Source organism: Acidovorax sp. 100 (genome assembly GCF_003688355.1).
Lineage (GTDB): Bacteria > Pseudomonadota > Gammaproteobacteria > Burkholderiales > Burkholderiaceae_C > Acidovorax > Acidovorax delafieldii.
The window spans coordinates 1193452-1246940 of record NZ_REFD01000001.1 but is presented as its reverse complement, the minus strand read 5'-3'; the positions used below and the strand labels follow the sequence as shown (position 1 = coordinate 1246940).

Annotated in this window: 64 protein-coding genes (2 of these 64 only partly in view); 19 read left to right on the top strand and 45 right to left on the bottom strand. The window is 64.6% G+C overall.

Annotated elements, in window-relative coordinates; genetic code table 11:
- The 8 genes in view from atpD to C8C96_RS05850 are tightly spaced (at most 54 nt apart) and all read right to left on the bottom strand, a layout consistent with a single transcriptional unit that may run on beyond the window.
- Positions 1 to 468 carry the beginning of a F0F1 ATP synthase subunit beta gene (atpD, locus tag C8C96_RS05885; RefSeq protein ID WP_056058846.1) on the bottom strand. 939 nt of this gene lie to the left of the window's left edge, so the window shows 468 of its 1407 coding nt (coding positions 1-468); it begins with the start codon at positions 466 to 468; the stop codon falls past the left edge of the window.
- 33 nt (positions 469 to 501) lie between these two features.
- Positions 502 to 1368: a F0F1 ATP synthase subunit gamma gene (atpG, locus tag C8C96_RS05880; RefSeq protein WP_056058853.1), complete on the bottom strand. Its 867-nt coding sequence runs from the start codon at positions 1366 to 1368 to the stop codon at positions 502 to 504.
- A gap of 18 nt (positions 1369 to 1386) precedes the next feature.
- Positions 1387 to 2940 (bottom strand): F0F1 ATP synthase subunit alpha, encoded by a 1554-nt coding sequence (gene atpA, locus C8C96_RS05875; RefSeq protein ID WP_056058856.1) that lies wholly within the window; start codon positions 2938 to 2940, stop codon positions 1387 to 1389.
- Between the two features lie 42 nt (positions 2941 to 2982).
- Complete coding sequence (locus C8C96_RS05870) at positions 2983 to 3525, bottom strand: F0F1 ATP synthase subunit delta (protein ID WP_056058859.1); 543 nt, start codon at positions 3523 to 3525, stop codon at positions 2983 to 2985.
- A 10-nt stretch (positions 3526 to 3535) separates the two neighbouring features.
- Positions 3536 to 4006, bottom strand: coding sequence for a F0F1 ATP synthase subunit B (locus C8C96_RS05865; protein ID WP_056058864.1), 471 nt, complete (start codon positions 4004 to 4006; stop codon positions 3536 to 3538).
- Positions 4007 to 4040: 34 nt separating this feature from the next.
- On the bottom strand, positions 4041 to 4310 hold the full coding sequence (gene atpE / locus C8C96_RS05860; RefSeq protein WP_015012210.1) for a F0F1 ATP synthase subunit C: 270 nt from the start codon (positions 4308 to 4310) through the stop codon (positions 4041 to 4043).
- A 54-nt stretch (positions 4311 to 4364) separates the two neighbouring features.
- Positions 4365 to 5243, bottom strand: a complete 879-nt coding sequence (gene atpB, locus C8C96_RS05855; RefSeq protein ID WP_121941740.1) for a F0F1 ATP synthase subunit A — start codon at positions 5241 to 5243, stop codon at positions 4365 to 4367.
- Positions 5244 to 5262: 19 nt separating this feature from the next.
- Positions 5263 to 5736 (bottom strand): ATP synthase subunit I, encoded by a 474-nt coding sequence (locus C8C96_RS05850; RefSeq protein WP_121941739.1) that lies wholly within the window; start codon positions 5734 to 5736, stop codon positions 5263 to 5265.
- 287 nt (positions 5737 to 6023) lie between these two features.
- Here C8C96_RS05850 and C8C96_RS05845 point away from each other — a divergent pair, with 287 nt between their 5' ends.
- From C8C96_RS05845 to C8C96_RS05825, 5 genes are all read left to right on the top strand, one after another.
- A complete protein-coding gene (locus C8C96_RS05845; protein WP_121941738.1) occupies positions 6024 to 6341 on the top strand; it encodes a YbeD family protein in 318 nt (105 codons plus the stop codon).
- 23 nt (positions 6342 to 6364) lie between these two features.
- Positions 6365 to 7060: a lipoyl(octanoyl) transferase LipB gene (gene lipB, locus C8C96_RS05840; protein WP_056744138.1), complete on the top strand. Its 696-nt coding sequence runs from the start codon at positions 6365 to 6367 to the stop codon at positions 7058 to 7060.
- A gap of 15 nt (positions 7061 to 7075) precedes the next feature.
- A complete protein-coding gene (gene lipA, locus C8C96_RS05835; protein WP_056058875.1) occupies positions 7076 to 8056 on the top strand; it encodes a lipoyl synthase in 981 nt (326 codons plus the stop codon).
- Between the two features lie 33 nt (positions 8057 to 8089).
- On the top strand, positions 8090 to 8803 hold the full coding sequence (locus tag C8C96_RS05830) for an AraC family transcriptional regulator (RefSeq protein WP_121941737.1): 714 nt from the start codon (positions 8090 to 8092) through the stop codon (positions 8801 to 8803).
- Positions 8804 to 8904: 101 nt separating this feature from the next.
- The gene (locus tag C8C96_RS05825; protein ID WP_121941736.1) at positions 8905 to 9738 is read left to right on the top strand and encodes a DMT family transporter; all 834 of its coding nucleotides are present in this window, start codon (positions 8905 to 8907) and stop codon (positions 9736 to 9738) included.
- 105 nt (positions 9739 to 9843) lie between these two features.
- Here the strand turns inward: C8C96_RS05825 and ptsP are convergent, their stop codons facing one another.
- The 5 genes from ptsP to C8C96_RS05800 all read right to left on the bottom strand — a co-directional run bounded on the left by ptsP (position 9844) and on the right by C8C96_RS05800 (position 14226).
- On the bottom strand, positions 9844 to 11601 hold the full coding sequence (gene ptsP, locus C8C96_RS05820; protein ID WP_056058884.1) for a phosphoenolpyruvate--protein phosphotransferase: 1758 nt from the start codon (positions 11599 to 11601) through the stop codon (positions 9844 to 9846).
- Positions 11602 to 11654: 53 nt separating this feature from the next.
- Positions 11655 to 11924: an HPr family phosphocarrier protein gene (locus tag C8C96_RS05815; protein ID WP_056058887.1), complete on the bottom strand. Its 270-nt coding sequence runs from the start codon at positions 11922 to 11924 to the stop codon at positions 11655 to 11657.
- Positions 11893 to 12345 (bottom strand): PTS sugar transporter subunit IIA, encoded by a 453-nt coding sequence (locus C8C96_RS05810; RefSeq protein ID WP_056058890.1) that lies wholly within the window; start codon positions 12343 to 12345, stop codon positions 11893 to 11895. The genes C8C96_RS05815 and C8C96_RS05810 overlap by 32 nt, the downstream gene beginning before the upstream one ends.
- A gap of 85 nt (positions 12346 to 12430) precedes the next feature.
- Complete coding sequence (locus C8C96_RS05805; RefSeq protein WP_121941735.1) at positions 12431 to 13690, bottom strand: MFS transporter; 1260 nt, start codon at positions 13688 to 13690, stop codon at positions 12431 to 12433.
- 2 nt (positions 13691 to 13692) lie between these two features.
- Complete coding sequence (locus C8C96_RS05800) at positions 13693 to 14226, bottom strand: hypothetical protein (RefSeq protein WP_121941734.1); 534 nt, start codon at positions 14224 to 14226, stop codon at positions 13693 to 13695.
- 182 nt (positions 14227 to 14408) lie between these two features.
- Here C8C96_RS05800 and C8C96_RS05795 point away from each other — a divergent pair, with 182 nt between their 5' ends.
- Positions 14409 to 14912, top strand: a complete 504-nt coding sequence (locus C8C96_RS05795; RefSeq protein WP_056058916.1) for a TlpA disulfide reductase family protein — start codon at positions 14409 to 14411, stop codon at positions 14910 to 14912.
- A 151-nt stretch (positions 14913 to 15063) separates the two neighbouring features.
- Here C8C96_RS05795 and C8C96_RS05790 read toward each other — a convergent pair whose 3' ends face one another.
- A complete protein-coding gene (locus tag C8C96_RS05790; RefSeq protein WP_121941733.1) occupies positions 15064 to 15519 on the bottom strand; it encodes a cytochrome c in 456 nt (151 codons plus the stop codon).
- A 173-nt stretch (positions 15520 to 15692) separates the two neighbouring features.
- Here C8C96_RS05790 and C8C96_RS05785 point away from each other — a divergent pair, with 173 nt between their 5' ends.
- On the top strand, positions 15693 to 16370 hold the full coding sequence (locus C8C96_RS05785) for a cytochrome b/b6 domain-containing protein (RefSeq protein WP_121941732.1): 678 nt from the start codon (positions 15693 to 15695) through the stop codon (positions 16368 to 16370).
- A 46-nt stretch (positions 16371 to 16416) separates the two neighbouring features.
- A complete protein-coding gene (locus tag C8C96_RS05780) occupies positions 16417 to 16908 on the top strand; it encodes a GNAT family N-acetyltransferase (protein WP_056058903.1) in 492 nt (163 codons plus the stop codon).
- A 69-nt stretch (positions 16909 to 16977) separates the two neighbouring features.
- Here C8C96_RS05780 and C8C96_RS05775 read toward each other — a convergent pair whose 3' ends face one another.
- The 21 genes from C8C96_RS05775 to C8C96_RS05675 all read right to left on the bottom strand — a co-directional run bounded on the left by C8C96_RS05775 (position 16978) and on the right by C8C96_RS05675 (position 32011).
- Positions 16978 to 17487: a peroxiredoxin gene (locus C8C96_RS05775; protein ID WP_121941731.1), complete on the bottom strand. Its 510-nt coding sequence runs from the start codon at positions 17485 to 17487 to the stop codon at positions 16978 to 16980.
- Positions 17488 to 17682: 195 nt separating this feature from the next.
- Positions 17683 to 17952, bottom strand: coding sequence for a 30S ribosomal protein S17 (rpsQ, locus tag C8C96_RS05770; RefSeq protein ID WP_056058906.1), 270 nt, complete (start codon positions 17950 to 17952; stop codon positions 17683 to 17685).
- A gap of 9 nt (positions 17953 to 17961) precedes the next feature.
- Positions 17962 to 18159, bottom strand: a complete 198-nt coding sequence (gene rpmC, locus C8C96_RS05765; RefSeq protein WP_015012191.1) for a 50S ribosomal protein L29 — start codon at positions 18157 to 18159, stop codon at positions 17962 to 17964.
- 17 nt (positions 18160 to 18176) lie between these two features.
- Complete coding sequence (rplP, locus tag C8C96_RS05760; protein WP_015012190.1) at positions 18177 to 18593, bottom strand: 50S ribosomal protein L16; 417 nt, start codon at positions 18591 to 18593, stop codon at positions 18177 to 18179.
- 2 nt (positions 18594 to 18595) lie between these two features.
- On the bottom strand, positions 18596 to 19477 hold the full coding sequence (gene rpsC / locus C8C96_RS05755) for a 30S ribosomal protein S3 (RefSeq protein WP_056058910.1): 882 nt from the start codon (positions 19475 to 19477) through the stop codon (positions 18596 to 18598).
- A 15-nt stretch (positions 19478 to 19492) separates the two neighbouring features.
- Positions 19493 to 19825: a 50S ribosomal protein L22 gene (gene rplV / locus C8C96_RS05750; protein WP_007847806.1), complete on the bottom strand. Its 333-nt coding sequence runs from the start codon at positions 19823 to 19825 to the stop codon at positions 19493 to 19495.
- A 9-nt stretch (positions 19826 to 19834) separates the two neighbouring features.
- On the bottom strand, positions 19835 to 20110 hold the full coding sequence (gene rpsS, locus C8C96_RS05745) for a 30S ribosomal protein S19 (protein WP_010467177.1): 276 nt from the start codon (positions 20108 to 20110) through the stop codon (positions 19835 to 19837).
- Positions 20111 to 20120: 10 nt separating this feature from the next.
- Positions 20121 to 20945 (bottom strand): 50S ribosomal protein L2, encoded by an 825-nt coding sequence (gene rplB, locus C8C96_RS05740; RefSeq protein WP_008906426.1) that lies wholly within the window; start codon positions 20943 to 20945, stop codon positions 20121 to 20123.
- 2 nt (positions 20946 to 20947) lie between these two features.
- Positions 20948 to 21262: a 50S ribosomal protein L23 gene (rplW, locus tag C8C96_RS05735; RefSeq protein ID WP_007847815.1), complete on the bottom strand. Its 315-nt coding sequence runs from the start codon at positions 21260 to 21262 to the stop codon at positions 20948 to 20950.
- Entirely contained in the window at positions 21259 to 21879 is a 621-nt protein-coding gene (gene rplD, locus C8C96_RS05730; protein ID WP_008906425.1) for a 50S ribosomal protein L4, read from the bottom strand. The genes rplW and rplD overlap by 4 nt, the downstream gene beginning before the upstream one ends.
- Positions 21879 to 22553 (bottom strand): 50S ribosomal protein L3, encoded by a 675-nt coding sequence (gene rplC / locus C8C96_RS05725; protein WP_056058913.1) that lies wholly within the window; start codon positions 22551 to 22553, stop codon positions 21879 to 21881. The genes rplD and rplC overlap by 1 nt, the downstream gene beginning before the upstream one ends.
- Before the next feature lie 232 nt (positions 22554 to 22785).
- Positions 22786 to 23097, bottom strand: coding sequence for a 30S ribosomal protein S10 (gene rpsJ / locus C8C96_RS05720; protein ID WP_005796953.1), 312 nt, complete (start codon positions 23095 to 23097; stop codon positions 22786 to 22788).
- 25 nt (positions 23098 to 23122) lie between these two features.
- On the bottom strand, positions 23123 to 24313 hold the full coding sequence (tuf, locus tag C8C96_RS05715; RefSeq protein WP_099731469.1) for an elongation factor Tu: 1191 nt from the start codon (positions 24311 to 24313) through the stop codon (positions 23123 to 23125).
- A gap of 142 nt (positions 24314 to 24455) precedes the next feature.
- Complete coding sequence (gene fusA, locus C8C96_RS05710) at positions 24456 to 26558, bottom strand: elongation factor G (protein WP_056057548.1); 2103 nt, start codon at positions 26556 to 26558, stop codon at positions 24456 to 24458.
- A gap of 149 nt (positions 26559 to 26707) precedes the next feature.
- Positions 26708 to 27181, bottom strand: a complete 474-nt coding sequence (gene rpsG / locus C8C96_RS05705; RefSeq protein WP_005798541.1) for a 30S ribosomal protein S7 — start codon at positions 27179 to 27181, stop codon at positions 26708 to 26710.
- A gap of 175 nt (positions 27182 to 27356) precedes the next feature.
- A complete protein-coding gene (gene rpsL / locus C8C96_RS05700) occupies positions 27357 to 27734 on the bottom strand; it encodes a 30S ribosomal protein S12 (RefSeq protein ID WP_015012185.1) in 378 nt (125 codons plus the stop codon).
- A gap of 263 nt (positions 27735 to 27997) precedes the next feature.
- Positions 27998 to 29167, bottom strand: coding sequence for a D-alanyl-D-alanine carboxypeptidase family protein (locus C8C96_RS05695; RefSeq protein ID WP_121941730.1), 1170 nt, complete (start codon positions 29165 to 29167; stop codon positions 27998 to 28000).
- Positions 29168 to 29264: 97 nt separating this feature from the next.
- Positions 29265 to 29915, bottom strand: coding sequence for an alpha/beta hydrolase (locus tag C8C96_RS05690; protein ID WP_121941729.1), 651 nt, complete (start codon positions 29913 to 29915; stop codon positions 29265 to 29267).
- 87 nt (positions 29916 to 30002) lie between these two features.
- Positions 30003 to 30362, bottom strand: a complete 360-nt coding sequence (locus C8C96_RS05685) for a ferredoxin (protein WP_121941728.1) — start codon at positions 30360 to 30362, stop codon at positions 30003 to 30005.
- 98 nt (positions 30363 to 30460) lie between these two features.
- Positions 30461 to 31564, bottom strand: coding sequence for a VanZ family protein (locus C8C96_RS05680; RefSeq protein ID WP_056057538.1), 1104 nt, complete (start codon positions 31562 to 31564; stop codon positions 30461 to 30463).
- A gap of 18 nt (positions 31565 to 31582) precedes the next feature.
- Entirely contained in the window at positions 31583 to 32011 is a 429-nt protein-coding gene (locus tag C8C96_RS05675) for a CopD family protein (RefSeq protein WP_015012180.1), read from the bottom strand.
- Between the two features lie 288 nt (positions 32012 to 32299).
- Here C8C96_RS05675 and hemB point away from each other — a divergent pair, with 288 nt between their 5' ends.
- Positions 32300 to 33307: a porphobilinogen synthase gene (gene hemB, locus C8C96_RS05670; RefSeq protein ID WP_056057768.1), complete on the top strand. Its 1008-nt coding sequence runs from the start codon at positions 32300 to 32302 to the stop codon at positions 33305 to 33307.
- A gap of 60 nt (positions 33308 to 33367) precedes the next feature.
- The gene (locus C8C96_RS05665; protein WP_199737445.1) at positions 33368 to 34615 is read left to right on the top strand and encodes a magnesium transporter CorA family protein; all 1248 of its coding nucleotides are present in this window, start codon (positions 33368 to 33370) and stop codon (positions 34613 to 34615) included.
- 75 nt (positions 34616 to 34690) lie between these two features.
- On the opposite strand, the gene C8C96_RS05660 is transcribed toward C8C96_RS05665, so the two are convergent.
- Positions 34691 to 35551, bottom strand: a complete 861-nt coding sequence (locus C8C96_RS05660; RefSeq protein WP_121941726.1) for an amidohydrolase family protein — start codon at positions 35549 to 35551, stop codon at positions 34691 to 34693.
- A 106-nt stretch (positions 35552 to 35657) separates the two neighbouring features.
- Positions 35658 to 36347, bottom strand: coding sequence for a dienelactone hydrolase family protein (locus tag C8C96_RS05655; protein WP_121941725.1), 690 nt, complete (start codon positions 36345 to 36347; stop codon positions 35658 to 35660).
- Between the two features lie 123 nt (positions 36348 to 36470).
- On the opposite strand from C8C96_RS05655, the gene C8C96_RS05650 reads away from it, so the two are divergent.
- From C8C96_RS05650 to C8C96_RS05625, 6 genes are all read left to right on the top strand, one after another.
- Entirely contained in the window at positions 36471 to 37217 is a 747-nt protein-coding gene (locus C8C96_RS05650) for an SDR family oxidoreductase (protein WP_121941724.1), read from the top strand.
- 176 nt (positions 37218 to 37393) lie between these two features.
- Entirely contained in the window at positions 37394 to 38029 is a 636-nt protein-coding gene (locus tag C8C96_RS05645) for a MarC family protein (RefSeq protein WP_055402029.1), read from the top strand.
- Between the two features lie 6 nt (positions 38030 to 38035).
- On the top strand, positions 38036 to 38740 hold the full coding sequence (locus C8C96_RS05640) for a winged helix-turn-helix domain-containing protein (protein WP_121941723.1): 705 nt from the start codon (positions 38036 to 38038) through the stop codon (positions 38738 to 38740).
- Positions 38741 to 38806: 66 nt separating this feature from the next.
- Positions 38807 to 40273, top strand: a complete 1467-nt coding sequence (creC, locus tag C8C96_RS05635; RefSeq protein WP_121941722.1) for a two-component system sensor histidine kinase CreC — start codon at positions 38807 to 38809, stop codon at positions 40271 to 40273.
- Between the two features lie 113 nt (positions 40274 to 40386).
- Positions 40387 to 41823 (top strand): cell envelope integrity protein CreD, encoded by a 1437-nt coding sequence (creD, locus tag C8C96_RS05630; RefSeq protein WP_121941721.1) that lies wholly within the window; start codon positions 40387 to 40389, stop codon positions 41821 to 41823.
- Positions 41820 to 42179 (top strand): hypothetical protein, encoded by a 360-nt coding sequence (locus tag C8C96_RS05625; protein WP_233584166.1) that lies wholly within the window; start codon positions 41820 to 41822, stop codon positions 42177 to 42179. Before creD ends, C8C96_RS05625 begins: the two co-directional genes overlap by 4 nt.
- A 104-nt stretch (positions 42180 to 42283) precedes the next feature.
- Here the strand turns inward: C8C96_RS05625 and C8C96_RS05620 are convergent, their stop codons facing one another.
- The 4 genes from C8C96_RS05620 to C8C96_RS05605 all read right to left on the bottom strand — a co-directional run bounded on the left by C8C96_RS05620 (position 42284) and on the right by C8C96_RS05605 (position 45148).
- Complete coding sequence (locus tag C8C96_RS05620) at positions 42284 to 43330, bottom strand: sensor domain-containing diguanylate cyclase (RefSeq protein WP_015012168.1); 1047 nt, start codon at positions 43328 to 43330, stop codon at positions 42284 to 42286.
- Between the two features lie 203 nt (positions 43331 to 43533).
- Positions 43534 to 44070, bottom strand: coding sequence for a hemerythrin domain-containing protein (locus tag C8C96_RS05615; protein WP_121941720.1), 537 nt, complete (start codon positions 44068 to 44070; stop codon positions 43534 to 43536).
- A gap of 167 nt (positions 44071 to 44237) precedes the next feature.
- Positions 44238 to 44819 carry a hypothetical protein gene (locus C8C96_RS05610; RefSeq protein WP_056057507.1) on the bottom strand — a complete coding sequence of 194 codons (582 nt, stop codon included), beginning with the start codon at positions 44817 to 44819 and terminating at the stop codon, positions 44238 to 44240.
- Positions 44820 to 44929: 110 nt separating this feature from the next.
- Positions 44930 to 45148 (bottom strand): CsbD family protein, encoded by a 219-nt coding sequence (locus C8C96_RS05605; RefSeq protein WP_056057504.1) that lies wholly within the window; start codon positions 45146 to 45148, stop codon positions 44930 to 44932.
- A gap of 576 nt (positions 45149 to 45724) precedes the next feature.
- Between C8C96_RS05605 and C8C96_RS05600 the strand changes: the two genes are divergently transcribed.
- The 3 genes from C8C96_RS05600 (at position 45725) to C8C96_RS05590 (ending at position 50322) form a co-directional block, all read left to right on the top strand.
- A complete protein-coding gene (locus C8C96_RS05600) occupies positions 45725 to 47395 on the top strand; it encodes a DUF1800 family protein (RefSeq protein WP_370107349.1) in 1671 nt (556 codons plus the stop codon).
- A gap of 8 nt (positions 47396 to 47403) precedes the next feature.
- Positions 47404 to 48858 (top strand): DUF1501 domain-containing protein, encoded by a 1455-nt coding sequence (locus tag C8C96_RS05595; RefSeq protein ID WP_121941718.1) that lies wholly within the window; start codon positions 47404 to 47406, stop codon positions 48856 to 48858.
- 87 nt (positions 48859 to 48945) lie between these two features.
- On the top strand, positions 48946 to 50322 hold the full coding sequence (locus tag C8C96_RS05590) for an NAD(P)/FAD-dependent oxidoreductase (RefSeq protein ID WP_121941717.1): 1377 nt from the start codon (positions 48946 to 48948) through the stop codon (positions 50320 to 50322).
- 77 nt (positions 50323 to 50399) lie between these two features.
- Here C8C96_RS05590 and C8C96_RS05585 read toward each other — a convergent pair whose 3' ends face one another.
- The 4 genes in view from C8C96_RS05585 to C8C96_RS05570 are tightly spaced (at most 54 nt apart) and all read right to left on the bottom strand, a layout consistent with a single transcriptional unit that may run on beyond the window.
- A complete protein-coding gene (locus C8C96_RS05585) occupies positions 50400 to 51092 on the bottom strand; it encodes an ABC-type transport auxiliary lipoprotein family protein (RefSeq protein ID WP_121941716.1) in 693 nt (230 codons plus the stop codon).
- 54 nt (positions 51093 to 51146) lie between these two features.
- On the bottom strand, positions 51147 to 52115 hold the full coding sequence (locus tag C8C96_RS05580) for an MlaD family protein (RefSeq protein ID WP_121941715.1): 969 nt from the start codon (positions 52113 to 52115) through the stop codon (positions 51147 to 51149).
- Positions 52115 to 52990, bottom strand: a complete 876-nt coding sequence (locus tag C8C96_RS05575; protein WP_121941714.1) for an ABC transporter ATP-binding protein — start codon at positions 52988 to 52990, stop codon at positions 52115 to 52117. Before C8C96_RS05575 ends, C8C96_RS05580 begins: the two co-directional genes overlap by 1 nt.
- Positions 52987 to 53489, bottom strand: partial view of an ABC transporter permease gene (locus tag C8C96_RS05570; RefSeq protein WP_121943895.1) — the 3' portion only. Its footprint extends 622 nt past the window's final position; only the last 503 of its 1125 coding nucleotides appear in the window; the start codon falls outside the window, past its right edge; its stop codon occupies positions 52987 to 52989. Before C8C96_RS05570 ends, C8C96_RS05575 begins: the two co-directional genes overlap by 4 nt.

The following is a 53489-nucleotide window of genomic DNA, read 5'->3' as shown; positions in this document are numbered from 1 at the left end:
CTTGCCCACGCCGGCGCCGCCGAACAGGCCCACCTTGCCGCCCTTGGCGAACGGGCACACCAGGTCGATCACCTTGATGCCGGTTTCCAGCAGCTCTTGCGATGGCGACAGTTCGTCGTACGCAGGGGCCTTGCGGTGGATGGATGCCGTCAGGTCCTGGCTGACCGGACCGCGTTCGTCGATGGGCGTGCCCAGCACGTCCATGATGCGGCCCAGCGTCGCCTTGCCCACAGGCACAGTGATGGGGTTGCCGGTGTTGGACACCATGATGCCGCGACGCAGGCCGTCGGACGAACCCAGGGCAATGGTACGCACCACGCCGTCGCCCAGCTGCTGTTGCACTTCCAGCGTCAGCGACGAGCCTTCGAGCTTCAGGGCGTCATAAATCTTGGGCATCTGGTCGCGGGGGAACTCCACGTCCACCACAGCGCCGATACATTGAACAATCTTGCCTTGCACTTGAGCCATTTTTCGCTCCAATAAAGTAGTTTGTTGAGCTGCTTACACAGCAGCGGCGCCAGCCACGATTTCCGAAAGTTCTTTCGTGATCGCTGCCTGGCGCGTCTTGTTGTAGACCAGCTTCAACTCGCCAATGACGCTGCCGGCGTTGTCGGTGGCAGCCTTCATGGCCACCATGCGCGCCGACTGCTCGGACGCCATGTTTTCCGCAACCGCCTGGTAGATCAGGGACTCGACATAACGGACCAGCAGCTCGTCGATGACGCTTTGCGCATCGGGCTCATAGATGTAGTCCCAGCCGTGTTCCGTCTTCTCAGCCTGCATCTGCTCGGAGGACAGGGGGAGCAACTGCTCCACCACCGATTCCTGCTTCATGGTGTTGATGAACTTGGTGTAGCTCAGGTACACCGCGTTGATCTTGCCTTCTGCGTATGCATCGAGCAGCACCTTCACCGGGCCAATCAGCTTGTCCAGGTGGGGGGTGTCGCCCAGACCCGTCACGTGCGAAACCACCTTGGCGCCCACACGGTTCAGGAAACCCAGGCCCTTGTTGCCAATCGCCACGGCTTCGGTCGAGACGCCAGCACCTTGCAGTTCACGCAGCTTGGTCGTCACGGCACGCAACACGTTCGTGTTCATGCCGCCACACAGACCCTTGTCTGTGGTGATGACGATGACGCCAGCGGTCTTGGCATCGTTCACTTTCATGAACGGATGCACGTACTCTGGGTTGGCCTTGCCGAGGTTGGCTGCAATGTTGCGGATCTTCTCGCTGTATGGGCGGGCAGCCCGCATCCGGTCCTGCGCCTTGCGCATTTTGGATGCGGCCACCATTTCCATGGCTTTGGTGATCTTCTTGGTGTTTTCCACCGATTTGATCTTGCCGCGTATTTCCTTGCCTGCTGCCATGATGGCTCCTCGTCCGGTTTAAGCGAACGACTTCTTGAACGCGGCGATCGCTGCGGTCAATTCGGCTTCTGCGTCCTTGTCCATGGCCTTGGCCTGCTCCAGCTTGGCCAGCAAAGCGGCGTGGCTGGTCTTCAGGAACTGGTGCAGGCCGTGTTCGAAGTCGAGCACCTTCTTGACGTCGATGTCGTCCATGAAGCCCTTGTTCACAGCGAACAGCGTGGAAGCCATCAGCGAGATGGGCAGCGGGCTGTACTGTGCCTGCTTGAGCAGTTCGGTCACGCGGGCACCGCGGTCCAGCTGCTTGCGGGTGGCTTCGTCCAGATCGGAGGCAAACTGCGCGAACGCAGCCAGTTCACGGTACTGGGCCAAGTCGGTACGGATACCACCGGACAGGTTCTTCACCAACTTGGTCTGGGCTGCACCGCCAACGCGCGACACCGAGATACCGGCGTTGATAGCGGGGCGGATACCGGCGTTGAACAGGCTGGTTTCCAGGAAGATCTGACCGTCGGTGATCGAAATCACGTTGGTAGGCACGAAAGCGGACACGTCGCCAGCTTGCGTCTCGATGATGGGCAGTGCCGTCAACGATCCGGTCTTGCCCTTGACTTCACCCTTGGTGAAGGCTTCGACGTAGTCGGCGTTCACGCGGGCTGCGCGTTCGAGCAAACGGCTGTGGAGATAGAACACGTCGCCAGGATAGGCTTCGCGGCCTGGTGGGCGGCGCAGCAGCAGGGACACTTGGCGGTAGGCAACGGCTTGCTTGGACAGATCGTCATACACGATCAGCGCGTCTTCACCGCGGTCGCGGAAGTACTCGCCCATCGTGCAGCCCGAGTAGGCCGACACGTACTGCATGGCGGCCGATTCGGAAGCCGATGCGGCCACCACAATCGTGTACTCCATGGCGCCGGCTTGTTCCAGAGCGCGCACCACGTTCTTGATCGAAGAAGCCTTCTGACCAATAGCGACGTAGATACAGGTAACGCCCTGACCCTTCTGGGCAATGATGGCGTCGATGGCGACGGCCGTCTTGCCGGTCTGGCGGTCACCAATGATCAGCTCGCGCTGGCCACGGCCCACGGGCACCATCGAGTCGATGGACTTCAGGCCGGTCTGCAGAGGCTGGTCCACCGATTTACGGGCGATCACACCAGGAGCAACCTTTTCGATCACGTCGGTAAGCTTGGCGTTGATGGGACCCTTGCCGTCGATCGGCTGGCCCAGCGCATTCACCACGCGGCCGATCAGTTCGGGGCCGACCGGCACTTCCAGAATACGGCCCGTGCACTTCACGGTGTCGCCTTCGGAGATATGCTCGTACTCGCCCAGAATCACGGCGCCGACGGAGTCGCGCTCAAGGTTCAGCGCCAGACCGTAGGAGGGCTGGCCGTCCTTGGTCGCGGGGAACTCGAGCATTTCGCCCTGCATCACGTCCGACAGGCCATGAACGCGCACGATACCGTCGGACACGGACACCACGGTACCCTGGTTGCGGATATCGCTGCTGGCGGCCAGACCTTCGATGCGGCTCTTGATGAGTTCAGAAATTTCTGCGGGATTGAGTTGCATGACTCTTTCCTTCTTTCTTTGGTTCGCTGTCCTCGCCGCGCATTACGCGATGAGGGCCGCTTTCATTTGTTCAAGACGGGCCTTGACCGAAGTGTCCAGCACCTCGTCACCCACCACTACGCGAATACCACCGATCAGGGACTCATCCAGCTTCACAGCGAGGTTGAGCTTGCGGCCGAAGCGCTTTTCCAGCGCTGCGCTGACCTCAGACAGTGCAGCACTGTCCATCGGAAATGCGCTGTACACCACGGCATCCGAAGATCCGTTGCGACGATTCACGAGGGCACGAAACTGCGCAGCCACTTCCGGGAGCGCATCAATGCGTCCGTTGTCGATGACTGTGCGCAGGAAATTTTTGGCCATATCCGGCAGGGCCGAGCGGGCGACCCCGGTGAATACAGCGAACACCTGGTCTGCCGTCACCTTGGGGTTGTCCGCCAACTGACGCAGCTGGGGGTTGGCGGCAATCGCCGCCAGTTCGTCCATCCAGGCAGCGGTGCTGCCCAGATCGACGCCCGCGCCCGCAGTGGCAGCCTTGAACAAGGCATCGGCGTAAGGGCGGGCAATGGTGGCGAGTTCAGCCATGTGTGTCCCCTTACAGCTCGGTCTTCAGGCGGTTGAGCAGGTCGGCATGGACGCCAGCATTGACTTCCTTGCGGAGAATCTGCTCGGCACCCTTGACGGCCAACGCTGCCACCTGCTCACGCAGGGCTTCGCGGGCTTGGACCGTCTGCTGCTCGGCTTCAGCGCGGGCAGCAGCAACAATCTTGTTGCCTTCCTCTGTGGCGCGGGCCTTGGCTTCTTCGATGATGGCCTGGGCACGACGGTCGGCGTCCGCAAGACGCGAGGCCGTCTCGTTGCGCGCCTGTGACAGTTCCTTCTCGACGCGCTGGTTGGCAGCGGTCAGTTCGGATTTGGCACGGTCGGCAGCTGCGAGGCCATCGGCGATTTTCTGGGCTCGCTCATCCAGCGCCTTCGCGATCGGGGGCCACACGAATTTCATCGTGAACCACACGAGGATCAGGAAGACGATGGCCTGAACGAACAGGGTCGCATTGATACTCACGGCAACACCTTTCTAAAGTGGCGTTGAACGGGAATTACTTGGGCAGGTTGGCCAAGAGCGTGGAAACGAAGGGGTTGGCGAAAGCGAACAGCAGAGCGATAGCCACGCCGATCAGGAACGCAGCGTCGATCAGACCAGCCAAGATGAACATCTTGGTTTGCAGTTCGTTGATCAGTTCAGGCTGACGTGCCGACGATTCGAGGAACTTGCCACCCATCAGGGCGATGCCGATGGAAGCGCCGATAGCGCCCAGACCAACGATCAGACCACAAGCCAGAGCGACGAGACCGAGAATGTTTTCCATGATGACTCCTGAGTTAAAAAGAAAAGTTAAGGAAAGAAAAAACGAAAGGGAAACTTAGTGCGCGTTGTGCGCCTGACCGAGGTAGATCAGCGCCAGCATCATGAAAATGAACGCTTGCAGCGAGATCACCAAAATGTGGAACAGCGTCCAGATGGTGCCAGCGATGACGTGGCCCACAGGCAGCAGCACACCCGACAGCGACAGGGCCGCAGCACCACCCATGAGGGCGATGAGCATGAACACCAGCTCGCCAGCGTACATGTTGCCAAACAACCGCATGCCGTGGGACACGGTGTTGGCGACATATTCAATGATCTGCATGAGCAGATTCACCACGCCCAGGATCAGGGCGAAGATAGGATTCTTGCTGGTGCCGAAAGGAGCCGACACCAGTTCGTGTGCCCAGCCGCCAGCACCCTTGATCTTGACGCTGTACCAGAAGCGCAGGATCAGGATGGCAAAGGCGAGGCCCAGCGTGGTAGACAGGTCAGCCGTGGGCACGACACGCAGATAGGCGTGGTGAGGATCGTGGCCGGCGGCGCCATAGACTTGCGCCCAGATGGCGGGCAGCAGGTCCACAGGCAGCATGTCCATGAAGTTCATCAAGAAGATCCAGACGAACACTGTCAGACCCAGGGGCGCAATGAACTTGCGGCTTTCAGCGTTGTGAATGTTCGCCTTGGCCTGGTTGTCCACCATCTCGACCAGCATCTCGACCGCTGCCTGGAAGCGTCCAGGCACACCAGAGGTTGCCTTACGGGCAGCTGACCACAGAATCAAAAGGGTGAGAGCCCCCAGAACCAAACCGACGATGATCGAGTCATAGTTGATGACAGTGAAATCAACGATCTTGGTCTGGTTGACGTTTTGAAGATGCTGCAGGTGGTGAACGATGTATTCACTTGCAGTCGGAGCGTGCGCTTCTGCGGCCATCGGACAACTCTTCTCTCTATCAATCGGTTTTTCGGACACCAGGCCGCACCAACAGTGCCACCCAGTACGTTTTCATTGCGACCACCATGCCAATCAGCAAGGCAATCCAGCTCAAGCCCGGCACCAGCCGAGGTGCCGCCGCCAGCAGCGCCACCGTCAACATGATCTTGGCGATTTCCCACCCAAAGAACCCCACCATGGCAGCCCGCGGATTGGATGACGCCTTGTGGCGCAACACACCGCGGGCAAACAGTGCAGCCGGAGCCACCACTGCCAGGGCACCGTAGGCTGCAGACCAACCCACCACCGCCCTGCCCGTCAGAACCCAGGCCACCAGGGCCGCCAGCATTCCGACCAGCGCCTGACCTGCCACCACCTTCCACACCGAGAGGGGCGGATGGCGACTGCGCCACTGCTGCGCCTCTTGGGCCGTCAGGGGCTTGAAGTCAGATTCTTCAGCCTCAGTTTCAGTCTCTGGCGGGATTGTTTCCATTGATGAATGACGCCCGCGTTACAGACCGCAACTTTTACAAAGCCTCTAATTATAAGTAAAAACCCATGGCACCAGACAAAAACCCGCAAACGTGCCCGTGGGCTTCGTGTGCGCCTGCTCTGTTGTGGTGATGCGCCAACGGCTTTTGCGCTCCAAAAACCTCGCGCAATGCACCGATCTGGCGCACGCCAAACACACAATTCAGACACCCTCATCAGCCCGTGGCGCACAATGACAGTGCATGCCTAGCTATTGAAACTGCAGCATCCCTACCACCGCGATCCACCATGACATCCTCCAATCCGCCGCCCGCCAACGGCCTCGATACGCAGGCAACAGATCCACGCAAAGACTCGCTGATCGAATACCCCTCCAAGTTCCCGATCAAGGTCATGGGCGCCAAGGTGGATGGGTTCGTGCACGCGGTGACCGAACTGGCCCGCCAGTTTGACCCCACCTTCGACGCCGCCACCATTGCACTGCGTGACAGCCGCGCAGGCAATTACCTCGGAGTAACTATCACCATCACGGCGACCAGCCGCGAGCAGCTGGACGACCTGTACCGTGCGCTGTCATCGCATCCGCTGGTGAAAGTGGTGCTGTAGCCGCCCCCCCTGCAAGTTGCGCCATGACGATTGACATCCGCCTGCTGGGCCGTGTGGACTACGCCAGCACTGTGCAGGCCATGCAGGACTACACGACCACACGTACGCCCTCTGACCCGGATACGCTTTGGATTTGTGAGCACCCGCCGCTTTACACCCAAGGCATTGCAGGCAAAAGCGATCATGTGCTTGACCCAGGCGAGATCCCCGTCATCGCCACCAACCGGGGTGGGCAGGTCACCTTCCACGGACCGGGCCAGGTGGTCGCGTACCCGCTGATCGACCTGCAACGCGCAGGCTATTTCGTCAAGGAATACGTTTATCGCGTCGAAGAGTCCGTGATCCGTGCGCTGGCGCACTTCGGCGTCACGGGCCACCGGGTTGCCGGCGCACCCGGCATTTATGTGCGCCTGGATGATCCGCGCAGCCACGCCATGCTGCCCCAACGCCCCCAAAAACGAACGGGCTCGGAGGCGCCCACGCCCGACTTCGAAGGCCTGGGCAAGATCGCGGCGCTCGGCATCAAGGTCAGCCGCCACTGCACCTACCACGGCGTGGCGCTGAACGTGAACATGGACCTGGAGCCCTACGGCCGCATCAACCCTTGCGGTTACGCAGGATTGAAAACGGTGGACCTTTCTACAATCGGGGTCCACACCACCTGGGAAGAAGCCGCGCAGGTGCTGGGCCAGCAGCTCAGCATCCGGTTGGCGCCCTGAACTCTGCCTACAGCCATGAGCACCCCTGAAGTCGTCCGCGAAGCGCAATCCACCGAAGCCTACAACCCGCTGGCCAAGCAAAAGGCTGCGGCCAAGCTATCGCGCATTCCGATCAAGGTGGAGCAGGGCGAAGTGCTCAAGAAGCCCGAGTGGATCCGCGTGAAGGCGGGCAGCCCCACCACGCGTTTCTACGAAATCAAGGAAATCCTGCGCGAACACAAGCTGCACACGGTGTGCGAAGAAGCTTCGTGCCCCAACATCGGTGAATGCTTTGGCAAAGGCACGGCCACCTTCATGATCATGGGTGACAAGTGCACGCGCCGTTGCCCGTTCTGCGACGTGGGCCATGGCCGCCCCGACCCGCTCGACAAGGATGAGCCGCTGAACCTGGCCAAGACCATTGCCGCACTCAAGCTCAAATACGTGGTGATTACCAGCGTGGACCGCGACGACCTGCGCGACGGCGGCAGCGGCCACTTTGTGGAATGCATCCAGAACATCCGCGAGCTGTCGCCCCAGACCCAAATCGAGATCCTGGTGCCCGACTTCCGCGGCCGTGATGACCGCGCGCTCGAAATCCTGAAAGCCGCGCCGCCCGACGTGATGAACCACAACCTGGAAACCGCGCCCCGCCTGTACAAGGAAGCGCGCCCCGGTTCGGACTACCAGTTCAGCCTGAACCTGCTCAAGAAGTTCAAGGCCTTGCACCCCAACGTGCCCACCAAGAGCGGCATCATGGTCGGCCTGGGCGAGACGGACGAAGAGATCCTGCAGGTCATGCGCGACATGCGCGCGCACAACATCGACATGCTGACCATCGGCCAGTACCTGGCGCCCAGCAACAGCCATCTGCCCGTGCGCCGCTACGTGCACCCCGACACCTTCAAGATGTTCGAGGAAGAGGCGTACAAGATGGGCTTCAGCCATGCGGCAGTTGGCGCCATGGTGCGCTCCAGCTACCACGCGGACCAACAGGCGCACGCCGCTGGCGTGTAAGCCCTGTCCACCCGGTCCGGTCGCAGGTCACCCATGGGCCCGAATGGTCTGCTCTCGCTGCGCCGCTACGGCGCATCACCGGGCAGCCACAGCCATGACCATTTCCAGATTCTGCTGGGACTCTCCGGAGCGCTGGACCTGGAGGTGGCGGGCCGTGGCGTGCGCGTGGCACCCGGCGGCGGCTGCGTGATTGCCCCGGGAGATCGGCACGACTTTGAATCGTCCCGTGGCAGCCTGTGCCTGGTGCTCGACAGCGCACACCCCGACTGGGCGCGCTGTACCGGCCAACGCCGCTCGACCAAACCACCCGCCGATGCACTGCCACTGGCGCACTATCTGGCGAGCGCACTGCAACAAGACCGCCCGCTGGCACAAACCTACGGCCCTGCGCTCTTGCTGGAGGCGTGGCTCGACAGCACCCATTCCGACCTTTCCACGCCCGCCCCCACGCGCGGCCGCACCATCAACTGGCCCGCCCTGCAGCAATGGGCGGCGCAGCAATGGCACCATGAACTGACCGTGGCCGACCTGGCGGCGCAGGTGCATCTGAGCCCCAGCCAGTTTTCTGCCCGCTGCCGGGACGACCAGGGCATGGGCGCTATGGCCTGGCTGCGCGGCTTGCGTCTGGCGCAGGCCCGGGTGCTGCGCAGCACGGGCATGGCGGTGGCCGAGGTGGCGCTGCGCACGGGCTACCGCTCGCCCTCGGCTTTGACTGCCGCATTGCGCCGGGCTGAGCAGCACACATAACGGTCGACGACAGCTGGCAACCAGGCCAAAACCTTGGCGCGCGACGACTCACCGGTGTTGCGCGACGACTCACTACAGCGGGCGCGCGTAAGCTCGGCGCCATGCAAGCCAACCTCTATGCCCTGGGCGCCATTGCGCTGTGGGCCTCTCTCGCCTCGTTGGGGGTGTCCCTCACCCACATTCCGCCCTTCCTGCTCACAGGGGTTGCGCTCATCATCGGTAGCGTGCCGGCCTGGCCGTTTGTGCTTCGTGACCCTGCACAGTGGCGCATCCCGCTGCGCACGCTGGCGTTGGGCGTGTACGGCCTGTTTGCGTACCACTTTCTGCTGTTCATCGCGCTGCGCCATGCCCCGCCGGTGGAGGCCAACCTCGTCAACTACCTGTGGCCGCTGTTCATCGTGGTGCTCTCGCCGGTGGTGCTGCCCGGTGTGGCGCTGCGCCCGCCGCATGTGCTGGCGGCGCTGATGGGTTTTGGCGGCGCGGCCATTGCCATTGCCGGCGGGCGCGAGTTGAGCGGCACGCTGGCCTGGGGCTACCTGCCCGCGCTGGCAGCGGCTTTCATCTGGGCCACGTATTCGCTCATGACCAAGCGCGTGGCAGCGTTCCCGACCACGGCCATTGGCCTGTTCGGGCTGGTGTCCGGCGTGCTGTCGCTGCTGTGCCATGTGGCGCTGGAGCCGCCGGTGGCACTGCAGCCGCGCGACTGGGGGCTGCTCGCGGTGCTGGGCCTGGGGCCGCTGGGGGCGTCGTTTTTTATGTGGGACAAGGCGCTCAAGCTGGGGGACGCCCGGCACATCGGCATCCTGAGCTACATCACGCCACTGGCGTCCACCGCGCTGCTGATCCTGGTGAGCGGCCGCGCATTCACCTGGAGCATTGCGCTGGCCACGGCCATGATCATCAGCGCGGCCGTGATGGGGATGCGGGCACGCTGACGCAGAAATTTCAGCGAAATTGGCTGGAAGCGCTAGAAAAATATGCTCGGACAGCTATCAATTTTGAAGTAACCACCCCCCTCTGGCGGTCAGATGCTCCGCCTGTCAAGCAGTCAGTAGCACAGCAGGTTCATCGCCCGCCAGCACCTGTTGCGCCCAGGGGGCGAGCTTGCGAGTGTCAGCGCGCAGCACCTCCTGCTTCACAGCCAGGATCTGCGCGGGGTGCATGGAGAAGCTGCGCAGCCCCAGGCCCAACAGCAGCCGCGTCATGGTCACATCGCCCGCCGTTTCGCCGCACACACAAACGCTCTTGCCTTGGCGCTCCCCCTCGGCAATCACATCGCCCACCAGGCGCAGCACGGCAGGGTGCAGCGGGTCGTACAGGTGGGCCACGGCCTCGTCGGCGCGGTCGATGGCCAGGGTGTACTGGATCAGGTCGTTGGTGCCGATCGAGAGAAAGTCGAAGTACTTGAGGAAGGTGCGCACCATGAGTGCCGCGGCGGGCACCTCGATCATTGCGCCCAGCTGCACCGGACCATAGGGCTCGCCACGTGCATCCAGCTCACCCCGGGCGAGGTCCACCTGGGCGAGCGTCTGCTGGATTTCGTGCGTGTGCGCCAGCATGGGGAACAGCAGGTTGACCTTGCCATGGGCCGCCGCACGCAGCACAGCGCGCAGCTGGGTGCGGAACATGGCCGGGTCGGCCAGGCTCCAGCGGATGGCGCGCAGGCCCAGGGCCGGGTTCAGGTAGCTGTCCTTGTGGGCCTTGTTGTCCAGAGGCTTGTCCGCGCCCACGTCGATGGTGCGGATAGTGACGGGCAGCCCCTGCATGCCGTCAATGGCCTCGCAGTAGGCGCGGTACTGCTCGTCCTCGCCGGGCAGGTTGCCGCTTTTGCCCATGAACAGAAATTCGCTGCGGAACAGGCCCACGCCCACGGCGCCTGCGCGCACGGCGGCGGCGGCGTCGCCGGGCTGCTCGATGTTGGCCAGCAGCTCGATCTTGTGGCCGTCGATGGTGATGGCAGGCGTGTGGCGCAGGCGCGCCAGGCGTTCGCGCTCCAGCTCAACCTGGCGCTGGCGAAATCCGTATTCGGCCAGGATGATGGGCGAGGGATCGACAATGACCACGCCCGCATCGCCGTCGATGATGACCCAGTCGTCCTGGCGCACCAGCTGGCTGGCGGCACGCGCGCCCACCACGGCGGGGATGTCCATGCTGCGCGCGACGATGGCCGTGTGGCTGGTCTTGCCGCCCACGTCCGTCACAAAGCCCGCGAACACGCTTTGCTTGAACTGCAGCATGTCGGCGGGCGAGAGATCGTGCGCCACCAGCACCAGGGGCACATCCACCGTGTCGTCCAGCAGCAAATCTTGCTGTGTCTTGCGACGCGGGCTGCTGGCCGGTGGCGCCACCGGGCTGGCCACGCCTTTCATGTAGCGCAGGATGCGTTCAACCACCTGCTCCAGGTCCGCCTTGCGCTCGCGCAGGTACTCGTCTTCCATCTCGTCGAACTGGCGCGCAATCACCTCAAGCTGGGTGGTGAGCGCCCACTCGGCGTTGTACAGGCGCTCGGTGATCCAGTGTTTGACGCCGCCCGTGAGGGCTTCGTCCTGCAGCAGCATCAGGTGCACATCCAGCAACGCGGTCAGCTCGTGCGGCGCGTCGGCGGGCATGTCGGTCTGCAGGCGCTGCAGCTCCTCGACCACGGCGTTGCGGCCCTGGCGCACGCGTTCGATCTCGCCCTCGACCTGTGAGGGCTCGACAAAGTAGTGCGCCACATCCACCCGGCTGGACGCCACCAGCACGGCCCGGCCAATGGCAATGCCGCGTGCAACTGCGAGGCCGTGGACGGAGAAGGTCATGGTGGTGCGATCAAAGGTTCGACGGGGTCAGGACACGGGCGAGGTGGGCAGGCTTATTCACCCTCGCCAAATTTGTCGGCAATGAGTGCCAGCAGGGCGTCCATGGCCTCCTGTTCGCGGTCGCCGTTGGTTTCCAGCTCCACTTCAGAGCCCAGCCCAGCGGCCAGCATCATCACGCCCATGATGCTCTTGGCGTTGATGCGGCGCTCCCCCTTGCTCATGAAAACGTCACACGGAAAGCTGCCGGCCAGCTTGGTGAGCTTGGCCGATGCGCGGGCGTGTAGGCCCAGTTTATTGCTGATGGTCGTACGGGTCTTGATCATGTCGGTTACGGCGGTTCTGGTTCTGCGGCGCTGAAATGGCCACCTGCATCACCCCTTGGGTACCACCCACCACGGCGCGGGTCACCACGGAATCGAGCGGCTCGGCCCGGTAGCTCACGGCGCGCAGCAGCATGGGCAGATTGACACCCGTCACCAGGCGCGAGCGCACGCCATCGACCAGGCGCTGCGCCACGTTGCAGGGCGTGGCGCCGAACACATCGGTCAGCACCAGGGTGGTGTCGGTGCCCAGCTGGTCCAGCATGATGCGTGCCTGGGCCAGCGACTCTTCGGGGGGCTGGTTGGGCTGCACGTCGAGCGCAGCCACGCTGCTGCCGCAGTCGGCAAACACGTGCAGCGCACATTCGCGCAGCGCATGGGCCAGTGGGGCGTGGGCAATGATGAGGATGCTGGTGGGGCTCATGGTCACGACTTACGCCACGCGGGGATCAACGAAGGGCAGGTCATGAAGAGGCCGCCGGTGGTTGCATCGATGGTTGCGCAAGTGTTCATGGTGTGGGGGTTGTCAGCACATTATCGCGCCGCCCCCGAAGCAGGAACCATGCGTAGGCGCTGGCGTTGCATGCCAGGTACACCGCCATGGCCGCCTGGAACGCCGGCACGGTGGCCAGCCCCGCGGCTGCAAAGGCGTCCACCGCCAGCCCGATGCCCCACTGCACCACAAACACGCCCACAAAAATCACGAGGTTGTAGGCCGACAGCGCCCGCCCTGCCAGCGCCTGCGGAAACGCCATGGCCACGGCGGGCTGCGACAGCGACACGAAGGTGCACGACACGCAGAACAACGCCCAGGCGCCGCCCCCGGCCTGGGGCCCCGCCAGGATGATGCCCAGCAGCACCACCGAGCACAGCGGAAGGCCCATGGCCATCAGCCGGTCGGCACCAAACCCCTTGCGCAGCAGCCAGGGGTTGACCATGCCCCAGGTCCAGAAGGTGCACAACATGGACACGTTGATCCAGAACAGGCCCGTCGCCGACTCCAGGGCGGTGTAGCCCGCCACGCGCTGCATCCACGGCCCGGCCCACAACGTCTGCATGGCCACCATGCCGCCGTAGCAGAAGAACCCCAGCGGCGCGAGGCGCTGGAAATAAGGGTGCCGCCACACCACGCCATAGCCCTGGGGCACGGCCTCTGCGGCGCCGGAATCGGCCTTCGCCTGCCCCGCCAAACCCCAGCCTGGCACCCACAGGGCAATCACCGCCATCGACAACGCGATCAATACCGCCAGCCCCCAGAACAGCGGGCGCCAGCCCACCAGCGGCAAGGCCCATTGCACGGGCAGCGTGGATGCCACCATGCCCAGCGAGCCCGTCATCAACATCCACGAGTTCGCCCGCATCTGCGCCACCGGCTCCAGCCACCGGCGGTAGCCAGTGAGCGGCGCCATCAGGCAGGCGCTGACGCCCGCGCCGCACAGCACCCGACCGGCGAGCAGCCCCGAAAACCCCGTGGCCGCCGAAAACACCAGGCTGCCCACCACGGCCACGCCCAGGAAGCCCAGTGCGACCTTCTTGGGGCCATGCCGGTCCAGCCAGGTCCCCAACGGCAGCTGCGTGGCCGAGAAGCCCAGAAAGTACCCTCCCGCCAGCAGCCCCAGGTCCCGCGCCTGCAGCGAGAACTCCTGGGCCAGCGTGGGCGCCAGGGTGGCCGTGACAGCACGCACCAGCGCCGATAAAAAGTAGGCAAAAGCAAACGCCAGAAAGACGATGACGGCCGCCCGCCGTGGCAAAACGCCGCCGCTGCTCATCGTCATGGCAGCGCCAGGCCAGCGAAGAACTGGTCGGCCACCTCCGGCCGAGGCTTGGCGGTGTAGACGACGGCGTGGTACAGCCGCACCTGCGGCCCTGCCGCGCGTGCAAACCACACGGCCTGCGCGACCACCGCGCTGCCATCGGGACGCTGCCCCTGTGCCACGGTACGCACCGACTGCGGCAGGGGCAAGATGCCGCGCGGCGCGTAGGGTACGTCTTTGGCGCCCGCTTCGGCCCCTGCCCCCAGGCGCGCCAGCATGGCAGCCCGCCAATGGGTGAGCGCTGCGCCCACCTGGGCAGGGTCGGCCAACGCGGCATGGGACACGGCAAAGGTGGCGCCATCGGCATCACAGCCCACCATGGACAGCTCCACCGGTGCACCGGCCAGCTCCACGGTCCGGGTGGCCTGGTCGGGCTTGCACGGCAGGGTGATGGTCAGGTCCGCTTCGGGCAGCGGCACGGTGCGCCAATTCAGTGCGGGGCTGCAGCCCGCAATCAGCAGGGCAGCGGCCCCGGTCAATGTCCATTTCATCGGGGCATTATCGGCAGAGTCCCCGATGTCGGCCCTGCCCTGCGTTCTGCGGCGAACTTTTGCGGGAAAGTGGAGTCCAGCCTTGGTGTGGCGGGCGCCGCTCGCGCGGCGAGCGGGCCACTCCGGCACAATGTGGGGTGGGGCACAGGCCCCGTGTTTCTTTTGGGATGGGTGGTGAAGTCATGGCGATCAAGCATTGGGCAGCAGGTGTGGCGGTGGCAGCGTTTGCCGCTGTGGGCGCCTATGTGTACCTGGACACAGGCCGCGCCGAAGCGCCTGCATCGACCTTCGTGCTGCTGGATGGCTCCAGCAAATCCACCGCCGACCTGAAAGGCAAGGTCACCCTGGTCAACTTCTGGGCCACGAGCTGCACCACCTGCGTGGCCGAAATGCCCGAGATCATCGCGACCTACAACAAGTACAACAGCAAGGGTTTTGACACCTTGGCTGTGGCCATGAGCTACGACCCGCCCAGCTACGTGGTGAACTTTGCCGAGACACGCAAGCTGCCCTTCCAGGTGGCCATCGACAACACCGGCAACGTGGCCAAGGCCTGGGGCGATGTGCGCCTGACGCCTTCCACCTTCATCGTGAACAAGCGGGGCGAGATCGTGAAGACCTATGTAGGCGCCCCCAATTTCCCGGAGCTGCACCAGTTGATCGAGAAGCTGCTTGCAGAAACCTGAGCACGGGGCGGACACAACGCCCCCGCCGCATGCACCCCAGCCCGTTCAGGGCAAAAAAAGGCCAATTTCGAAAGAAATTGGCCTTTTGCGCTAGTGGATCATGCCTTGATCGCTATGCAAAACATAGCAACATGATCCTCCAGTGATTGCGTCACTTCGCGCGGAAGTTGTCGTGGCAGGCCTTGCAAGTGCCTGCAGTGGCACCAAAGGCGGTTTTCAGGTTGTCCAGGTTGCCGGTCTTGGCCGCAGCGGCGAGTTTCACGGTCTCGGCTTCCAGCTTCTCGGCATGGTCCTTGAACTTGGCTTGCTCGGTCCAGATTTCTGGCAGTGCCTTGGTGGGCGCGCCCTTGTCGGTGCCGGGACCAAAACCTGCCCATGGCAACTTGGCCATGTGGGCCACGATGTCGGCGTTCTCCTGCGCCACCTTGGCGTCGAAAGGCACCCGGCCGTTGGCCATGGCGCCCAGGCGGCCGAAGTGCTGGCCCATCACAAACAGCGCACTCTGGCGGTATTTGATGGCATCTTCGGCTTTGGCAAATTGGGCGGAGGCGGGGGCGGACAGGGTCAAGGCCGCAGCCGCCAGGGTCAACGCAGCAAATGCTTTCATCGGAACTTCCTTTTTCGTGGGTGGAACAGAATGGTGCCTTCCAAGCCTGCGCAGTATGCCGGTTTGGGCGCGGTTGTGCTGTGGCCGGGAGGTTACAGGTCCGGTCGCCCTGCCGCACAATGCCGCATGCTTCCTCATCCATCCCTCACTTCGGCGCCCCGCCTTTGACCACCATGACGCAGCACACCGTACGCATCTGGGACCTTCCAACCCGCATTTTTCACTGGGCCCTGGCGGTCTGCATCGTGGCGCTGGTCATCACCGCCAATGTGGGAGGCAATGCCATGGTCTGGCATTTCCGCCTGGGCTACACGGTGCTGGCGCTGCTGGTGTTCCGGCTGGTCTGGGGATTGGTGGGCGGCCGCTGGTCGCGCTTTTCGGCGTTCCTGTACTCGCCAGCGCGGCTGCTACGGTACCTGCGTGGCACGCCACATCCGGAGGACGGCATCGGACACAGCCCGCTGGGTGCGTTGTCGGTGTTCGTGCTGCTGGCCGTGCTGGCAGCCCAGGTGGGCACGGGTTTGCTGAGCGACGACGAGATCGCCTTTGCCGGACCGTTGACCCAATATGTCTCGAATGCCGTCGTGGGGCTGGCCACGAACTACCACAAGGACATCGGGCAGTTCCTGGTGCTGGGGCTGGTGGCGCTGCACGTGCTGGCCATCGTCTTTTATGTGCGCGTGCGCAAGCAGCAGCTCATTCGCCCCATGCTGGACGGCGACAAGACGCTGCCCGGGGCGGCGGCGCCTTCGCGGGACGACACCCTGAGTCGCATCATGGCATTGGTGGTGCTGGCACTGAGCGCTGGCGTGGCCTGGTGGGTGTCGTCCCTGGCGGCACCGGCGTTCTGAACGAAGTCGCTACACTGGCGGCTCCTTCGTTTGCACGCCTTGCGCTTTGGACAAGCCCTCCATCTCCCTGAGAACCCCCTCTTCGCCCGCCGAGTGGGATGCGGTCAGAGACATCTTTCGCGAGTACGCCAGCACGCTGGGCGTTGATTTGTGCTTTCAGGACTTTGAGTCCGAACTGGCGCAGCTGCCGGGCGACTACGCCGAACCCCGTGGCGCCCTGCTGGTCGCCGAAGTGGAAGGCGCCTTGGCAGGCTGTTGTGCCCTGCGCCCGCTGGACAACGCGGACTACCCCAACGCCAGCGAAATGAAGCGGCTGTATGTGCGCAAAGCGTTTCGCGGCTTTGGCCTGGGTCGCGAGCTGGCCGAAGCCATGCTGGACCGGGCGCGGCAAGCAGGTTACGCGTGTGTTTTGCTCGACACCCTGGACGATATGGAGTCGGCCCGCGCGCTGTACACCGACCTGGGCTTCGAAGAAATCCCGCCCTACTACCACAACCCCATACCCGGGGCACATTACCTCAAGGTCGATATTTTTTGACCATTTTGGGCGCAAGCGCATGATACACATGCGCTTGCAGCTATTGATTCAATAGCAATCAGCGGGGTCTCACGCCGCCTTGACCTGGGCCAGCAGGGTGTCAGCATCGCTCACTTCAAACTTGCCCGGTGCTTCGACGTTGAGCGTCACCACCTTGCCATCGCGCACGAGCATCGAATAGCGGTTGCTGCGCAGACCCATGCCCTTGGAGGTCAGGTCCAGGGTGAGGCCCGTGGCTTGCGCGAAGGCGGCGCTGCCGTCGCCCAGCATGCGCACCTTGCCGTCGGTCTTCTGGTCGCGCGCCCAGGCGCCCATCACGAACGCGTCGTTCACGCTCACGCACCAGATTTCATCCACGCCGGCCGCCTTGAACTCGGCGGCCTTCTCCACATAGCCAGGAACATGCTTGGCCGAGCAGGTGGGTGTAAAGGCACCGGGCAATGCAAACAGGGCAATCGTCTTGCCCGCCGTCGCCTTGTTCACCGCCACGGGATTCGGGCCGATGCTGCAGCCTTCGCCCTCGACTTCGGAATATTCCATCAGCGTGGCTGCGGGCAGGGTGTCACCGACTTTGATCATTGTTTTCTCCTAGGGATGTTGGGATGGGGTGTTGGAACCCGAGAACGCAGTGCCATGCAAAGCTCCTCCTGGGCACGATGTGAACCGTTCGCATCAAAAAGGAGGCCCACAAAGCAAAACGACCCACATTGTGGGTCGTTTTGAAGGGCCTTGCTGCCCAGGGGCTTCGCCCCCGGAGCGGGCATGGACAGCTGCTTACAGCAGGCCGGCCTTTTGCACCAAGCGGGTCGCCACCCAGTTCTTGGTCTTGGAGAGCGGACGGCTCTCGGTGATTTCGATCACGTCGCCCAGCTTGTACTCGCCATTTTCATCATGGGCGTGGTACTTGCTCGACTTCGCAACGATCTTGCCGTAGAGCTCATGCTTCACACGACGCTCGACCAGCACGGTCACAGTCTTTTGACGCTTGTCGCTGACCACCTTGCCAATCAAGGTGCGCTTGAGGGATTTTTTAGGTTCCGTCATATGGGCTCCTTACTTGGCGGCTTGCTTTTCAGCAAGAATGGTCTTGGCACGTGCGATATCACGGCGGGTGGTGCGCAGCGTGTTGGTGTTACCCAGTTGCTGCGTAGCCTTTTGCATGCGCAGGCCGAAATGGGCCTTTTGCAGTGCCTTGATTTCGGCTTCGATGCCGGCAACGTCTTTTTGGCGCAGTTCAGTAGCTTTGGTCATTTTCATGGTCTCCTGAATTACGCGCCAAGGTGACGGCTGACGAACGTGGTGCGCAGCGGCAGCTTGGCAGCAGCCAGGCGGAAGGCTTCGCGGGCCAGTTCTTCGGGCACGCCGACAATCTCGAACACGATCTTGCCGGGCTGGATTTCGGCCACGTAGTACTCGGGGTTGCCCTTACCGTTACCCATACGCACTTCTGCGGGCTTGGTAGAGATTGGCTTGTCCGGGAACACGCGGATCCAGATACGGCCGCCACGCTTGACGTGACGGGAAATCGCACGGCGTGCAGCTTCGATCTGGCGGGCCGTCAGACGGCCACGATCGGTGCACTTCAGACCGAAATCACCGAACGCAACGGAGGCACCCCGTGTTGCGACGCCAGTGTTACGGCCCTTTTGCTCCTTGCGGTATTTACGGCGAGCAGGTTGCAGCATCTTTATTCTCCTTTACCGTCCGCTGCTGTAGCGGGCGCGGCGACTTTGCGTACGCGCTTAACGGCGGTGTTATCAGCGCCACCAGCTTCCGCTGGCTTGTCGCTGCCGTCGGCCGGAGCGGCGTTGCCACCGACAGGACGACGTGGGCCACGGCCTGCGCCTGGACGATCGCCACCTGGGCGGCCATCACGGCGTGGGCCGCGTGGGCGGCGCTCTTCGTCTGGACGAGGCGTTTCCACGGCGGGCAGGTCATTGCGGCCCAGCGTGTCACCCTTGTAGACCCAGACCTTGACGCCGATCACACCGTAGGTGGTCTTGGCTTCAGAGGTACCGTAGTCGATGTCCGCACGCAGCGTGTGAAGTGGCACGCGGCCTTCACGGTACCACTCGCAGCGAGCGATTTCGATACCGTTCAGACGACCGGACGACATGATCTTGATGCCCTGGGCACCCAGACGCATGGCGTTCTGCATGGCGCGCTTCATGGCGCGGCGGAACATGATGCGCTTTTCGAGCTGTTGGGTGATGCTGTCGGCGATCAGCTTGGCATCGATTTCAGGCTTGCGCACTTCTTCGATGTTCACTGCGACGGGCACGCCCAGACGCGACGCGAGTTCCTTCTTCAGGTTCTCGATGTCTTCGCCCTTCTTGCCGATCACCACACCAGGACGTGCCGAGTAAATGGTGATACGGGCGTTCTTGGCAGGACGCTCGATCAGGATACGCGACACAGCCGCGTTCTTGAGCTTGGCCTTCAGGTACTCGCGCACCTTGATGTCTTCGGCCAGCATGCCCGCGAAATCGCGGTTGCTGGCGTACCAACGGCTGGACCAGTTGCGGCTGACCGCAAGGCGGAAGCCGGTAGGATGGATTTTCTGTCCCATAGTCTTCCCGAGCCTTTAGTTGCCAACCGTCACGTACACATGGCACGTGGGCTTGCTGATGCGGTTGCCGCGGCCTTTGGCGCGCGCGGTGAAGCGCTTGAGCGTGGTGCCTTGTTCGACGTAGATGGTCTTGACCTTCAGTTCGTCGATGTCAGCGCCATCGTTGTGTTCGGCGTTGGCGATGGCCGACTCCAGAACCTTCTTGACGATTCCCGCAGCTTTTTTCTGCGTGAAGTTCAGGATGTTCAGAGCCTGGTCCACTTTCTTGCCGCGGATCAGGTCGGCGACCAGACGGCCCTTGTCGACCGACAGACGGACGCCCCGGAGGACTGCACGTGTTTCAGACATGGTCGTTCCTTACTTCTTCGCTTTTTTGTCAGCGGGGTGACCCTTGAAGGTGCGCGTCAGGGCGAATTCGCCCAGCTTGTGGCCCACCATCTGGTCGGTGACATAGACCGGCACGTGTTGCTTGCCGTTGTGCACGGCGATGGTCAGACCGATGAACTCGGGCAGAACCATGGAGCGACGCGACCAGGTCTTGACTGGTTTCTTGTCCTTGGTGGCAACGGCCTTTTCGACCTTGGCCAGCAAGTGATGGTCAACAAATGGACCCTTTTTGAGAGAGCGAGTCATCTGTTACCCCTTACTTCTTGCGACGCGACACGATCATGATCTGTGTGCGCTTGTTGTTACGGGTGCGATAACCCTTGGTCAGATTGCCCCAAGGATCGACTGCATGGCGGCCTTCGCCGGTGCGGCCTTCGCCACCACCGTGAGGGTGATCCACAGGGTTCATGGCCACGCCGCGAACCGTAGGACGAATACCCATCCAGCGCTTCACACCGGCCTTGCCCAGTTGGCGCAGGCTGTGCTCTTCGTTGGCCACTTCACCAATGGTGGCGCGGCATTCGATGTGGATCTTGCGCACTTCGCCGGAGCGCATACGCACTTGAGCGTAAACGCCTTCGCGGGCCAGCAGCGTTGCCGAAGCACCTGCCGAGCGGGCGATCTGAGCACCGGCACCGGGCTTGAGCTCGATGCAGTGGATGGTCGAACCCACGGGGATGTTACGGATAGGCAGTGTGTTGCCAGCGCGGATCGGTGCTTCCGAACCGGACAGCAGGGTTGCGCCCACTTCCAGGTTGCGGGGAGCGATGATGTAGCGACGTTCGCCGTCGGCATAGCACACCAGAGCGATGTGGGCCGTACGGTTGGGGTCGTACTCAATGCGCTCAACCTTGGCCGGAATGCCGTCCTTGTTGCGCTTGAAGTCCACCACACGGTAGTGGTGCTTGTGACCACCGCCCTTGTGGCGGGTGGTGATGTGACCGTTGTTGTTACGACCGGCCTTCTGGAATTGCGGCTCCAGCAGGGGGGCGTACGCTTCACCCTTGTACAGGTGGTCACGCGTGACCTTCACCACGGCACGTTGGCCGGGCGAGGTAGGTTTCATCTTAACGACAGCCATGATTACGCGGCCTCCCCGGAGAGGTTCAGCTCTTGACCTGGCTGCAGCGTGACGTATGCCTTGCGAACGTTGTCGCGGCGGCCCACGGTCTTGCCGAAACGCTTGGTCTTGCCTTTGGTGTTCACCACAGAAACGCCCTTGACTTCCACCTTGAACATCAATTCCACAGCGGCCTTGATTTCGGGCTTGGTAGCGTTCTGCAGCACCTTGAACGTCACTGCATTGGACTTCTCGGCAACCATGGTGGCCTTTTCGGACACGATGGGAGCGACCAGCACTTGCATCAGACGACCTTCGTCAAACTTGAGTGTGCTCATGCGAACATCTCCTTGAGTTTGTCGATTGCACCCTTGGTGACGAGCACTTTCTTGAAACGCACCAGCGACACGGGATCGGCGTAACGGGGCTCAACGACGAGCACGTTCACCAGATTGCGCGAGGCCAGGTACAGGTTTTCGTCCACTTCGTCGGCAATCACCATCACCGATTGCAGGTTCATCGCCTTGAACTTGTCAGCCAGGACCTTGGTCTTGGGGGAATCAAGCTTCAGCGAATCGACCACAGCCAGACGGCCTTCGCGGGCCAGCTGCGACAAGATGGCAGACATACCGGCGCGGTACATCTTCTTGTTGATCTTCTGCGTGAAATTTTCGTCAGGCATGTTCGGGAAAATCCGACCACCCCCACGCCACAGAGGCGAGGAAGTCATACCTGCACGTGCGTTACCCGTACCCTTTTGCTTGAAAGGCTTCTTGGTCGAGTGACGGACTTGCTCGCGGTCCTTCTGGGCGCGAGTGCCTTGGCGGGCGTTGGCCTGATAGGCCACCACGATCTGGTGCACCAGATCTTCGTTGTATTCACGACCGAACACGGTTTCAGGAACATCCAGCTTGGATGCGCCTTGGCCTTGGTCATTCAGGAGTTCGAGCTGCATTAGTTCGCTCCTTTGGAGGCTTTGGCCTTGATCGCTGGACGCACCGTCACGAACCCACCCTTGGAGCCCGGAATAGCGCCCTTGATCAAGAGCAGTTGACGCGCTTCATCGATGCGGATGACATCGAGGTTTTGCGTGGTCTTGGTGACATCGCCGAGGTGGCCCGTCATGCGCTTGCCGGGGAACACGCGACCTGGGTCTTGTGCCATACCGATCGAGCCAGGCACGTTGTGCGAACGGCTGTTACCGTGCGACGCGCGCTGCGAGCTCATGTTGTGACGCTTGATGGTACCGGCGTAGCCCTTACCGATAGAAGTGCCTTGCACGTCGACCTTTTGGCCCACGGCAAACACATCGGTGGCAGGAACCGTAGCACCCGCGGCGTACTTGCCAGCGGTTTCTGCGGTCACGCGGAATTCCTGGATGATTTCACCGGCTTCCACACCTGCCTTGGCAAGGTGGCCGGCTTCTGGCTTGGTCACGCGCGATGCTTTGCGCGAACCGAACGTGACCTGCAGGGCCACGTAGCCATCGTTCTCTTGGGTTTTGACCTGGGTAACGCGGTTGTTGGACACATCCACCACCGTGACAGGCACTGCGTCCCCATCATCGGTGAACAGACGCATCATGCCCACTTTGCGACCCAGCAACCCGAGGGAGTTGCTCAGACTCATTGGTTTTCTCCAAAACTCTCACCGCCGCAACTTCAATTGGCTACGGCGTTTCCGCAAACTCTCGCTTGCGTGCATGAAAGAAGGTTAATAAAACTCCGCTGACGCACACCATTTCACAGGCGCAAATCGAGCGAAGCCCTAAAGTATAACGCGAACTGCTTTTTCAAGCAAGTTCGCGCTATTTCAGTCGCTGCAAGACGGGCGAACCCGTCCCACAGCAGCTACTGCTACATCACTGCAGCTTGATTTCGACGTCCACGCCAGCTGGCAGGTCGAGCTTCATCAGGGCGTCCACGGTCTTGTCCGTAGGGTCCACGATGTCCATCAGACGCTGGTGCGTGCGGATTTCGAGCTGGTCGCGGCTGGTCTTGTTGACGTGCGGCGAGCGCAGGATGTCGAAACGCTTCATGCGCGTCGGCAGGGGCACGGGACCCTTGACGATGGCGCCGGTGCGCTTGGCGGTGTCAACGATCTCGGCAGCGGACTGGTCGATCAGTTTGTAGTCAAACGCCTTCAGGCGGATGCGGATTTTCTGCTTGGACATGGCAAGTTCCTTTTCTGCTTATGAATTAAGCAATGATCTTGGCCACGACGCCAGCGCCCACGGTACGGCCGCCTTCGCGGATAGCGAAGCGCAGACCTTCTTCCATGGCGATGGGGTTGATCAGCTTCACAGTGATCGACACGTTGTCACCAGGCATGACCATTTCCTTGTCGGCTGGCAGCTCGATGGCGCCAGTCACGTCGGTCGTGCGGAAGTAGAACTGGGGACGGTAGTTGTTGAAGAAAGGAGTGTGGCGACCGCCTTCGTCCTTGCTCAACACATACACCTCAGCCGTGAAGTGGGTGTGGGGCTTGATCGAGCCGGGCTTGCACAGCACTTGGCCACGCTCCACGTCTTCGCGCTTGGTACCGCGCAGCAGCAGGCCGACGTTGTCGCCAGCTTGGCCTTGGTCCAGCAGCTTGCGGAACATTTCCACGCCGGTGCAGGTGGTCTTTTGCGTGTCGCGGATACCCACGATTTCGATTTCTTCGCCGACCTTGATGATGCCGCGTTCCACGCGACCGGTCACCACGGTGCCGCGACCGGAGATGGAGAACACGTCTTCCACAGGCATCAGGAAGGCGCCGTCCACAGCGCGCTCTGGCGTGGGGATGTAGGTGTCCAGGGCTTCGGCCAGCTTCATGATGGCTTCTTCACCCAGCTTGCCCTTGTCGCCTTCCAGGGCGAGCTTGGCGGAGCCACGGATGATGGGGGTGTCGTCGCCTGGAAAGTCGTACTTGTCCAGGAGTTCGCGCACTTCCATTTCGACGAGTTCCAGCAGTTCTTCGTCGTCCACCATGTCGCACTTGTTCAGGAACACGATGATGTAAGGCACGCCCACTTGGCGAGCCAGCAGGATGTGCTCGCGGGTCTGGGGCATTGGGCCGTCAGCAGCGGAGCAGACCAGGATAGCGCCGTCCATCTGGGCAGCACCGGTGATCATGTTCTTCACATAGTCGGCGTGGCCGGGGCAGTCCACGTGAGCGTAGTGGCGGTTGGCCGTTTCGTATTCCACGTGGGCGGTGTTGATCGTGATACCGCGGGCCTTTTCTTCGGGCGCAGCGTCGATCTGGTCGTAGGCCTTGGCTTCGCCGCCGAACTTGGCGGACAGCACGGTAGCGATGGCTGCCGTCAGCGTCGTCTTGCCATGGTCCACGTGACCGATCGTGCCCACGTTCACGTGGGGCTTGGTGCGTTCAAACTTACCTTTTGCCATTTCAATTCTCCAAAGAGCAATCCCTGTGTAGTGGTTTTACGTCTGCATCTGGTTGCTGATTCACTCCGCACAGGGAACAGAGTGGCACCGGATCGCAGACAAAACAAAGCCCGGACCACGAGGGCCCGGGCGAAGTGCTTACTTACTTGGCGCGCGCGGCCATGATGGCTTCAGACACGTTGCGAGGGGCTTCGCTGTAGTGCTTGAATTCCATCGTGTAGGTAGCGCGACCTTGCGACATGGAGCGCAGGGTCGTGGAGTAGCCGAACATTTCGGACAGGGGTACTTCGGCCTTGATGGCCTTGCCGCCACCGACCATGTCGTCCATGCCCTGCACCATGCCGCGACGGCTGGACAGGTCGCCCATCACGTTACCGGCGTAGTCTTCAGGCGTTTCCACTTCCACGGCCATCATGGGTTCCAGAATGACCGGACCGGCCTTCTTGCAACCTTCCTTGAAGCCGAAGATGGCAGCCATCTTGAACGCCAGTTCGTTCGAGTCCACATCGTGGTACGAACCGAAGTGCAGCGTGACCTTGACGTCCACCACGGGGTAACCAGCCAGCACGCCTTGCGTCACAGCTTCGTTGATACCCTTTTCCACGGCCGGGATGAATTCGCGAGGCACCACACCGCCCTTGATCGCGTCCACGAACTCGATGCCCTTGCCGGCTTCGTTGGGTTCGATCTTGAGCACAACGTGGCCGTACTGACCCTTACCACCGGATTGGCGCACGAACTTGCCTTCGGCTTCTTCCACCGTCTTGCGGATGGTTTCGCGGTAGGCCACTTGGGGCTTGCCCACGTTGGCTTCCACACCGAATTCGCGCTTCATGCGGTCCACGATGATTTCGAGGTGCAGCTCGCCCATGCCGCCAATGATGGTCTGGCCGGATTCTTCGTCGGTCTGCACGCGGAACGATGGATCTTCAGCGGCCAGGCGCGACAGGGCGATACCCATCTTTTCCTGGTCGGCCTTGGACTTGGGTTCCACAGCCTGACGGATCACAGGCTCAGGGAACACCATGCGCTCCAGCGTCACCACGGCGGCTGGATCGCACAGGGTTTCACCGGTCGTCACGTCCTTCAGACCCACGCAGGCAGCGATGTCACCGGCGCGGATTTCGTCCACTTCCTGGCGCTCGTTGGCGTGCATCTGCACGATACGGCCAATACGTTCCTTCTTGCCACGCACGGGGTTGTACACGGTGTCGCCCTTGGAGAGCACGCCGGAGTACACACGCACGAACGTCAGCTGGCCCACGAACGGGTCGGTCATCAGCTTGAATGCCAGGGCGGAGAACTTCTCGTTGTCGTCCGCCTTGCGGGTGACTTCCTTGTCGTCTTCGTCGAAGCCAGGCACTGGAGGCACGTCCAGCGGCGAAGGCATGAGTTCGATCACGGCGTCCAGCATGCGCTGCACACCCTTGTTCTTGAACGCAGTGCCACACAGCATGGGCTGGATTTCACCAGCGATGGTGCGAGTACGCAGGCCTTGGGTGATCTCTTCTTCCGACAGATCGCCCTCTTCCAGGTACTTGTTCATCAGGTCTTCAGAGGCTTCAGCAGCGGCTTCGACCATCTTCTCGCGCCATTCAGTGGCAGTTGCCACCAGATCGGCCGGGATTTCTTCGAAGTTGAACTTCATGCCCTGGGAGGCTTCGTCCCAGATGATGGCCTTCATCTTGCGCAGGTCGACCACGCCCTTGAAGTTTTCTTCGGCACCGATCGGGATCACGATTGGCACAGGGTTGGCCTTCAGGCGCAGCTTCATCTGGTCCACGACCTTGAAGAAGTTGGCACCGGTGCGGTCCATCTTGTTCACAAAGGCCAGACGTGGCACCTTGTACTTGTTGGCCTGGCGCCAGACGGTTTCCGACTGGGGCTGCACGCCACCCACGGCGCAGTACACCATGCAGGCACCGTCCAGCACGCGCATGGAACGCTCCACTTCAATCGTGAAGTCCACGTGGCCAGGGGTGTCGATGATGTTGATGCGGTGCTCTGGGAAGGACATGTCCATGCCCTTCCAGAAGCAGGTCGTCGCAGCCGAGGTGATCGTGATGCCACGCTCTTGCTCTTGCTCCATCCAGTCCATGGTGGCCGCGCCATCGTGCACTTCACCAATCTTGTGGTTCACGCCGGTGTAGAAAAGAATACGCTCGGTCGTGGTGGTCTTGCCAGCGTCAATGTGGGCCGAGATACCGATATTGCGGTAACGCTCGAGGGGGGTCTTGCGAGCCATGGTGGATCCTTGGATGGGTCGTGTTATTCGGGGGGCGGGCCCAGCATTCTGGCGCTGCAACCCGTCAATTTTGTGACTGCCTGAAATCGACACAAGGCTGCAGGCAAAACGCCAGCAGCCTTGGGCCTATATCAGGGCAAATCCGCGTTTTAGAAGCGGAAGTGGCTGAATGCCTTGTTGGCTTCGGCCATACGGTGCACTTCGTCACGCTTCTTCATGGCGCCGCCACGGCCTTCGGTGGCTTCCAGCAGTTCGTTGGCCAGGCGTTGGGCCATCGACTTTTCACCACGCTTGCGGGCGGCTTCCTTGATCCAGCGCATGGACAGGGCCAGACGACGGACAGGACGCACTTCCACGGGCACTTGGTAGTTGGCACCGCCCACGCGGCGGGACTTCACTTCCACCATGGGCTTCACGTTGTTGATGGCAACGGTGAAGGCTTCCAGAGGGTCCTTATCGGGGTGCTTCTTCTCGATCAGTTCCAGGGCGCCGTAAATGATGCGCTCTGCAACTGCCTTCTTGCCGCCTTCCATGATCACGTTCATGAATTTGGACAGCTCTACATTGCCGAACTTGGGATCCGGCAGGATTTCACGTTTGGGGACTTCGCGACGACGTGGCATTTTTTACCTCTATCTTTGCTTCAGTTGGCATCTTTTCAGACACCGCGAGAGCCAATCTCTGGACTCCCACTTACTCGACCCGCGCAGAACACCTGCGTTTGGGGTCACTACGCTGCACCTCCGCGCCACGCGGAAAAACAGCACCGAAAATTCTTCAGGCCGAAAGGGCCAGGGCTTACTTGGCCTTTGGCTTCTTCGCGCCGTACTTGGAGCGGGCTTGCTTGCGGTCTTTCACGCCTTGCAAGTCCAGCGAGCCACGCACGATGTGGTAACGCACACCGGGCAAGTCCTTCACACGACCGCCGCGAACCAGCACCACGCTGTGTTCCTGCAGGTTGTGGCCTTCACCGCCGATGTAGGAGATCACCTCAAAACCGTTGGTCAGGCGCACCTTGGCGACCTTACGCAGAGCGGAGTTAGGCTTCTTAGGCGTCGTGGTGTACACACGGGTGCACACGCCACGGCGCTGTGGAGAGTTTTCCATCGCAGGGCTCTTGGACTTGGTCTTTTCGACCTCGCGCCCCTGACGGACCAGTTGATTAATGGTTGGCATGAAATACGTCCCTAAACGTGAATTTGCTTCGTGAAAGCGAAAACGTGAATCCCTTCGGAAATTCCGAAAAGCCTTCTAATGTAGCAGGATGCCCCCTGAAAGGCAAGCCCACTGCGGCTTGCAGCAGTTTCTGGCACCTGCAGCCATCCCGGTGATCTGACAGGAACTGGCCGCAAAAGGAGCGAAAACAGGCCCGACATATGCCGGACCTGCGCAGCCAGCTATGGTTTCAGAAGTGGTTCGCCACCTTCTGCAACGCAGCGTCACTTGATCCAGAGGCGGATGGCATCCCAGGCACGGCCCAGGATGCCGGCCTGCTCCACCGCCTCCAGCGCCACCAGGGGCACTTCGCCGATGGACTGGTCGCCCAGCATGACCTTGAGGGTGCCAATGGCCTGCCCCTTGGCGTAGGGCGCTACCAACGGGTCGGGGCGGGCGATCTGGGTGGTGACCTTGCCAGCGCTGCCGGCGGGCACGGCGACCACGATGGCCTCCTCGCGGCCGATCTTCAGCACGCTGTCCTTGCCCTTCCAGACGGCAGGGGTCGCCACCGGCTTGCCTGCGTCAAACAACTTGACCGCCTCGAACGCGGTGTAACCCCAGTTCAGCAGCTTCTGGCTTTCGTTCGCGCGCGCGTTTTCGCTCGCGGCACCCAGCACGATGGACAGCAGGCGGCGCTGGCCCACGCCGGGGAATTCACGCTTGGACGTGGCCACCAGGCAGTAGCCCGCCGCAGCGGTGTGGCCGGTCTTGAGGCCATCCACCGTGGGGTCGCGGAACAGCAGCGAATTGCGGTTGCTGCCGTTCGATGCCGGAGTACCCGGGTAGCTGTACTGCTTGGTGGAGTAGTAGTGCATGTACTCCGGGAAGTCCTTCATCAGCCGCATGGCCAGCACAGAGAGGTCGCGCGCCGTGGTGGTGTGGCCGGGCTCCGTCAGGCCTTCGGGGTTCTTGTAGCTCGTGCCCTTCATGCCCAGCGCCTGCGCCTGGTCGTTCATGAGCTTGACGAAGTTCTCGGCCGTGCCGCCCACGCCTTCGGCCAGGGCCATGGTGGCGTCGTTGCCGGACTGCACGATCATGCCCTTGATGAGGTCTTCGACCGGCACCTGCATCTTGGGGTCGATGAACATGCGCGAGCCGGGCATCTTCCAGGCGCGCACGCTCACGGGCAGCTTCTGGTCCAGCGCGATCTTCTTGGAGCGCAGCGCATCAAACACCAGGTAGCCCGTCATGAGCTTGGTGAGCGAAGCCTGCTCCACCGGCGCGTCGATGTCCTTGGCGGCCAGCACCTGGTTGGCGGTGACATCCACCAGCAGGTAGGTGCGCGCGGCGATTTCGGGGGGCTGGGGTGCCTGGGCCAGGGCGCCAAAGGCAGCCGGGGCCACCGCAGCAAAGACGGCCAGGGATCGCAACGCAGACAGGATTCGTTTCATGGGGCAGGAGGGGGCTGGAGAGGCTCGAAAAAGGGGTGGGAGAGTGGGCGGGAGAGGGAAGACGACGGACGGCCGGAGCCGGTCCGGGCGGCGCCCCTCAGGCGCCCGATTGCAGGTGGCGGACCACCAGGTTCTTCAGAAGCGGCAATTGTCCGTGAAAGAAATGACCGCCTGCGGGGACGACTGTGACAGGCAGTATCTGGGGCCGGGCCCAGTCCATCACGGCGGACAGCGGCACGGTGTCGTCCTGCTCGCCGTGCACGACCAGCGTGCGCAGGTGGGCATCGGGCGGCACCGGGGCCACCGTGAAGCGGCTGGCGGCCGTGCCGACCAGCACGGCCTTCTCCACGCGGTGCGTGGGCCACAGTGCCTCCAGCGCATGGCTGGTGACAAACGCACCGAAAGAAAACCCCGCCAGCGCCAGGGGTTGCCCCTCGGCGGCGGGAGCCACCTGCTCCACCACCGCCAGCAGGTCCTGCAACTCGCCCCGGCCTTCGTCGTACACGCCGGCCGTAGCGCCCACGCCGCGGAAGTTGAAGCGCACCGCCGTCCAGCCACACTGCACAAACGCGCGCGCCAGGGTCTGCACCACCTTGTTGTCCATGGTGCCGCCAAACAGCGGATGCGGGTGGGCGATGATGGCGACGCCACGGGGCGCCGCGCCATCGGCCAGGGTGGCGCTGTCGCGCACGGCCTCGATGGCGCCTGCGGGGCCGGACAGGGTCAGGCGTTCGGTCTGGGCATTCACGGATTTGCTACTCAATCAATAGCAGCAGGGGCATGATCCACTAGCGCCTGCTGCCAAAATTGTTCCAAGACAGGGATGGAGCCGCGCTCAGCGGCCAAGTTCCGCTGGCGTGACCAGACGTTCCACCACCTGGCCGTTCTTGAGGTGCGATTCGACGATTTCGTCGATGTCCGCCACGTCCACATAGGTGTACCAGGTGCCCTCGGGGTAGACCACCGCCACGGGGCCGCCCGCGCAGCGGTCCAGGCAACCGGCCTTGTTCACGCGCACTTTGCCGGCACCCGCCAGCCCGGCTGCCTTGACCTGGGCCTTGCAGCGGTCAAAACCCGCCTGTGCGTTGTGGTGCGCGCAGCTGTCTTCCCCGTTGGTGCGCTCGTTGAGGCAGAAGAAGATGTGGCGCTGGTAGTAACCGGGCGCTGCGGCCGGTGCGGAAGGGGTGTCGCTCATCCCTGCATTTTAAGGACCCCTGCCTCTCCCAGCGGACGAGGCCACGCCCCAAGTCCCTGCCCGGCCACACAGAAAGCCGGAGGCCATCGCCCTGCGACTCAGGCCCCGCCCTCTCGCCGGGACACCCGAAACACCACATACAGCAGCGTCAGGTAGGGCCACAGCCAGCCCAGCCACTGGCCCAGGCCATAAAAACGGATGAAACGGCCCTGCTCCCAGATCTGCAGCGTCTGGGCAAAGTAGGCACTGGTAGGCGCCTGGTTCAGCAGTGCCAGGTGCCAGGTGAGCGCCAGCAGCAGCACGGCAGCGCAGGCACGGCGCGGCAGGGCCAGCATCAGCAGGGCCAACGCCAGCGCCGCCCACACGCCCACGCGCACGGGCAGGTCCATCCACTCCCAGGCGTGCACGGGGCCCCAGCTGAGTGCGGCGGACAGCGCGGTCAGCACAATGCCCACACCCACCACCGCCAGCGCAAACAGGGCGCGCCGCCCCATCTGGCGGATCACGCAATACCCCAGCAGGCAGGGGATGAGCAGCCCCAGGGTGACGCACAGCAGCTCGCCGCTGGGTGACAGCGGGTCCAGCTCGGTCTCGCGCAGGGGCAGCCACTCCAGGAACGGCGTATCGGCCAGCAGGTCGATGAGCGCGGCCTCCAGCCGCTCCAGCACCTGGCCCAGGCCAAAGGGCACCGCTGCCGGAAACAGCAGCGCCAGCGGCCACAGCGCCAGCAGCACCATGCCGCCCGAAGCGTCGGACACAAACCAGCGCGCCCGGAAGTCGCTCCAGCGGTCCAGCGCCCCCAGCCGCTCCAGCAGCGCGGCGCTCAGTGCACCGGCCAGCGTGCCCAGCGCGTTGAGCGCCAGGTCCAGGTTGGAGGGCACGCGCCGGGGCAGGTAGATCTGCAGAAATTCCATGCACAGCGACAGCAGCGTGCCCACCAGCGTGGCCAGCGCCACCGCCCACAGCACACGCCGCCAGCCCGAGCGCAACAGGCCCAGCACCAGCAAAAAGCCCAGGGGCGCGTACCCCACGAGGTTGGTGACCACGTCAAACCCCGTCCAGTACGGCGGGGGCAACCGGGCCAGCAGGAAGACCAGGGGGTCGATGCCCTGCTCGCGCCACCCGTCAAACGGGAACAGGCTGGCAAAAACGATCAGCGCCGTATACGTCAGCGCGAGCGGCCAGGCAGAGGTTTTGTGCATGCGCCCTCTGCGTCTCCGTCAAAAGGGTTTGACCACCACCAGCACCACGGCCACCAGCAGCAGCAGCACCGGCGCTTCGTTGAACCAGCGGAACCACACATGGCTGCGGCGGCTGGTGCCGTCGGCCAGCTTGCGCAGCAGCACGCTGCACGCATGGTGGTAGCCGATGACCAGCACCACCACGGCCAGCTTGGCGTGCATCCAGCCATTGCCGGGCCCCCGGCCGATGCCGTAGCCCAGCCACAGCCACAGTCCCAGCGCAATGGCGGGCACGGCCAGCAGGGTGGTGAAGCGCATCAGCTTGCGTGCCATGAGCAGAAGGCGGTCGCGCTCGGCGGCCGAGCCGGGCGCCACCATCGCCAGGTTGACGAAGATGCGCGGCAGGTAGAACAGGCCCGCAAACCAGCTGGCCACGAAAACGATGTGAAAGGCTTTGACCCAGAGCATGGGGGCAGTTTACGGGCCTACGCCACTCCGACGGGACAACCCCAAAAAAAAGCCCGGCAGATCCGCCGGGCCGGGAAAGCCTGTGCCGCATCGCTGCAGCCCAGGTCCCGCTCAGGGAGGAAAAGCGGGGGGCGGCAAGCCGCCCGGCACCAATCTAGCACTGGGCATGGGCGGTTACAAGCGGCTTTTCCACAGCGGGCCCGGAGCGCCAACGACCGCGGCCCCACCCCATGCCACCGGGGTGCGGATAGGTGCCCGGCGCCTTGGGGAGGGCTTCATAATCCGATGATGCATCTCCAAAGCCCTGCCCCATTCCCCCAGAACCGCCCCCGCCGCCTGCGCCGCGATGCATTCACCCGCCGCCTGGTGCGCGAGAACGTGGTCACCGCGGACGACCTGATCTACCCCGTGTTCGTGCACGAGGGCACGAACCGCAGCGAGGCCGTGACCTCCATGCCCGGCGTGGACCGCCTGAGCCTGGACCTGTTGCTGCCCGTGGCCGCCGACTGCGTGAAGCTGGGCATCCCGGTGCTGGCGCTGTTCCCGGCGATTGACCCGTCGCTCAAGACGCCGGACGGCAAGGAAGCCCTGAACCCCGACGGCCTGATCCCGCGCGTGGTGCGGGCGCTGAAGAAGGAGTTTCCCGACCTGGGCGTGATGACCGACGTGGCGCTGGACCCCTACACCAGCCACGGCCAGGACGGCGTGCTGGACGAGACCGGCTACATCATCAATGACGAGACGGTGGAGATCCTCACTGGCCAGGCGCTCACGCATGCCGAGGCGGGCGTGGACATCGTCGCCCCCAGCGACATGATGGACGGGCGCATCGGTGCGATCCGCGAGGCGCTGGAGGTGCAGGGCCACATCCACACCCGCATCATGGCCTACAGCGCCAAATACGCCAGCGCCTTCTACGGCCCGTTCCGCGACGCGGTGGGCACGCGCGGCGCCCTGGGCAAGGCCGACAAGAACGTGTACCAGATGGACCCCGGCAACAGCGACGAGGCCCTGCGCGAAGTGGCCATCGACATCGCCGAAGGCGCCGACATGGTGATGGTGAAACCCGGCATGCCCTACCTGGACATCGTGCGCCGGGTGAAGGACGAGTTCCACGTGCCCACCTTTGCCTACCAGGTGAGCGGCGAGTACGCCATGATCAAGGCCGCTGCCGCCAACGGCTGGCTGGACCACGACGCCGTGATGATGGAAAGCCTGCTGGCCTTCAAGCGCGCAGGCGCCGACGGCGTGCTGACCTACTTTGCGCGCGACGTGGCACGTAAGCTACAAAAATAATAGCTATCAGCGCATATTCCACTAGCGCTACCGGCGCTTTTGACTGAAACCACGGTGTCCATGCGCATCTTTCACATCCACAGCAGCGGCGTGCAGGAGCTCACCGCCCTGCCCGCCCAGATGCCGGCGCAGGGTTTCCTCTGGATCGCCTGCGCGCGTCCGGCCTTTCAGGCGCGGCTCGCCGAGATCCAGGGCCGCCTGCAGGCGCTGATCGGGCTGCAGCTGGTGGACCTGCATGTGTCCGACCTGCTCAACGCCCAGCTGCCCTCGCACTACGACTACACCTCGCAGTACGACCTGCTGGTGTTCCGCCGCCTGGCCACGGTGCAGGGCGATGCTGCGCAGGCCGGGCAGCCCGGGCCTGCTGCCCCCGCCACACCGGCCGTTGCCGCCGAGCCCGACAACAACCCCAACGCCCCGGTCAAGCGCAGCGGCCCGCCCGTGCTGCGGCGCATCGACACCAGCCCCGTGGGATTTGCGGTGTTCGACCAGCTGCTGCTGACCGTGCACCCCACCGACTGCGCGGTGCGCGATGCCTACGCGACGCGGCTGCTGGCAGCCACCCCGGCCAACAGCAATGGAATCGGCAACGGAACCAGCAGCGCCAGCAATACCAGCCACGCCCACGGCAACGCCCACGCCAGCCCCGGCATGGGCGAGGGCCGCAGCAGCCCGATCTCGGGCGCACGCCTGCCCACCAGTCCCGCCGACCTGATGCTGCGCGTGGTCAACCAGATGGTGGACGGCTACCTGGACCTGCGCCGCGAGCTCACCCGCCAGCTGGACCACTGGCAGACCGAACTGCTCAAGCCCCGCGCGCGGTACGTGAACTGGACCTCGCTGCTCGAAGCGCGCCTGTCGCTGCACATGCTCGACGAGATCTGCGAAGACCAGCGCACCGCCGTGCAGGACTGGATCGACGCGCTGGAAACCTGGGCCCTGCCCGACACGCCGGCGGGCCTGCGCGAGCTGGACCTGCTCAAGGTGCGCAGCCGCGACGTGCTGGAGCACATCGAGCGCGTGGTGCACCACGTGCGGCGCCTGGAGCAGAGCACCGAAACCGCCGTGCAGATGCACTTTTCGGTGCAGAGCAACCGCACCAACGACATCATGCGCACCCTCACGGCGCTCACGGCCGTGTTTTTGCCGCTGAACCTGATTGCGGGCATTTTCGGGATGAACTTCGAGTTCATTCCACTGGTGCACAAGGCCGACGGCTTCTGGTGGGCCATGGGGTCGATGGTGTTCATCGCGGTGTCGCTGGTGCTGCTGTTCTGGCGCAAGCGGTATCTGGCGAGGACGAGGTGACATCCCGCTGAGCGGCGGGGTCAGCGCCCGTATCGCGGGGCGTCAGCCAGACCAAGGAGCGCGCGCTCCAGTGCGTTATGGCCGGGCCACCCCAAACAACCCTGCCGCGTTGTCCCACGCCACCTTGCGCGCCACATCGGCGGGCAGGCCGCCCAGCCACTGGCGGTAGCCCTGCATCAGGCTTTCGTAGTGCTGCCAGCGCTGGTTGACCCAGGTGTCCGAGCCGATCACGAAGCGCGTGGGGTACTTGAGCAGCAGCGCGCGCCAGGCGGGGCACAGCTGGTTGTCGTCGCAGACCAGGCCGGGGCGGTACGAGAGTTCGCCCACCAGGCCCGGGTAGCGGGCCATCAGGGCGTCCACCCGCTCCACAGGCGCGCCGCCAATGCCGGTGTGGGCCCAGATCAGCCGCGCCTTCCGGCCTTGGGACGGGGTGTTGGCCATCAGCAGGTCGATGGCGGTGTCGTCCACATGGGCCAGCACCACCAGGTCCCGCTGCTCGGCCAGGGCCATGAGCTTTTTGGCCACGGGGCCGTTGGCGTTGGCACTGTCGTAGAGATGGAATTCGCCCAGGCCCCGGTACGGGCCGGCCGGCGTGCCCCGGGCCAGTTCGGTCTGCACCATGTCGTAGATGGTGTCGTCGGCAAACCAGCCGGTGTAGTCGGCGCGGTTGCGGTACAGCCGCACAAACGGCACAACCGCCACACCGGCCTCACGGGTCTGCGGCAGGCCCGCCAGGGTGAGCGACCCGGCATTGGGCCGCGAGTTGGCCACGATGGCGCGTACGCCGCTGGCCTTCATGCGCGCCAGCACATCGGCGGGTGGGTGCGGGCCTGAGCGGCCGTCCCACGCTTCTTCGTTGTAGTGCAGGTGGGCGTCAAACAAGGGGCCGGTGTAGTCGGCCGCTTGGGTGGCGGTGCATAGCGCTATCAAACCCATAGCTTCCAGCGCATGACGGACTAGCGCTTGGGACCAAAAACGCCTGAAATCCGCCATGACCACCCCCGTTGGTTGTTCGCTACCGTGTCGCCGTGCTGTCGCGGTCTCAGCCCAGGTGCTTGGCAAAGAAGGCCAAGGTGCGCTCGCGCGCCGTGTTGGCGGCGGCCTCGTCATAGCTGCCGCGCTGGTCGCAGTTGAAGCCGTGGTCGGCGGCGTACACATGCACTTCGACCTCTGGGTGGGCCTTGCCGAAGGCCTGCACGCTGTCCAGTGGAATCCAGTGGTCGCGCTCGCCAAAGTGGGCCAGCACCGGCACCTTGGGCGTGCGGGCCACTTCTTCCGGCGTGGTCACGCCACCGCCGTAGTACGGCGCGGCGGCCGACAGGCCCTGCAGCAGACAGGCTGAGCGCCAAGTCAGCAGGCCGCCCCAGCAGTAGCCCACGATGCCCACCTTGCCGCCGCTTTGCTGCGCGGCGTAGTCGATGGCGGCCTGGATGTCGGGCAGCACGCCCGGCGCGGGCAAGGCTTCGACCGCGGCCTTCAGGCCCATGCCGGCCTGCATGTCGTCACCGGTGTAGCCCAGCTCCACCCCCTGTTTGACGCGGTGGAAGGTGGATGGCGCCACGGCCAGGTAGCCGCTGGCTGCGTAGCGGTCGGCCACCGAACGGATGTGCGAGTTCACGCCAAAAATTTCTTGCAGCACCACCACGGCGCCACGGGGCGTGCCCTCGGGCCTGGCGACCCAGGCGGGGGCCACAAAACCGTCACTCGACGTCAGATCGACAAACTGTCCCATGCTGAATGCTCCTTGGATTTGGTACGTATGGTGCGCAGAGGGTCCGCGCTATGGGTGAGGACGCTGCGCTGCGGGGGGGCAGAACCTGTTCCAATGCGCCATTCTTGCAGGAGACCCCACCCCATGGAGAAGATCGCACTAATCACTGGCGCCAGCCGGGGCATTGGCGCCGCCACCGCACGGCTGGCCGCAAAACATGGCTGGGCCGTGGCCGTCAACTACCTCGCCAACGAGGCCGCCGCCCAGAGCGTGGTCGATGCCATCCGTGCAGACGGCGGCACCGCCATCACCGTGCAGGGTGACGTGGCGAACGAAGCCGACATCCTGGCCATGTTCCAGGCCGTGGACACCCAGCTGGGCCGCATCAGCGCCCTGGTCAACAACGCCGGGGTGGTGGACGTGACCGCCCGGGTGGACGCAATGAGCACCGAGCGCCTGCGCCGCATGTTCGACACCAACGTGATCGGCAGCATCGTCTGCGCCCGCGAAGCCGTGCGGCGCATGAGCACGCGCCACGGCGGCAGCGGCGGTGCCATCGTCAATGTGTCCAGCGCCGCCTCGCGCCTGGGCTCGGCCCACCAGTACGTGGACTACGCGGCGGCCAAGGGCGCCATCGACACCTTCACCATCGGCCTGGCGCGCGAGGTGGCGGCCGAGGGCATCCGTGTGAACGCCGTGCGTCCGGGCCTGATCGAGACCGACATCCACGCCAGCGGCGGCCTGCCCGACCGGGTGCGCGACCTCTCGCACCAGGTGCCCATGCAGCGCGGCGGCACGGCCGACGAGGTGGCCGAGGCCATCGTCTGGCTGATGTCGCCCGCAGCGAGCTACACCACAGCCACCTTGATGGATGTGTCGGGCGGGCGCTAGGAGAGAAGGCCCGGAGCCACCCGTGGCAGGCACGCTGCAATGCAGCATGCCTGGCCGCCAAACGGCGCAGAAAACACCGCATACTCGCGCACAGCCCGGGCTGCGCCACCCTCATCTGCCGTTGGCCTGAGCCCCCCGAAGAACCACCCTGCCCACTTGCCCTTGGGAGCGCCCTGATGGACCTCAAACCCCTGATCACCCTGCTGGCCATCGTGAACCCACTGGCCATCGTGCCGTTCTTCATCCACTACACGCAGGGCTTCTCGTACCCGCAGCGGCGCCGCACCATCCAGGTGGCCAGCTTCAGCGTGTTCTGCGTGATTGCAGCCTGTGCGCTGCTGGGCCTGCAGATCCTCGACTTCTTCAACATCTCGCTGCAGAGCTTCCAGGTGGGCGGCGGCATGCTGCTGCTCATCAGCGCGATGAACATGCTCAACGCCCAGCCCGCCGAGGCAAAGCCCAGCACCAACGAATACGAAGAAGGCGCCGAAAAGGCCGCCGCCGGTAGCAGCATTGCCGTGGTGCCGCTCACCATTCCGCTGCTCACCGGCCCGGCCAGCATGTCCACCGTGGTGATTTATGCCGACCGCGCCCAGACCTTCTGGCAGCACGCCGCGCTGGTGGGCTACGGTGTGGTCATCGCGCTGGCCACGGCCGTCTGCTTTGCGCTGGCCGACCCCATTGCGCGCGTGCTGGGCAAAACCGGCATCAATGTGATGACCCGCCTGATGGGCCTCATCCTGGCTGCGCTGGCCGTGGAAGTGATGGCCGACGGGCTGGGCAAGCTGTTCCCCATCCTCGTCGCACGCTGACCCTCCATGTCCGCCCGCCTGCTGCTGCTCGAAGACGACCCCGCCATCGCCCGCACCGTGGCCTATGCGCTGGAGCGCGATGGCCTGACCGTCACGCACAGCCTACTGGTGCACGACGCGCGCCAGCAGCTGCAGAGCGCACGGTTTGACCTGCTGGTGCTGGACGTGGGCCTGCCCGACGGCAGCGGCCTGGACCTGCTGCGCGATGTGCGCAACACCGCGCCCACCGCCGCCCTGCCCGTGCTGATGCTCAGCGCCCACGGCGAAGAAATCGACCGCGTGCTGGGCCTGGAGCTGGGTGCCGACGACTACCTGACCAAACCCTTCAGCCCGCGCGAACTGGCTGCGCGCGTGAAGGCTCTGTTGCGCCGCGCGGGCCACGGCAATGGCAACAGCCACCCGGCAGCGCCCGCCGCCACGGCCGCCGCGCTGTTCCACGACGACGAGACGGGCCAGCGCATCAGCCTGCGCGGCCAGGCCCTGCCGCTGACCCGGCGCGAGTACCGCCTGCTGTCCCACCTGCTGCGCGGCGCAGGCCGCATCCACTCGCGCGACGCCCTGCTGGCCGCCGCCTGGGGCGACGACAGCGAAAGCACCGACCGCACGGTGGACACCCACATCAAGACCCTGCGCGCCAAGCTGCGCGAGGTGGACCCGGCGCGCGAGTACATCAGCACGCACCGGGGCATGGGGTATTGCCTGGACATCTGAAGCCCAATCGGCCACTAGCGTCCATCGCTCAAGCGCTGGCAGCTATTGTTTTTGAAGTAACGCACCATGCGCCTCGGCATCCGTCTGCTGTTCGCCTTCTTCCTCATCAACGGCATCGCCGCATTCTTTGTGCTGCGCGTGTTCATGGCCGAGATCAAGCCCAGCGTGCGCGAGGTGATGGAAGACATGATGGTGGACACGGCCAACATCCTGGCCGAGCTGGCCAGCGAGGACCTGGCCGCCGGGCGGCTGGCGGCACAGGCCAACAACAGCAGCACCAGCCCGTTTGCCCAGCATGTGCGGCGCTACGCCACGCGGCCCGTTGATGCGGCCATCTGGGGCTTTTCCAAGCAGTCGCTTGACTACCGCATCTATGTGACCGACACCACGGGGCGCGTGCTGTTCGACTCAGAAAACCGTGCCATCGGTGCCGATTATTCGCAGTGGCGCGACGTAGCCCGCACGCTGCGTGGCGAGTACGGCGCGCGCTCTACGCGCGATGTGGAAGATGACGACACCAGCGGCGTGATGCATGTGGCCGCGCCCATCTACGTCAAAAGCCAGATCGCGGGTGTGCTCACCGTGGCCAAGCCCACGCGCACGGTGCAGCGCTTCATCGACCGGGCCGAGCGCAAGGTGTTCATGGGCGGGCTGTTGCTGCTGGCGCTCTCGGCCGCCGTGGGCGTGGCGGTGACGCTGTGGATGGTGTGGAACGTGCGCCGCCTGCGCGACTACGCCCTGAGCGTGCAGGGCCCGGCCGACGGCGAACGCCACGACCCGAATCTTCCGCCCCCCACGGCCCTGGCCGTTCCCGAGGTGCCCGGCGAGCTGGGCGACCTGGCCCGTGCCATGGACCGCATGCGCGCGCGGCTCGAGGGGCGCGACTACATCGAGGGTTATGTGCGCGCCCTCACGCACGAACTCAAAAGTCCTGTGGCCGCCATCCGCGGCGCGGGCGAGCTGCTGCAGGACGAGCTGCCCTCCGCCGACCGCGCCGAGTTTGCGACCCAGGTAGTGCAGCAAAGCGAACGCCTGCAGCGCATCATCGACCGGCTGCTGGAGCTGTCCAAGCTGGAGCAGCGCCAGCACGCCGAAGGCCGCGCGCCCGTGGCGCTGCACGACTGCGCCGAGGCCGCCATTGCCCAGACCCGCGCCCGCGCGGGGCAGCGCGGCATCACGCTGGCATTGGAAGGGCACGGCACCAGCGGCCCGTGGGAGGCCGAACTGGTGACGCTGGCGCTGACCAACCTGCTGGACAACGCGATCGACTTTGCACCCGCGGGCAGCACGGTGCGGGTGGAGCTGGACGGCGCCACGGTGGCCGTGCAGGACAGCGGCCCCGGCGTGCCCGACTACGCACTGCCGCGTCTGGGCGAGCGCTTTTTCACCACCGCACGGCCGGGCGGCGAGCGCAGCGGATCGGGCCTGGGGCTGGCGATTGTGCAGCGCGTGATGGCGCTGCACGGCGGGCAGATGGTGGCGCGCAACACAGCACCGGGGCTGCGGGTGGAGCTGGTGTACCGCGTCGCCTGAGCAGCGAAAGCCACCGCCAGCGATCCCCACTTCACACTGGCCTCACAAACTTCATAGCGCCCTCACAGCGCGCCACAACACTGCCTCCACAACAGTCACTTGTGGAGGATCTTTTGTTCAAACACCCCTTGTTCACCAAGCTGGCGGCGCTGACCGCCATCACCGTGTTGCTGCTCTTTGGCCTGGGCCTGATCGAAGACGTGGTGCGCGACCGGCTGCGCTACCGCAGCATCACCGCACAAAGCGTGGCCGAGAGCCTGGCCGGGCCGCAGACGCTGATGGGCCCCATGATCCACAGCGCCTGCGTGGAAAGCTGGGATGAAGAAGTCGGCAAGGGCGAGGAGCGCCGCATGGTCGAAAGGCGCCGCGAGTTCATCCTAACCGCCATGCCCGAGCAGCTCAAGCTCACCACCGGCGCCGCGATGGAGGAACGCGCACGCGGGCTGCACAAGGTGAACACCTACAACCTCAAGGCCCACGTGACGGCGCAATGGGGTTCGCTGGCCAGCCTGCTGCCGCAGAGCAGCATGAAGAATTCGCGCATGCACTGCGGCGCACCCATTGTGATGATGGCCGTGGGCGACGCGCGCGGCATCCGCACCGCGCAGTTCACCATGGGCAGCCAGGCGCTGGCCCTCAAGCCCGGCACCTTCCACCCCACCTACAGCCGGGGCCTGCACGCGGTGCTGCCCGAATCCGTGCGTGGCAAGGCCGATGGCCTGACCGCCACGCTGAACCTGGAACTGGTGGGCACCGAGCGCCTGGCCATCGTGCCGCTGGGCGGCAACACCGAGGTGCTGATGACCAGCAGCTGGCCCCACCCGTCGTTTGCCGGGCGCTTTCTGCCATCAGAACGCGAGGTCAAGAAGACCGGCTTTTCGGCCCAGTGGCGCCTGTCGTCGCTGGCCACCACGGCGCAGGCCGACATTGCGAACGGCAAGCGCATCTGCCTGGGCGCGGATGAGGGCAGCGACTATGCACACAGCGGGGCCACGCCGGGCGACTGCGCCGACAGCTTCAGCGTGGCCTTCATCGACCCGGTGAATCCCTATTCCCTGTCGGACCGCGCGACCAAGTACGGTGTGCTGTTCATCGCCCTCACCTTCGTGGCCGTGGGCCTGTTCGAGCTGATGAAGAAGCTGCGCGTGCACCCAGTGCAGTACCTGCTGGTGGGTAGCGCGCTGTGCAGCTTCTTCCTGCTGCTGGTGAGCCTGTCGGAGCACCTGCCGTTTGGCATTTCGTACGCGGTGGCGGCCAGCGCGTGTGTGCTGCTGCTGGCCTATTACGCCAGCCACATGCTGGGCGGGCTCACGCGCGGTGTGCCACTGGGGGCGGGCATTGCGCTGCTGTATGGCCTGCTGTACGTACTGCTGCAGCTCGAGCAGACAGCGCTGGTGGTGGGTGCGATTGCGCTCTTCCTGGTGCTGGCAGCGGTGATGGTGCTGACGCGCAAGGTGAACTGGTACGGGCTGTCGCAAGGCGGCACGCCCCCGCGCCCCACCATGCCGCCCATGCAGCGCCCCGCAGCCCCCCGCGCGGAGGCTGCATGAACGCCGCCGCGCAAACCACCCGCTGGGCCCAGTACCTGGCGCAGGCCCAGGCACTGACGCCGCCCGCCAGCACCGGCCCCGCAAGGGGCCCCGCGCTGACCGCCGCCGAAGCGGCCCGCGTGCAGCGCCACCGCGACCAGTTGATGGCGGCCCTGCGGTCGCAGGACCGGCTGGCCTTGCACTGCGCCAAGCAGCAGGTGCTGGACGCAGCCTTTTGCCCCCACCGTGCCGAGGCGGACCACAGCCACGGAGGGCCTGCAAGCGGCGCTGCAGATTCGCCCGCCCTGCGCCGGGCGCTGCGCGACCTGGCGTGGCGCACAGCGGCCTTGCTGTTGCCGCGCCGGCCGGAGTTCTGAAGGTGTCCCGGGGGCCGTGCGCAGGCCCCTGGGGCACAATTTTTAGTAAAAACAGGGGGTTGCGCTAGTGCAATATGCGCCAGCAGCTATCAAAAGCAGAGCATTTACACCACCACGGTGCGGCTGCGCCCCTCGCGCTTGGCGGTATAGAGCGCAGAGTCCAGCAGGCGCAGGGTGATGTCCAGCGGCCGCAGCGGGTCGAACAGGGTGAGCCCCATGCTGACCGACAGCACCAGCGCCGGCTCGATGCCGGGCAGCGGGTGGGCGGCCAGCGCCGCATGCACACGCTCGGCCACCACCTGTGCCTGGTCGAGCCCGGTGGCGGGCAACAGGGCCAGAAACTCCTCGCCCCCCCAGCGCCCCAGCACATCGGCCGCCCGGAAGACGTCGCGGCACAGGGTGGCAAACAGCTGCAGGGCCTGGTCACCCACATGGTGGCCGTAGACGTCGTTCACGCGCTTGAAGTGGTCCAGGTCCATCATCAACAGGCTGGCTGGCTCATTGCCGCGCTGCAGCAGCGCCCATTCCTGGCGCAGGCGATCGGTGAACGAGCGGCGGTTGGCCAACCCGGTCAGCACATCGGTGTGGGCCAGCACCGCCATCTGGTGGCGCGCCGCCTCCAGCTCCATCAGCATCTGGCCCTGGCGGTCGTTGGCACGCTTGAGCTCCAGCAGCCGGATCACCTGGCGCGCCAGGGCGGACAACAGGTCCTGCACCTTGGCTGACAGCTCGCGCGGCCGGTGGTCCAGCACGCACAGCGTGCCCAGCACAAAGCCATCGGGCGTGACCAGCGGCGCCCCGGCGTAAAAGCGCAGTGGGTTCTTCTGCGTGACGATCGCATAGTGCGCAAAGCGCGGGTCTTGTGCCAGGTCGGGCACGATGAAGACGCCGGACTGGCGGATGGCATAGCGGCACACCGACTCGCTCAACGGGGTTTCCCGCAGCGCAAACCCACGGGCGGCCTTGAACCACTGGCGCTGGCTGTCCAGCAGGCTGATCAATGCCACGGGCGCTTCGCACACGTAGCCCGCCAGGTCGGCCAGCTCGTCGTAGGCGGGCTCCATGGGCGTGTCGAGAATGCCGTAGCGCTGCAGGGCCTGGAGACGGGCAGTGTCGTCGCAGGGGTCGTCGGGAGGGGTGGTGTCGGCCATGATGCGAAGCGGCCGCGCCGCCCCCAATTGCCTTGAGATGGGGCAGCATGCCACACAAGCAGGACGGCTGCACGGGTGGAAGCCCGATGGCCCCCGGGTCACGCCAGAGTGGTGCTCTGGCCGTGCCGTGCCTGCCTCTCGTTTGTTCGTTCAGCGTCTGCTGACGCTTGCCGCTGCGGGCAGACAGCGCAGCTGCGTCGCTGTCAGGCAGCCACAGCGGGCGCGATATCGCGTCGGGCAGCGGGCTCGCTCGCACCCGGGGCGTCGGTGTCCGAACACGTGGCCCCACCGCAACCGTGGATCAACGCACCCGGTAACGCGCCGGGAGCGTGCACCACGCCGGTCACAGGGTCAAACCCCACACGGCGCAGGTGCAGGGCCAGCGAGGCATCCATGCTCTGCGCATGCTGCGGAAACCACAGCGCCAGCTCGCTGGCCATGACGCGCAGCACCTTCAGGTCGCCCTGTTCGGCGCGGGCCGTGCCTTCACGCATCACCTGCAGCACCACCTTGTGCTGCATGCTGTGGCAGTTGCCCGATGCAAATCGGGTGGAGGCCATCCAGTCGTCTTCCTGCCCGAAATGCTGCTCGGTATGCTCCACCAGCGCGCGCCAGCGGGGCAGCAGGTCGGCGTCACCGGCTTGGTCCACAGCGGCCAGCAAGTCGACGAACTCCCGGTGGGTGTCATCCATCAGGGGCAGGTCGAGGTTCAACGCATCAGACCATTCGAGGTGGGCCATGGGACTCCTTGGGCGGGCAGATCAAACGAAGGTGCGAGCTTAGAAGCCCCGGCCCGGCCGGGTGTTGATGCAGGTCATGGCCACGCCATACGCAGCCAGGCCCTGCACCGCGCGCGGCGGGCAGGGCCTGGTAGTGCAAGGGACTTGGGCGCCCAGCGCCCGCCCCATCAGCTCTGGCCGTACATGCGCTTGGCGTCGTCCACACACTTGGACTTGAGGTCGCCAGTCATCGTCTCGCAGCGCTCCTTGGCAGCCTTGTAGTTGGCTTCATTCTTCTCGGCGGTGGCGTCCTTGCGCGCCTCGGCCACGTTGGCGGCCTTCTCGGCCGCTGTGTCTGCAGGCTTGGCCTGGGCGGCGGCCACCTTGGCGTTTTCCTTGGCCTTCACATGTTCGGCCTTGGCATCCTTCACGCACACATCCTTGGCGTTGCCAGTCAGGTCGTCGCACTTTTCCTTGGCGACAGCGTAGGCGGCGTCGGCACGGGCTTCAGCCACCTTCTGGCTGGCCTTGGCGCTGGGCTTGTACTGGGCTTCGAGCTCGGCCTTGGCCACGTCTTCGGTGCCCTTGGCTTCCTTCATACAGATGTCCTTGGCGTTGGCCTTGAGGGCATCGCATTTTTGCTTGTTCATCTTGTAGTCCGCCGAGATGCTGTCCTTGGCGGCCTTGTGCTCTGCGGGGGTCATGGCAAAAGCGGTGGTAGCCATCAGACCGGCGGCGCAGGCGGCGATCAGGGTGCGTTGGAATGTCATGGTTTTCTCCTCGATGAAATTGAATGCAATGGGTGTGAATCTTGTAGGGGCGGTGCGCCAGGGGTGGCCTGGCGGGGGCGGGGCGAAAGCCCCGCAGCGCGGTCGCGCTATCAGTCGTTGAAGCGGAAGTCGGGGTGGCGGTCCTGCCATTCCTTGAGCTGCTTTTCGGCCACGTCGCGGGCGATGCCCTGGCGCTCTTGCAGCTTGCCCAGGAACTGTTCGCGCTTGCCGTCGATGACATCGAAGTCGTCGTTCGTGAGCTTGCCCCACTGCTCGATCATCTTGCCCTTGAACTGCTTCCAGTTGCCCTTGATGGTGTCTTCATTCATGGTGTAACTCCTCAAAAAACTTCGCTTCAGCCATCCACTCGGAGTGCGTGGAACCTTTGCGTGATGCGATGGAATTCACTGTAAAAATGATCTGGCGATGGCGCCGTAGTCCATGCCACGCAGCACACGTCAGCACAGGACTACGGGCGTGACGGACATCGCCGATGCAACGGTGCCCGCCCTCTGGCGGATGCCCAACAAGGGCTCACCAGGGGTACAAAGTGTTGCAACCGCCCATCACCGGATGCCCTGCTTCTCAAGGAACCTCCAGCAATGTTTCTCTTGGTAACACTTGTGTTTGCAAGTGGTCGCGGCATGTGATTAAGTCGTGCCTGCGCACTCTGCTTTGCGCGGGTTTCCATCTCAATCACCATGACCAATTCATACGCGGAAACTCTGACGACCGAGGTCGCAGAGACAACAGAGGGCGCCGCCTTCATCCCCGATTCCGTTCCTGCCCAGCGTCCAGGTAGTTCGGCGCCGTTTTTAGCGGCACTAGCGACAGCCAGCGCAGTGACCGCCTGCGGAGGCGGAAGTGCCGACAACAACACCACGCGCGCGCTGGACGGAGGGGTCATGCCACGGCCCATATCCGATGGGTTTTCTTATCCCGCTCCGACCACCGACAGCGAGGCGGCCCGGTTTCTCCTGCAGGCCCAGTTTTCGGCATCCACGGAAGAGATAGCGGCGCTGCGCTCGAGCACATACGCCGATTGGCTGAGCAGACAATTCAATGGACACCCGGGCGCCAGCGGCTGGGACTGGCTGAATGATCGCGGCTATGCAGCTGTCAGCAACGACACGGCTTACTACGACAACTCCTACCCCGCCGATTACATGATCTGGTATCAGCTCATGAAGTCAACCGATGGCCTGCGAAAGCGCGTTGCGCTCGCACTCTCGGAGATCTGCGTGGTCTCCACCAATGGCGTGGATATCAATTGGCGCTGCCATGCGATGGCCTGGTACTGGGACCAGTTGGTGAACAACGCGTTTGGCAACTACCGCTCCGTGCTGGAAAACGTGACGCTGAACGCCGCCATGGGCTACTACCTCAACACCCGCGGCAACCAGAAGGAAAACGCTGCCACCGGCCGACAGCCCGACGAGAACTACGCGCGTGAGGTGATGCAGCTCATGTCCATCGGGCTGGTAGAGCTGAATCTTGATGGCACGCCCAGACTGGACGGCAACGGCAAACCCATCGATAGCTACACCATGAATGACGTGACCAACCTGGCACGGGTGTTCACAGGCTACGACTACGACCAGTCACAAAACGTTCCGATCACGGTTCCAGGTACGACGCGCGTGGTCCCCAACACTACCTACACGCGCCTTCCGATGGCGCTCAATGCGTCTCGCCACTCCACCCTGGCGGCCACTTTCCTGGGCGCCACCATACCCGCCAACACGCCGGGCGCAGCCGCCCTCAAGAGCGCGCTGGATACGCTTTTCAACCACCCCAACGTGGGCCCGTTCATTGGCAAGCAGCTCATCCAGCGCCTGGTCACCAGCAACCCATCGCCTGGCTATGTGGCGCGAGTGGCATCAGTGTTCAACAACAACGGGGCGGGGGTGCGCGGCGACATGCGTGCGGTGATCATGGCTATCCTGCTGGACGACGAGGCCCGCTCACCGGCAGGGCTTACTCAGCCGACCTTCGGCAAGCTGCGCGAGCCCATGCTGCGTTTTGTGCAATGGGGCCGCACCTTTGGATTGAACTCCGCCCGAGGCACCTGGAAGATTGGCGACCTGAGCGATCTGGGGTCCCGTTTGGGCCAAAGCCCACTGCGATCTCCCTCCGTGTTCAATTTCTTCCGGCCCGGCTATGTGCCGCCGTCCACGGCATTGGCTACCGCAGGCGCTGTAGCCCCCGAATTCCAGCTGGTCAATGAGAGCAGCGTGGGGGGCTACCTCAACTACATGCAGGGCGTGATCCGCAACGGCATCTACGTGAATGCCCCCGAACTGCCCAACAACGGCAGCACCGCCAACAACGGATACGACATCAAGGCCAGCTACGCCAACGAGCTGGCCATCGTGGCGGATGCGGACGCGCTGGTCGCACGCATCAACCTGCTGATGTGCGCAGGCCAGTTGTCCGCAGCCACCGTCAAGCTCATTACGGACGCGCTGAAGGCAACGCCCGTCACCGCCGCAAGCACCGACGCCGTCAAGCTCGACCGTGTAGCAGCCGCCATTTTTCTGGTGATGGCTTCGGCCGAATACCTCGTTCAAAAGTAAGCCCTGCCATGCACCTGCTTCAACCCGAACTCCACACCCGCCGCGCGTTTCTGCGCCGCTCCACCCAGCTGGGCCTTGCGGGCACAGCCCTGCCCTTTGCGCTCAACCTGGCTGCCATGGGAGAGGCGGCAGCCTTCAACGCCACGGACTACAAGGCGCTGGTCTGCGTATTCCTGTACGGCGGCAACGACTATGCCAACACCGTCATCACCTATGACGACGACAGCTACACACGCTACAGCGCCATCCGGGGCGGTGGGGCGGGTCAGAGCGCTGGCGGAATCGCGCTCGCCAAAGCGGACCTCACCCCCACGCTGCTGACGCCCACCGTCCCCCTGCCCGGTGGCCGCCAGTACGCGCTGCACCCGGCCATGACGGGGCTGGCCGGCCTGTTCAACAGCGGCAAGGCGGCCGTGCAGCTCAACGTGGGCCCGCTGGTGGTACCGCTGACGCGCGCCCAGTACAACAGTGCCGACCGCGCCACCTACCCGGTGCCGCCCAAGCTGTTCTCGCACAACGACCAGCAGTCGGTATGGCAATCGTCCTCGCCCGAGGGCTCCACCGTGGGCTGGGGTGGCAACATTGGTGACCTGGCGCTGTCCTCCAACGGCAATTCGCTGTTCACCTGCATCTCGGTCACGGGCAATGCGGTGTTCCTGTCGGGCGACTCGGCGCTGCAGTACCAGGTCAGCACCAATGGGGCCGTGGCCATCAATGGTGTGAAGAACCGGGTCTACGGGTCATCTGCCGTGCAGAGCGCACTGACTTCGCTGATCCAGCAGCCACGCGCGCAGACGCTGGAGAACGAGTACAACCGCGTGACCACCCGCGCCGTGGCGGCCGAAAGCCAGATCACCAACGGTCTCGCTGGCGTGACGCTGGCTACCACCTTCCCCAGCAACAACTCCCTGGCCAACCAGCTCAAGATGGTGGCGCGCCTCATTGGTGCGCGCAGCACCCTGGGCAGCAAGCGGCAAGTGTTTATGGTGTCACTGGGCGGCTTTGACCTGCACGACAACCTCATCGCGCAACAGCCCGGCCTGCTGCAGCGTGTGAGCGAGGCCATGACGGCGTTCTACAACGCCACCGTGGAGTTGGGAGTGGCCGATAAAGTCACGGCTTTCACCGCCTCCGACTTTGGCCGCACGCTCAGCTCCAATGGCGACGGCTCAGACCACGGCTGGGGCAGCCACCACCTGATGGTGGGCGGCGCGGTCAAGGGCAAGGCCTTTTACGGCAGCGCGCCGCCGGTGAGTGTGGGCAGCACCGCAGCCCCCGAAGACCAGTGGCACGTGGGCCAGGGCCGCCTGCTGCCGTCCACCTCGGTGGACCAGTACGCCGCCACCCTGGCCAAGTGGTTTGGCGTGGCCGACAACGAAATGGCGGGAGTGCTGCCCAACATCACGCACTTTGGCGCAGCGGCGGGGCGGCCGGACTACCCGGTGGACCTGGGGTTCCTGTGACTCGATGGAGCCCCCGTGACCCGGGGGCCTGCAGGTCGCGACCACGGCAAGGGCCTGGGGCCTCCACGGCTCCCCAATAATGGCAGCATGACGACTCCCTCTGCTGCCCCGCTTCGCCCCCGCGTGGTCATCATCGGTTGCGGATTCGGCGGCCTTGAAGCCGCCCGGGCCCTCCAAGGCGCGGCGGTGGATGTGACCCTGGTCGACAAGACCAACCACCACCTCTTCCAGCCCCTGCTCTACCAGGTGGCCACGGCCGGGCTGTCGGCCCCGGCCATTGCGGCGCCCATTCGGCACCTGTTCCGGCAGCAGCGCAACGTGACCACCTTGCTGGGCGAGGTCATCCGCATCGACGTGGGCCAGCAGTCCGTGCATCTGGCAGACGGCGCCACGCTGCCGTACGACCACCTCATCGTGGCCGCCGGCGCCACGCACAGCTACTTTGGCCGCGATGAGTGGGCGGCCTATGCGCCCGGGCTCAAGACGCTGGACGACGCGTTCGAGATCCGCCGCCGTGTCCTGCTGGCGTTCGAGGCGGCCGAGAAGGAGCCCGACCCCGTACGCCGCGCAGACTGGCTCAATTTTGTGGTCGTGGGCGCAGGCCCCACGGGCGTGGAGATGGCCGGCACGCTGGCAGAGATTGCGCGCCACACGCTGCCCGGCGAGTTCCGCCACATCGACCCCGCGAGCGCGAAGATCATCCTGCTCGAAGGCGGTGCACGCGTGCTGCAGGCCATGCCCGAGGCCCTGAGTCAGCGCGCCAAGGAACAACTGGAAAAGCTGGGCGTGGACGTGCGCCTGGGCGCCCGCGTCACCGCCATCGACAGCGATGGCTTGAAGGTCGAATCACCTGCAAGCGCTAGTACATCAAGCGCAAACAGCTATCAAATAAATAGCAAATGCATTGTATGGGCCGCTGGCGTGGCTGCGTCACCCCTGGGCCGCCACTTGGCGGATGCCACCGGTGCCAGCACCGACCGCGCGGGCCGCGTGGTGGTGGAGCCCGACCTGACGTTGTCCGGCCACCCCGAGATCAGCGTGATCGGCGACCTGGCGGCCGCCAAGAGCCACGTGGCAGGCCATAAGCCCACGCCCGTGCCCGGCGTGTCGCCCGGCGCCAAGCAGATGGGCCGCGCCACGGCGGCCAACATCCTGCGCCGCCTGGCGGGCCAGCCCACCCAGCCGTTTCGCTACCGCAACTACGGCAACCTGGCCACCATCGGCCGCAACTCCGCCGTGGTGGACCTCACATCGCCCGCCGGGCCAGTGCGGTTTTCAGGCTACTTTGCGTGGCTGTTCTGGCTGTTTGCGCACGTGTACTTCCTCATCGGCTTTCGCAACCGGCTGGTGGTGCTGCTGGACTGGGCCTGGGCGTACTGGAGCTTTGCGCGCTATGCGCGGGTGGTGACGGGCATTGAACGCCATGAGACCGCGCCCCCGTCCCCGACACCGCCGGGCACCTGACGGCCACGCGCGCTGCGTGGCGCAACGGCCAAAGCCAGCGCCTTGCCTGCAGGCTCTGGCCACAAAGACCTGTTGCGTTACTGCCCCACCTGCTCCACCCACGCTGCCAGCTCACTGGCCAGCTGGCCCGACGCCGCTGCCAAAGCGGCCACGCCGCCTGCCGCATCGGCCGACTTGGCGGGCTGCTGCACGATGAACACGCGCTGGCCGCGCAGCGATTCGCCCGCCGGGGTCAGCTCGACCACCGTGGCGCGCAGGCGCACCACCCCGGCGCTGTCGCTGGGGCTGGTGAACAGGTGGCTGAACTCCTCCAGCTCGGTGCGCAGCACCAGGGGCAACTTGTTGCCCTGGGCGGGCTCGCGAGCCTGGGCGGCGCCGTCGTCGGCCTTGAGCACGGGGCGGCGCTGGCCCAGTTGCTCGCGCAGGCGCTGCTGCAGCAGCTGTGCAGGCGGCTGGCTCCAGCGGGCCTGGCTGTAGGGGCGCAGCTGCTGGGCGTCGGCATAGGCCAGGCGGTACAGCACAGCGTTCCCCCCCTCGGGCAGGCCGGGGGCGTCCATGTCGGCCATCGCCAGCGGAGGCAGGGGCGCACGGCGGTCGGTGGGCACGGTGGCCAGCGGGCCGGGGCCAAAGTCATACAGCACGGGGCGGGCCGGAGGCGCTGGCAGGGCCGAGCAGCCCGTGAGCAGCAGCACCGCCGCCAAACCACAGCCCCACAGGACGGTAGCGCTAGATGAATATGCCTTGGTTGCTATGTTTTTAATAGTATTCATGTTCACTCCTCACAGAGGGCCTGCGCCACCAATGCAGCGCGGGAGGGGTCCAGCTCACGGGGCGCCGCCAAACCCTGGCTCACCCGGCCCGGGCGGGATGCGCCCCGAGCCATAGATGAACAACTGCGGGTTGTCGCTGATGCCCCCCGCAGCGCGGCCCATCTGGCGGGCGGCACGGGCCGTGTCGTCGGCGGCGCGGTTCACTCGGGGCAGGGTGGCGGTGCTGAACTGGTCCGCTGCGCGCGCCAGCGACTGGGTGCCAGCGGTGATCTGGTCAATGGGGCCGCCGTCGGCGTTGAGCCGCTGGTTGGTCTTGCCCAAGTCCACCGCCAGGGCCGACACACTGGCGCCCGCCTGCTGCAATGACTGCAGGGTCTGGCGCGCATCGCTGGCCAGGGGCGGCAGCGCGGCCAGGGCCGGGTCCAGGCGCTGGGCCACGGTGGCATCGAGCCGCTGGGTCAGGGTGTTGACGCTGCTGGCGGCCTGGCCGATGCTGGACAGCGCCTCGGTGAGCTTTTGCTGGTTGTTGTCGCCCAGCAGCTGGTTGATGCGGCGCGTGGCCTCTTCGACCTGGCCGAGGATGGCGGGCGCCTGTTCGGCCAGCTTGCCAAACGGCGAGGGCTTGAGCGGCAGGCGCGGCAGGCCGCTGGGGCCGGGGGGCAGCTCGGGGTAGGGCTTCTCGGCATCGTCCAGTTGCACGTGTGCCAGGCCGGTGACGCCCTGGTAGCCCAGCACCGCAAAGGTGGTGGGGCTGATGGGCGCCTGTTCGTTGACCGCAATACGGATCAGCACGTTGCCGCTCACCTGGGGGTCGAACCCGATGCGCGTGACCTTGCCCACGGCCACGCCCTTGTAGCGAACGGTGGCCTGGGGCTGCAGGCCACTCACGCCGTCGCGGGTGGAGAGTTCGTACTGCTCATAGTTGGCGTTGTCACGCGTGAGCCAGATGGCCAGGCCTGCCAGCATGGCGGCCACCACCAGCACAAAGATGCCTGCGGCGAGGGCGTGGGATTTGTTTTCCATCAGGGATGTTCCTTGTCGGGCGCAGGCACGGCGGCGGTCTGCACCGGGGCCTGCTGCACAGGGGGCACGGGGGCCATGGCGCGTTGGCCACGTTCGCCCATGAAGAAGTGCTCGATGAACGGATGCGAAAAGTGCGCCACCTCGTGCGGCGGACCAGTGACGATGACCTTCTTGTCCGCCAGCACCGCCACGCGGGTGCTGAGCGCGAACAGCGTATCCAGATCATGCGTGACCATGATGACCGTGAGCCCCAGCGCCGCGCGCAGCTCGCGCAGCAGCGCGCAGAAGTCGTCGGAGCTGCTCGGGTCCAGGCCCGCCGTGGGCTCGTCCAGCAGCAGCAGCGGTGGGTCCATGATGAGCGCGCGGGCCAGCGCCACGCGCTTGACCATGCCCCCCGACAGGTCGGCCGGCATGCGCGTGGCGTGTTCGGGCTGCAGGCCCACCATCTGCAGCTTGACCAGCGCGGCATCGCGCACCAGGTCGTCGGGCAAGGTGCCCTGCTCGCGCAGCGCAAAGGCCACGTTGTCGAGCACGTTGAAGGCCGAAAACAGCGCACCGTGCTGGAACAGCATGCCCACCCGGCTGGCTGCCCCCTCGCGCCCCATCTCGGACGCGGGCCGCCCCAGCACGGTGACCTGCCCGCGCGTGGCCCGGGCCAGGCCCAGGATCTGGCGCAGCAACACCGTCTTGCCCGTGCCCGACCCGCCCACCAGCGACAGCATCTCGCCGCGCTGCACGGTGAAGTTCAGGTCCTGGTGCACGGTGAAGGTTTCGTCGCCCTTGCCGAACTGCGTCCAGAGGCCTTGCACATCCACGATGGGCGGCTCGCCGGGTGCGACGGCGATGTGTTCGGGCTTGGCGATGCGCTCAGTCATATGCCGATGTTCTTGAACGCTATGGCAAACAGCGCGTCCACGATGATCACCATGGTGATGGACGACACCACCGACGCCGTCGTGCCTTCGCCCAGGCTCTGGGTGTTGGGCTTGACGCGCAGGCCCCAGTGGCAGCCGATCAGCGCAATGAACGCACCAAACACCACCGACTTGGCCATGGCCAGGCCCAGGTTGCCGATCTTTACCGCTGCGGGCAGTGCCTGCACAAAGTACGACGGCGAGATGTCCATGGAGATGTCGGCCGCCAGCATGCCGCCCGCCAACGCCGCCAGCGTGGTCCACACGCTGATGAGCGGCATCGCCAGCGCCAGCGCCAAGGTGCGCGGCATCACCAGCCGGAACCCGTGCGGGATGCCCATCACGCGCATGGCGTCCAGCTCCTCGGTCACCCGCATCACACCGATCTGTGCGGTGATGGACGAGCCGGAGCGGCCCGCCACCAGGATGGCCGCCAGCATGGGCCCCAGCTCGCGGATCA

What these genes read in the sequence shown, in the direction of transcription:
- C8C96_RS05620 (WP_015012168.1), bottom strand. Translation starts at nt 43,330, where the DNA reads ATGGCCGACACCACCCCTCCCGACGACCCCTGCGACGACACTGCCCGT.
- rpmC (WP_015012191.1), bottom strand. Translation starts at nt 18,159, where the DNA reads ATGACCAAAGCTACTGAACTGCGCCAAAAAGACGTTGCCGGCATCGAA.
- rpsG (WP_005798541.1), bottom strand. Translation starts at nt 27,181, where the DNA reads ATGCCACGTCGTCGCGAAGTCCCCAAACGTGAAATCCTGCCGGATCCC.
- atpG (WP_056058853.1), bottom strand. Translation starts at nt 1,368, where the DNA reads ATGGCAGCAGGCAAGGAAATACGCGGCAAGATCAAATCGGTGGAAAAC.
- C8C96_RS05615 (WP_121941720.1), bottom strand. Translation starts at nt 44,070, where the DNA reads ATGGCCCACCTCGAATGGTCTGATGCGTTGAACCTCGACCTGCCCCTG.
- C8C96_RS05675 (WP_015012180.1), bottom strand. Translation starts at nt 32,011, where the DNA reads ATGCTCTGGGTCAAAGCCTTTCACATCGTTTTCGTGGCCAGCTGGTTT.
- C8C96_RS05610 (WP_056057507.1), bottom strand. Translation starts at nt 44,819, where the DNA reads ATGACATTCCAACGCACCCTGATCGCCGCCTGCGCCGCCGGTCTGATG.
- C8C96_RS05815 (WP_056058887.1), bottom strand. Translation starts at nt 11,924, where the DNA reads ATGATCAAGACCCGTACGACCATCAGCAATAAACTGGGCCTACACGCC.
- creC (WP_121941722.1), top strand. Translation starts at nt 38,807, where the DNA reads ATGCGCCTCGGCATCCGTCTGCTGTTCGCCTTCTTCCTCATCAACGGC.
- C8C96_RS05825 (WP_121941736.1), top strand. Translation starts at nt 8,905, where the DNA reads ATGCAAGCCAACCTCTATGCCCTGGGCGCCATTGCGCTGTGGGCCTCT.
- C8C96_RS05785 (WP_121941732.1), top strand. Translation starts at nt 15,693, where the DNA reads ATGACGCAGCACACCGTACGCATCTGGGACCTTCCAACCCGCATTTTT.
- rplP (WP_015012190.1), bottom strand. Translation starts at nt 18,593, where the DNA reads ATGCTGCAACCTGCTCGCCGTAAATACCGCAAGGAGCAAAAGGGCCGT.
- C8C96_RS05575 (WP_121941714.1), bottom strand. Translation starts at nt 52,990, where the DNA reads ATGACTGAGCGCATCGCCAAGCCCGAACACATCGCCGTCGCACCCGGC.
- C8C96_RS05800 (WP_121941734.1), bottom strand. Translation starts at nt 14,226, where the DNA reads ATGAAATGGACATTGACCGGGGCCGCTGCCCTGCTGATTGCGGGCTGC.
- ptsP (WP_056058884.1), bottom strand. Translation starts at nt 11,601, where the DNA reads ATGACCTTCTCCGTCCACGGCCTCGCAGTTGCACGCGGCATTGCCATT.
- atpE (WP_015012210.1), bottom strand. Translation starts at nt 4,310, where the DNA reads ATGGAAAACATTCTCGGTCTCGTCGCTCTGGCTTGTGGTCTGATCGTT.
- C8C96_RS05790 (WP_121941733.1), bottom strand. Translation starts at nt 15,519, where the DNA reads ATGAAAGCATTTGCTGCGTTGACCCTGGCGGCTGCGGCCTTGACCCTG.
- rplV (WP_007847806.1), bottom strand. Translation starts at nt 19,825, where the DNA reads ATGTCTGAAACACGTGCAGTCCTCCGGGGCGTCCGTCTGTCGGTCGAC.
- C8C96_RS05625 (WP_233584166.1), top strand. Translation starts at nt 41,820, where the DNA reads ATGAACGCCGCCGCGCAAACCACCCGCTGGGCCCAGTACCTGGCGCAG.
- rpsL (WP_015012185.1), bottom strand. Translation starts at nt 27,734, where the DNA reads ATGCCAACCATTAATCAACTGGTCCGTCAGGGGCGCGAGGTCGAAAAG.
- C8C96_RS05660 (WP_121941726.1), bottom strand. Translation starts at nt 35,551, where the DNA reads ATGGGTTTGATAGCGCTATGCACCGCCACCCAAGCGGCCGACTACACC.
- rplC (WP_056058913.1), bottom strand. Translation starts at nt 22,553, where the DNA reads ATGAGTCTGAGCAACTCCCTCGGGTTGCTGGGTCGCAAAGTGGGCATG.
- C8C96_RS05805 (WP_121941735.1), bottom strand. Translation starts at nt 13,690, where the DNA reads ATGAGCAGCGGCGGCGTTTTGCCACGGCGGGCGGCCGTCATCGTCTTT.
- lipA (WP_056058875.1), top strand. Translation starts at nt 7,076, where the DNA reads ATGAGCACCCCTGAAGTCGTCCGCGAAGCGCAATCCACCGAAGCCTAC.
- C8C96_RS05640 (WP_121941723.1), top strand. Translation starts at nt 38,036, where the DNA reads ATGTCCGCCCGCCTGCTGCTGCTCGAAGACGACCCCGCCATCGCCCGC.
- rpsJ (WP_005796953.1), bottom strand. Translation starts at nt 23,097, where the DNA reads ATGTCCAAGCAGAAAATCCGCATCCGCCTGAAGGCGTTTGACTACAAA.
- C8C96_RS05775 (WP_121941731.1), bottom strand. Translation starts at nt 17,487, where the DNA reads ATGATCAAAGTCGGTGACACCCTGCCCGCAGCCACGCTGATGGAATAT.
- C8C96_RS05600 (WP_370107349.1), top strand. Translation starts at nt 45,725, where the DNA reads ATGCCACGGCCCATATCCGATGGGTTTTCTTATCCCGCTCCGACCACC.
- C8C96_RS05605 (WP_056057504.1), bottom strand. Translation starts at nt 45,148, where the DNA reads ATGAATGAAGACACCATCAAGGGCAACTGGAAGCAGTTCAAGGGCAAG.
- C8C96_RS05850 (WP_121941739.1), bottom strand. Translation starts at nt 5,736, where the DNA reads ATGGAAACAATCCCGCCAGAGACTGAAACTGAGGCTGAAGAATCTGAC.
- C8C96_RS05580 (WP_121941715.1), bottom strand. Translation starts at nt 52,115, where the DNA reads ATGGAAAACAAATCCCACGCCCTCGCCGCAGGCATCTTTGTGCTGGTG.
- C8C96_RS05695 (WP_121941730.1), bottom strand. Translation starts at nt 29,167, where the DNA reads ATGAAACGAATCCTGTCTGCGTTGCGATCCCTGGCCGTCTTTGCTGCG.
- rpsC (WP_056058910.1), bottom strand. Translation starts at nt 19,477, where the DNA reads ATGGGACAGAAAATCCATCCTACCGGCTTCCGCCTTGCGGTCAGCCGC.
- rplB (WP_008906426.1), bottom strand. Translation starts at nt 20,945, where the DNA reads ATGGCTGTCGTTAAGATGAAACCTACCTCGCCCGGCCAACGTGCCGTG.
- C8C96_RS05650 (WP_121941724.1), top strand. Translation starts at nt 36,471, where the DNA reads ATGGAGAAGATCGCACTAATCACTGGCGCCAGCCGGGGCATTGGCGCC.
- C8C96_RS05585 (WP_121941716.1), bottom strand. Translation starts at nt 51,092, where the DNA reads ATGAATACTATTAAAAACATAGCAACCAAGGCATATTCATCTAGCGCT.
- C8C96_RS05680 (WP_056057538.1), bottom strand. Translation starts at nt 31,564, where the DNA reads ATGCACAAAACCTCTGCCTGGCCGCTCGCGCTGACGTATACGGCGCTG.
- C8C96_RS05830 (WP_121941737.1), top strand. Translation starts at nt 8,090, where the DNA reads ATGGGCCCGAATGGTCTGCTCTCGCTGCGCCGCTACGGCGCATCACCG.
- C8C96_RS05590 (WP_121941717.1), top strand. Translation starts at nt 48,946, where the DNA reads ATGACGACTCCCTCTGCTGCCCCGCTTCGCCCCCGCGTGGTCATCATC.
- atpB (WP_121941740.1), bottom strand. Translation starts at nt 5,243, where the DNA reads ATGGCCGCAGAAGCGCACGCTCCGACTGCAAGTGAATACATCGTTCAC.
- C8C96_RS05655 (WP_121941725.1), bottom strand. Translation starts at nt 36,347, where the DNA reads ATGGGACAGTTTGTCGATCTGACGTCGAGTGACGGTTTTGTGGCCCCC.
- rplD (WP_008906425.1), bottom strand. Translation starts at nt 21,879, where the DNA reads ATGCAGCTCGAACTCCTGAATGACCAAGGCCAAGGCGCATCCAAGCTG.
- C8C96_RS05645 (WP_055402029.1), top strand. Translation starts at nt 37,394, where the DNA reads ATGGACCTCAAACCCCTGATCACCCTGCTGGCCATCGTGAACCCACTG.
- fusA (WP_056057548.1), bottom strand. Translation starts at nt 26,558, where the DNA reads ATGGCTCGCAAGACCCCCCTCGAGCGTTACCGCAATATCGGTATCTCG.
- rpsQ (WP_056058906.1), bottom strand. Translation starts at nt 17,952, where the DNA reads ATGACGGAACCTAAAAAATCCCTCAAGCGCACCTTGATTGGCAAGGTG.
- C8C96_RS05665 (WP_199737445.1), top strand. Translation starts at nt 33,368, where the DNA reads ATGCGCATCTTTCACATCCACAGCAGCGGCGTGCAGGAGCTCACCGCC.
- C8C96_RS05810 (WP_056058890.1), bottom strand. Translation starts at nt 12,345, where the DNA reads ATGAGCCCCACCAGCATCCTCATCATTGCCCACGCCCCACTGGCCCAT.
- hemB (WP_056057768.1), top strand. Translation starts at nt 32,300, where the DNA reads ATGCATCTCCAAAGCCCTGCCCCATTCCCCCAGAACCGCCCCCGCCGC.
- C8C96_RS05795 (WP_056058916.1), top strand. Translation starts at nt 14,409, where the DNA reads ATGGCGATCAAGCATTGGGCAGCAGGTGTGGCGGTGGCAGCGTTTGCC.
- C8C96_RS05685 (WP_121941728.1), bottom strand. Translation starts at nt 30,362, where the DNA reads ATGAGCGACACCCCTTCCGCACCGGCCGCAGCGCCCGGTTACTACCAG.
- C8C96_RS05845 (WP_121941738.1), top strand. Translation starts at nt 6,024, where the DNA reads ATGACATCCTCCAATCCGCCGCCCGCCAACGGCCTCGATACGCAGGCA.
- C8C96_RS05870 (WP_056058859.1), bottom strand. Translation starts at nt 3,525, where the DNA reads ATGGCTGAACTCGCCACCATTGCCCGCCCTTACGCCGATGCCTTGTTC.
- tuf (WP_099731469.1), bottom strand. Translation starts at nt 24,313, where the DNA reads ATGGCAAAAGGTAAGTTTGAACGCACCAAGCCCCACGTGAACGTGGGC.
- C8C96_RS05595 (WP_121941718.1), top strand. Translation starts at nt 47,404, where the DNA reads ATGCACCTGCTTCAACCCGAACTCCACACCCGCCGCGCGTTTCTGCGC.
- rpsS (WP_010467177.1), bottom strand. Translation starts at nt 20,110, where the DNA reads ATGACTCGCTCTCTCAAAAAGGGTCCATTTGTTGACCATCACTTGCTG.
- rplW (WP_007847815.1), bottom strand. Translation starts at nt 21,262, where the DNA reads ATGAGCACACTCAAGTTTGACGAAGGTCGTCTGATGCAAGTGCTGGTC.
- atpA (WP_056058856.1), bottom strand. Translation starts at nt 2,940, where the DNA reads ATGCAACTCAATCCCGCAGAAATTTCTGAACTCATCAAGAGCCGCATC.
- lipB (WP_056744138.1), top strand. Translation starts at nt 6,365, where the DNA reads ATGACGATTGACATCCGCCTGCTGGGCCGTGTGGACTACGCCAGCACT.